This is a genomic window from Paenarthrobacter sp. NPDC090517 (assembly GCF_044769165.1).
Lineage (GTDB): Bacteria > Actinomycetota > Actinomycetes > Actinomycetales > Micrococcaceae > Arthrobacter.
In genome coordinates this window covers 1,440,385-1,497,392 of the sequence record NZ_JBIVXN010000001.1, presented here as the reverse complement: position 1 = coordinate 1,497,392, position 57,008 = coordinate 1,440,385, and the positions used below count along the sequence as shown (strand labels likewise).

The following is a 57,008-nucleotide window of genomic DNA, read 5'->3' as shown; positions in this document are numbered from 1 at the left end:
CGTGGGGGTGTGGCCCGGCCGCTCACGACGAAATCGGACCGAGCCTTTGCCACTTGTGGTGCTGGTGCAACAGCTCGCCGCCCTTCTTCGCGGCGGGCGGGGAACGTCCAAGTTGTGGGAAGAGCTATGGAGTGTCCACGGTTCCCGGCACATCACGGACGGCGGCACGGCCGCAGCGGTGCAGAAGGGAAACACCGGGATGTCGAACGAGTCGGTAAAAGTATTGGCAGCAGCACGGGCAGCGTCGACTGTGGGAAATTCTCCTGCTGAAGCCATCCGTGTCACGGCAGCCAAGGCGTATCCGGGGCGCGGAAGTTCAGAACGACGAGTGTGGATGGAACTGGCAGCATGCTTGGACATCGCGGAAACCAGCGGCTGCCCCCTAGCTGGCGTCCTCACCCGATTCGCAGCCCAACTGGAAGCCGAAGAAGACTCCGAAGCCGCCCGCCAGACGGCGCTCGCAGGGCCAAAGGCTACCGTTCGCCTGTTGTCGTGGCTCCCGGTCTTCGGGCTTGGTCTCGGGATGGCATTGGGCGTGGATCCGTTGGGGATTTTGCTGAACAACTTCCTGGGAGTTGCCACGTTCGCGGCTGGACTCCTCCTAACGGTGGCCGGCAGGATGTGGTCCTCACGGCTCGTCGCGTCTGCGGCTGGAGGCCACTGATGCCGGGAGTTCCAGTGTTGGTGATGATGGTGGTCATGGCCCTCGCCGCTTTCATCAGCTTCGCAGCACCCGCGCGGCTGAGGACGAGGTTACGTTCCCGTGGCAGGGAGGCTGAAGCGCCGACGGGGTCATTGCCGGCAGTCGATGCTGATCCGGCAGCGGACGGACTCCGCGATACGGCAATGATGCTGGAGCTGGTGGCCTCGATGCTCGATGCCGGAGCTGGAATAGGGCGGTCACTGGAACTCATCGCAAAGTGTGCCTCCCCACCCATCAGGCAATCACTCCGGCCAGTTGTTGCCGCACTTACCCTTGGTGCCGACTGGGAGACTGCCTGGCGGACCCCCACAACACACGTGCCCGAAGTAGCCCGCCTCAAGGATGCGTTGGCCTTCGCAGCACTGACTGGCGCGCCGTCTGCGTCCATCCTCTATGCACAGGCCGCAAGGGAACGGCGTGAGCAGTTCCGGGCCGCGGAGAAGCGGGCAGCCGCCCTGGGAGTAAAGCTTGTGGTGCCTTTGGGTCTGTGCTCGTTGCCGGCCTTTATCTGCCTTGGAATCGTTCCCGTCCTGATCGCCATGATTCCCTCTGGATGAATGCGGAGGCAAGCCTGCTCCAGATGAACCCCAACCTTTCCTCCACATCCAGCCATTCAGTCGTGGTTATCCACTTGCGGGAATCGACTTCTTTCCGGTTACTCCACGCCACGGAAGAGTCGGTTCTGTCGGCAGACCCGCTGGCACTTCTTGAAAGGAATCCACTATGAAAACACTGTCCACTACGCTTCCTGAGATTCTCCGTGATCTGCCGGCTCTCCTTGAGGACCCGAAGATTCCTTCCGGAGAACCGGAGACAACCCGGGTATACGAGCTCTCGGAGTACGAGCTTGAGCACAACGACTTCGAGCGATTCGATCTCGAGGACGAACTCGGGCAGTTTGAATCGGGATTCGACGATCTTGAGGAGTTCGAGGACACGCCACTTGCTGGCGATGGCTTCCGGGCAAGGACAAGGCTGATGGGTTCGGAAGTGGGCATGGCCACGGCCGAGTACGCCATAGCCACCCTTGCTGCTGTTGGGCTCGCGGGTCTCCTTGTGGTCATCCTTCGGAGCGAGGAGGTCCGAGGCTTCCTGCTCAACCTGATTCGTACGGCGTTGTCCTTGCCATGACGGATGTGCTGCCTGCCCGCGGGAGACTATTTCGGGAAGAGGCGGAACGGGGCGCTGTCACTGCGGAGTTCGCCGTCGCCCTACCGGCCGTTGTGTTGCTCCTGGCGTTCCTTCTGGCAGGCGGTGCCGCAGGTATCACCCAACTTCGACTGGAGGAAGCAGCCAGGGCTGGAGCGCGCGCATCGGCCCGGGGCGAGACGACCGGGTCGGTGGAAGGGATCGTCAAGCGACTTGCCGGAGACGACGTTAGCGCGATGCTGACCGACGACGGCGAGTGGCTGACCGTGACAGCTTCGTCGCCAGTAGGCGGAGCCTTGGGCCCGCTTATACCTTGGACGCTGAAAGCTTCCGCGACAGCGCGGGCAGAAGCGGGCACCTCGTGAAGAAGGTGTTGAATACCAAGAGTGAGCGCGGGGGCGGAACCGTGCTCGCCTTGGGACTTGGGGCCGTGGTCATGGCGATGCTTCTTGGACTGCTCTTCCTCGCTCAGGCAGGGGTTATGGCATCCCGGGCTGCATCGGCAGCTGATCTGGCGGCTCTTGCAGCAGCAGATGCTGCCCGTGGTCTTGCTTCCGGGGAACCTTGTGCCGTCGCTGCTGACGTGGCCGCGAAGCACGATGTGAGGCTCACGTCTTGCACGGTAGTCGGCGGGAACGTTGTGGAGGTCGGCACTGAGCTGGCAAAACCCTTCCGCTGGGGCGTTGCCATGGGCCGCGCACGGGCAGGACCTCCTCCATAGGCACCTAGCTGGCGTCCTTCAACAACACATCGAGGAGTGTGATGGCGGCTGCCTTGTCCAAAGGGTTGTTCTTGTTGCCGCATTTAGGTGACTGAACACAGGACGGACAGCCGGCATCACACTCGCAGGCCTTGATTGCCTCCCGGGTGGCGGTCAGCCAAATCTTGGCCTTTTCAAAGCCCCGCTCAGCGAAACCAGCACCACCGGGGTGGCCGTCGTAAACGAAGATCGTTGGCACCCCTGTGTCGGCGTGCAGGGCGGTAGAGACGCCGCCGATGTCCCAACGGTCACTGGATGCCACCAGGGGGAGCAGCCCAATGGCGGCATGTTCAGCCGCGTGAAGTGCCCCGGGGAACTCCGCTTCCACTAGCCCGGCTCCGTGCAGCGAACGGTTGTCCACCACGAACCACACAGCCTTGGTAAACAGGTCCCGGGCTCCCAAATCGAGGGGTTCTTCACCGAGGATCTCGTTCGAAATCAAGGCCTTGCGCTGAAAAGAGACCACTTGGGTGGTTACTTTGACGTCGCCAAAGTGCACGGTGATATCACCCCACTGGACCGATCGCGAGGTTTCAAGGACCTCGATCTGGGTTACATCCCGGGCGGTGGTGTAGAAGTCCGGATTCACCCGGCGGACCATCACGCAGTGATCGGTTTCATTGAGGTCCTCCACAAGGTAGCTGTCACCTTGGTGGACATAGATGGCACCTGTATGGGCCTGATAGTGCGTCTGTGGCGAGTCCATGGTTCCCAAGAGGGACCCCGTCTCGGCGTCAACGATACTGACGGGCCCGCCTCCGTCGGCCCGGAGGTTTACCATCCCCGCAGCGCTCTCGGGGTGGGTCCAGAACCATCCCGCGGGACGCTTGCGAAGATAGCCCTGGACCACCAAGCGATCAAGGAGACCCTCGGCAGTGGGGCCGAAGAGATCCAGCTCCGCCGGGCCGATCGGCAACTCGGCCGCCGCCGCGCACAAGTGCGGGCCAAGAACGTAAGGATTGCCGGGGTCGAAGACCGTGGCCTCCACGGAGACGTCAAAGATCGCCTCCGGGTGGTTCACCAGATAGGTATCAAGCGGATCATCGCTGGCCACAAAGGCCGCAATGGCATCCTGCCCCGCGCGCCCCGCACGGCCAATCTGCTGAAAGAGCGAGGCCCTGGTACCCGGCCAACCGGCCACCAGTACGGCATCAAGCCCCGAAATGTCTATGCCAAGTTCCAAAGCGGACGTGCTGGAGACCCCCAGCAACTGCCCTGACCTCAAAGCCTGCTCCAAAGCCCGCCGCTCCTCGGGCAAATAACCCGACCGGTAGGCGGCCACCCGCCCCGGAAGGCTGGGATCCACCTCATCCAGCAGTCTCTTGGTGATGGAGGCAATGGACTCTGCGCCGCGACGTGACTTGATGAACGCGATGGTCCTGACGCGTGACGAGACGAGGTTGGCCAGGATATCCGCGGTTTCAGCTACCGCTGTCCTCCGCTGTTTGGCACCGTTCTCGCCTTTGACCTCGGTCAGGGCCGGCTCCCAGAAGGCCACCGTAGTGGACCCGTGTGGAGAACAGTCTTCGGAAACTTCCCGGACGGGAGCGCCAATGAGCCGGCCAAAGGAGACCCCGGGATCGGAAGCGGTGGCGGAAGCAGCTATGAAGACAGGTTCAGGGAAGGAGGTGCCCGCACCGTAGTAAGCACAGATCCGGCGCAGGCGCCGCATCAAATTGGCCACGTGCGAGCCGAACACACCTCGGTAGCTATGTGCTTCGTCCACGATGACGTAACGCAGCCGTCGGAAGAACCGGGCCCACCATGTGTGGTTGGGAAGGATGCCGAAGTGCAGCATGTCAGGGTTGGCAAGGATGAAATTGGCGTGGTCACGGATCCAACGCCGGGACGACACGTCGGTGTCGCCGTCGTACGTCTCTGCCCGGACCGTAGGCAGTTTAAGCGAGCGGATCGCTGCGAGCTGGTCTGCTGCCAGGGCCTTGGTAGGGGACAGGTAGAGCGTGACTGCGCCGTCGTCGTGGATCTTTCCGGGATCAGACAGGACTCGCAGCTCCGAACGGTGGATCGCATCCAACGCCGGCAGCTGATAGGCGAGCGACTTTCCGGACGCAGTTCCGGTGGCGATGACGACGTGCTGTCCGGAATGGGCAAGATCTGCCGCTTGAATCTGGTGCCGGTACGGTTCGTGGATGCCCAGGGTGCCGTACGCTGCCACCACATCCGGGTGGACCCAGTCAGGCCACGGCTCATTGACGGCTTTTCGGGCCGGGATGGTGTGGACATGGCGCAACTGCTCAGGGTCCGGCGTCCGGCCCAGTAAGGAGATCAGTGAATTTGGTGCAGCCACCGAATCATTCTGTCACTGTGCGGGGACGCCAACGGCGGCACCTTTGGAGCGCCGCCGTCGGGCTTGGCTGTTGGCAGGGGTTTCTAGGCTCCCGACAGGTCCGATCCTTCGGTGCCGCTGGACATCATGAGGACGTGGCACACCACATCCCAGCCCAGATGGGAGTAAAGCTTTTGGCCGTCCAAGGATGCCAACAAAAGCCCGTTTTCGACATCGTGCGCGAAAGCTTGGGCCGCAAGGGCCTTCATGATGAAGCTGCCCAGGCCACGGCGCTGAAAATCAGGCTCGGTGACGATCTTGTCGAAAACGGCGGTGCCATTGACGACGTAGACCCGGCCGCTGGCAGCAACCTGTTCACCAGAGTGGACTACCGCGTGGTGGACGCCGTTGGATTCGGAAGTAGCGAGCTCCAAATCGTCGTCAGGGAGCCATGGATCCTCGGAATCCTGGGTTTCCATGTCCACGATCATCATGGTCTGGGATGCGGACGTCACGGTGAGTCCGCGCTGCTCAGCGAGGTATTTATACCGTTGGACGTCGTTAGTGAGTACCGTCAGGATCCGGTTTGGGGATTCTGCGGTCTTGTCCGCAAGGGCGGCGAACTCTTCGTCCGACGGATCATGGGCGAAATACTCCCAGTCACCGGTTTTGTCGGCACGAAGTGCGGCAGGGAAGCGGCCCTCTTGGCGTAACTCATAGCCGCGGCAGCCGGACCAGCCGGCTACCCAGACTTCCAAGAGGTGCGCAATGTCTTCAACCAAGGCGTCTGGACTCATGTAGAGAGAGTATGCCAGCGCACCATGAAGCAACAGAGCCACGTCAGCCCGGTGATCGTTGCTTATGGAATTGTGACTTCCGGCCGCAGGCGCCGCGCGGAACGAACGGATTTTACTGCACCAAGTACCCTTTAATAGTGGCTTTGAACCGAATTGTGCTCTTCTATGGCTTTACCCCGATCGCCGACCCTGACGCCGTGCGTCTGTGGCAGCGTGCCCTGTGCGAAAAACTGGGCCTCACCGGCAGGATCCTCATATCCAAGGACGGCATCAACGCCACAGTGGGCGGCGAGCTCAACAACATGAAGCAGTACGTGAAGACCACTCGCGAGTACAAGGGTTTTCACGACATCGACTTTAAGTGGTCGGAGGGAGGCGCTGCAGACTTCCCGCGCCTCAGCGTCAAGGTACGCGATGAGATCGTGTCGTTCGGTGCACCGGGCGAACTGAAGGTGGACGCCAACGGCGTGGTGGGCGGCGGAAAGCACCTCCAACCCGAGGAACTTCACGCGCTGGTGGATGCCAAGAAGTCCAGTGGCGAAGACGTAGTGTTCTTCGATGGCCGGAACGCGTTCGAAGCCCAGATCGGCAAGTTCAAGGATGCAATCGTTCCGGATGTGGACACCACCCACGATTTCATCAAGGAACTCGACTCGGGCAAGTATGACGACCTCAAGGACAAGCCGGTTGTCACCTACTGCACCGGGGGCATCCGCTGCGAAGTACTCTCCAGCCTGATGGTCAACAGGGGCTTTAAAGAGGTCTACCAGTTGGATGGAGGGATCGTCCGTTACGGCGAGACGTTCAAGGACAAAGGCCTCTGGGAGGGCTCGCTGTACGTCTTCGACAAACGCATGCACGTCGAGTTCAGTGAGGAAGCCAAGACCATCGGGGAGTGCGTCCGCTGCTCTGCTCCCACCAACAAGTTCGAGAACTGCTCCAACCTTAGTTGCCGTACTTTAACTCTGTACTGTCAGGAGTGTGCCTCCAGCCCGGAAACACTCCGCTGCCCCGGAGGCTGCGAAGCGGCCTGACAATCCGAATTAGAGCCGGCTCACCCGGTAGGTGAAATTGGCATCAGACCGGGTACCCACCGTGATGGACAGGATGGCGTCCTCTTCCAGTTGGACCACGCTCACGCGCGCATTGGCACACCCAAGCGTCAGGTTTACCAGTTCCACTTCGCCCACCTTGACGGAGAACGTCACCCGGCGCGTGCCACGGCAGGCCAGCGTCACCGCATACGTGCCACCTGGCAATTGCACTGTTTGCTCAGACTTGGACTCGCCGGGATTGAGGTACCCGCTGCTTGAGTAGAACGACTGCCCCTGGGACTCGGGCAAGGCCGATTTCGCCCACTCTTCGAGTGCCTCGCCTGTGACGGTCTCCTCCAGGGCCGGATCGGGCGGCAGGACTACATTTCCCGCTGTGGAGGTGGGGCTGGCATCCGGCCTTCCGCCCTCGTCATAGGTGTATTCGCACGCCGTCAGGCTGCCGCCCAGCACAACAATGATGACGACGGCGGCCCTCGCCAGCCGCTGTGGCATCACCGAGCGAGCTGCCTTGCTGCCCATGCACTGACTTTACGCCCGGAAAGCCACTGGCCAAAGGCCCATCGGAGCTGGTGTGCGCAGGCCTTAGGCCGCGGCAGGAACCACGTGATAGGCGAAGATCAGCGGAGCATCAACGCTGCTCGTCGAGATGCTGAGGGGACCAGCGCCGGGCACCTTGATCTTCACCACATCAAGGCCGCCATTGCATGCCGCCGCCGCGTCCGCGATCTTTGTGCCGCTGGAGGAAACAGCGAAGTACGCTTTCCCGCCCCCATCGCATGCCATGGTGAGGGTGTAGCTTCCACCAGGAACGTTGGGGGATTCCTTGACCAACGGATTCCGGTTGAGGATCTTCCCGGAGTCCTCCAACACCACGCCGCTGGCCGCTGGCAGGATCTTTTCCTTCCAAGCAGGAACGTCCGCATCTTCAATGTTGGCCGGTGCCTGGCAGCCGGAGACCCCCAGCAATGCCGCGGCGGTGATGGCAACAAGGCCCGCACGGCGCCTTGTGGAGGAGAAGTTGAGCATGAATCCAACGCTACCGGGTTCAAACGGGGGCCGTTGTCCACATGCCGCAGGTTTACGATCCAACGGCAGGGTGTGCCGCCCCTACACTTGCAAGGTGACTGACTCAGCTTCCTCCTTTACTGCCGGCAACATTGACGATGCTCCCCGCAGTGACCGCCCCGAACTGCTTTCGGCGCTCGCCGCAGACCTTCGTGCCCTCAACTACACAGTGGACGGTGTGGCTGAACTCTTGGGGACATCCTCCTCAGAAGCACTCGGCAGGGACCAGTTGATTCCCGCACTCCTTGCCAGTGAGAGGCTCATGGACTCCCAGGACCCTGCCCTCAGATCACAGGCTGTCATTGTTCGTCTCTGGCTGCTCGCCGTTCCACAGTCAGTTGCGGACATCGATTCCGCTCTCCCCCGTACCCGTGCGAAAGGCCTTGAGGAACTGGGGCTGATCACCGTCGATTCAGGAATGGCCCACGCCAAGGTGGACCTGCGCCCCTACGGCTGGGACGCCAACACGGATGGCAGTGGCGGTGCAGAGCTCTGGGTTGCCAGCGACCTCGCTGCCCACCAGCAGCCAGGAGTCTTGAGGCACGACCATGTCCTGGGAATCGGACGTGCCTCCACAACGCTGGTCCAAACCACGTACAGGAAGCACACCAAGCGAGCGCTGGACGTGGGCACCGGCTGCGGTATCCAGACCTTCCACCTGCTTCATCACTGCGAGCACGTCACAGCCACGGACATCTCGGAGAGGGCACTCGCGTTCACCCGATTCAACCTTCTTCTGAACGCCGCAGAACTGGAGTTGGACCCGGACAACCTGGAACGTCGGGTAAGCCTACGGCTTGGATCGCTCTTGGAACCGGTAGCGGGAGAGAAGTTCGGCTTGGTGGTATCCAACCCGCCGTTCGTCATCACTCCGCGAACGGGCGGCGAATCGTCGTCGGACCAGTTCACGTACCGCGATGGCGGGCTTCCCGGCGACGACATCGTGGCGTCCTTGGTACAGTCCCTGGCCGAGATCCTCGAGCCCGGCGGAACAGCGCAAATGCTGGGCAATTGGGAGGTTACTTCCAGTACGGACTGGAAGGACCGGCCCAAGGCATGGCTCCGGGACTCAGGTTTGGATGTCTGGTTCATTCAACGGGAACAGGTAGGCCCCGAACAATACGCAGAGACTTGGCTCCAGGACGCATCGCAGAACCGCGAGGGCCAGCAATACAAGGAAGCGTACGCCGCCTACCTGGCCGACTTTGCTTCCAGGAACGTCGGAGGTATCGGATTCGGCATGATTTGGCTGCGCCGGCCTGAGTCTCCGCTTGAGGTCATCATCAACCGCTTTGAGGAAATTACCTATCCAATAGAGCAGCCGATCGGACCGCATCTGGGTGCTGCCGTGGAACGTGCTGATTGGGTGGCCGCCCATTCCGTCCCGGCAGCGCACCTGGTTGTTGCCGAGGACGTCACCGAGGAACGGCACCAGCGTCCCGGAGCCGTTCATCCCGGCGTCATCCTCCTGAGGCAGGGGGCAGGACTTCGCCGCACCAATCTGCTCAGTACTGAACTGGCCGGGTTTGTCTCCGCCTGCGACGGCCAATTGTCGGTCCGGCAGATCGTCTCGGCCTTGGTATCGCTCCTGGGCGGAGGAGAGGACTTCGACGAAGAGGCCTTCCGTGAAGGGCTTTTCGTCGAGGTCACCAACCTGGTTTTGGACGGGTTCCTCCTTCCAGACCCGGCGCAGGGCAACGCATGATCCGGGGTGCGGCGCCGCGCGCATCAAACACCGGGCCTACGGGAAGTGACCCTGACTACACTGATGAAGTGAGTGCGAACAACGAATCATCCCAAGCGTCAGGCGATGTTCCCCGGCGGAAGCGTGCCGAAAAGACGGTTGAGATTACTGATCCCAAGGCTATCCGTGCATTGGCGCACGCCGCCCGGATTGAGGTCATCTCTGAGCTCTACGCCACACAGGTCAGCCACACAGCCACGGAACTCGCTGCCAGGACCGGGCTGACGCCCAGTGCAATGAGCTACCACCTCCGGGCCCTCCAGAAGTGGGGGATCGTGGCACCTGCGGAAAACGCCGGTGATGCCCGGGAACGTCGCTGGAAAGCGGCCGGAACGGACTTCACCATCTCGGGAGGCAGTGTTGCGAGCCCTGAGATTGCCGTAGTTGACTTGGAGCTTGATGCCTTCCGGCGTCGGGCTTCGGCCTTCGCCAAGGCTCGCGGGGAACGCCGGCAACGGGGGGAAACAGGAGAAGAGCCGGCAGCAGTAGTCCTTTCCAGCAACCTGCTGTACTTGACCAACCCGCAGCGCAGGGAACTTTTGGACAGAATCCGTGCTGTTCTGCGGGAGTACGAACTCGAGGATCCCACCCGGATACCGGAAGGTGCTGAACGTGTGGCAACCTTGTGGTCAATGATCCCGGATGACCGGGTAGCACCCGGTCAGTAAGAGCCCAGCAGGGCCTTTGACTGTCCGTCCTGGTTCCGCACCAAAACGCAGGATTCTGCAAACTATGGTGAACTAGGCCAATATGGGCACCAGCCCAATTACACATTTTTTCTGTAGGAGCACCGTGCCCAGCAAGGCAAAAACCGGCAAGAAACTCGTGATCGTGGAGTCTCCCGCCAAGAGCAAGACCATCGCCAAGTATCTTGGCGAGGGCTTCATCGTCGAGGCTTCGATCGGCCACATCCGGGACCTCCCGCAGCCGTCGGACCTCCCTGCCGAGCTGAAGAAGACCTCGTTGGGCAAGTTCGCTGTCGACATCGAAAACGACTTCAAGCCGTACTACGTTGTTTCTCCGGACAAGAAGAAAAAGGTCGCCGAGCTCAAGGCCCAGCTGAAAGACGCTGACGCGCTCTACCTCGCAACTGATGGGGACCGCGAAGGTGAAGCCATCGCGTGGCACCTCCTGGAGGTCCTGAAGCCCAAGGTTCCCGTCTACCGTATGACCTTCGGTGAAATCACCAAGGAAGCCATCCACCGCGCCATGGACAACCTCCGGGATGTCGATACCGCTTTGGTGGATGCCCAGGAAACACGTCGTATTCTTGACCGCCTCTACGGGTACGAGATCTCCCCCGTGTTGTGGCGCAAGGTTGCCCGCGGACTGTCCGCTGGCCGTGTCCAGTCCGTGGTGACCCGCATGGTGGTTGACCGCGAACGTGAACGCATGGCCTTCCGGGCCGCGTCTTACTGGGACCTCACGGGCCAGTTCGGTTCAGAGTCAGGTTCTTTCAAGGCCAAGCTTGCCGCCGTGAACGGTTCCAAGGTAGCCAGTGGCCGGGACTTCAATGACAATGGGCAGCTCACCTCCTCCAACGTAGTGCACCTCAATGAGGAACTAGCCACGTCTTTGGCCAGCGGTCTGGAGAACGCTGACTTCCGCGTCCGTTCCGTAGATACCAAGCCGTATACCCGCCGCCCTGCCGCACCGTTCACCACCTCCACGCTGCAGCAGGAAGCCGGCCGTAAGCTCCGCTTCTCGTCGAAGAGCACCATGCAGGTTGCCCAGCGCCTGTATGAAAACGGCTACATCACCTATATGCGTACCGACTCGTCTGCTTTGAGCGATGAAGCACTTACAGCTGCCCGCCGTCAGGCTTCCGAGCTTTATGGTCCCGAGTACGTGCCCCAGAGCCCCCGCGTTTACGCCAACAAGGCTGCCAACGCCCAGGAAGCTCACGAGGCCATCCGTCCCGCGGGAGACTCCTTCCGCACTCCCGCGCAGGTTGCCAAGCAGCTGAGCGGCGATGAGTTCCGCCTCTACGAGCTCATCTGGAAGCGCACCGTGGCCTCCCAGATGGCTGACGCCAAAGGTTCTACGGCTACCATCCGCCTGGGTGCAGTGGCCGCTGACGGTCGCGACGCTGAGTTCTCGGCCTCCGGCACGGTCATCACCTTCCCCGGCTTCCTTGCGGCCTATGAAGAGGGCAAGGACGAGAGCCGTGGCGATGAGGACTCCGATGAAGCCCGCCGCCTGCCGAACGTTGCCAAGGATGATGCCCTGACCGCTTCGGACATCGTCGCTGTCGGGCACGAAACGTCACCGCCGCCACGTTATACGGAAGCATCGCTGACCGCTGAGTTGGAAAAGCGGGGCATCGGCCGCCCGTCCACTTACGCCTCCACCATCTCCACCATTCAGGACCGTGGCTACGTTCGTAAGCAGGGTTCCGCCTTGGTGCCGAGCTGGATCGCGTTCTCCGTGATCCGCTTGTTGGAACAGCACTTCACGGATTATGTGGACTATGAGTTCACGGCAGACATGGAAGGCGACCTGGACAAGATCGCCAACGGCCAAGCCGTGGGTGCTGCCTGGCTCAAGCACTTCTACTATGGTGAAGAAGCAGATCCCGGTCTGCTGAGCATCGTGAACAACCTCGGTGAAATCGATGCCCGCGAGATCAATTCCGTCCCCATCGCCGACGGCATTACCCTGCGTGTGGGCAAGTTCGGCCCGTACCTGGAAAGCTCCATCCCCACCTTGGATGCGAAGACCGGCGAAGTGGTTGAATCCGCAAGGGCCAACGTCCCCGAGGAACTCGCTCCCGACGAACTCACGGCCGACAAAGCCAAAGAGCTTATGGAGACCGCAGCCCCGGAGGAACGGGTGCTTGGAAACGACCCGCACACCGGCCACACCATCGTTGCCAAGAACGGCCGCTATGGCGCTTACGTCACCGAGATCATTCCTGAGATGACCGAGGAGCAGTTGGCCAACCAGCCGGTGGAGTATTACAAGAACGGCAAGCCCAAGCCTCCCAAGAAGCCCGTGAAGGCCAAGCCGCGCACCGGTTCACTGTTCAAGTCCATGACCGTGGATACGGTCACCTTGGATGAAGCCCTCGCGCTCATGAGCCTGCCCCGGGTCCTCGGTGAAGACGCGGATGGCAACCCCATCACGGTGCAGAACGGCCGGTTCGGGCCTTACCTGAAGAAGGGCACGGACTCCCGCTCCATCGGCTCGGAAGAGGAAATCTTCACGATCACCCTGGAACAGGCTCTGGAGATCTACTCGCAGCCCAAGCAGCGTGGCGCACGCGCCTCGGTACCGCCTTTGGCTGAGTTCGGACCGGACCCTGTCTCCGAGAAGAACATCGTGGTGAAGGAAGGCCGCTTCGGTCCTTACATCACTGACGGCGTCACCAACATCACTGTCCCTCGCTCTACGTCCCTTGAGGAGCTGACCCGGGAACAGGCCGTCGAGCTTTTGGCAGAAAAGCGGGCCAAAGGGCCGGTCAAGCGGACTGCCACCCGCAAGGCTCCAGCCAAGAAGGCAACAGCCAAAAAGTAGTCACCATGACGGCCGGGACAGCATTCGCGAATTGCGTCCCGGCCGGCATCGTGGTCGAGTAGAACCATGACTGAACAGACGGTTTCACCGGACAACGAACCCTTGAACGACCTCGAGGCGAAGCTCGCCTCGGCCGAACAGCCGGACGCGAACCCGGTGGACGTCATCCTCGCTTTCCTGAACAACGAGGTCTACCTCGTCAGCTCGGAAGCCGTGGACGGCCCCGACTCCGCCGTGGAGCCTTTGGTGCTCTCCAACGCTGACGGCCAGCCCGTGCTGGCGGTATTCAGCCACCCGAGCCGCGTGGATGATCGCTTCCTCGAAGCGGCCCCGCACGTCCTCGGCACCATGGGTTCAGCGATCCTGGGAAACATCGGAGACGAACTCGGCATGGTCATCAACCCCGGAAGCGAATTCGGCTTCGAAATCGACCCCGAGGGCATTGCGAACATTCGCCGCGACTTCAAGCGCGCCGACGAAGCCGGGGAGTCCGCCGAATAGCGGTTGCCCAAGCTGCCGGCAACCATACGGTCAGCGAAACGTCGTCGCCAAGTTGCTCTACGGGCTTCGAATCGGTGAATAATGGCAGAATGCGTCTTGGCGTTCTCGACATCGGGTCCAACACCGTCCACCTGCTGCTGGTGGACGCTCACCCCGGCGCGCGTCCGGTAGCTTTCGCTTCCCACAAGCGCCCCCTTTCGCTGGTGCAGTACCTCGACGGCGATGGCAACATCAACGACGCCGGCCAGCACGAGCTCATCGAGTTCGTCCTGGAAGCCTGGGAGTTCGCGGCCAGTCACAAGGCGGAGGACCTCCTGGCCTTCTGTACTTCGGCCATTCGCGAAGCAACCAACGGTCCTGAGGTTCTGGCCCGGGTCAAGCACGAAACCACGGTGACGCTCCAGGAACTCACGGGCAGCGAAGAAGCCTCCATGACTTTCTTCGCTGTACGCCGTTGGTACGGATGGGGTGCGGGTCCCATCCTGGACCTGGACATCGGCGGCGGCTCGTTTGAAATGGCGTACGGCACGGATGAACTCCCTGAATACGCCACCTCTGTTCCGCTGGGTGCAAGCCGTTTGACGCGGGACTGGCTCCACGATGATCCGCCCAGCGCCAAGAGCGTAAAGGAACTGCGGCGCTACATCCGATCTACGCTGAAACCGGTGGTTCGGGACTTCCACGAGTTGGGTCGGGCCAATCTGGTGGCCGGCACCTCCAAGACCTTCCGCTCCTTGGCGCGGATCGCCGGTGCAGCCCCCAGCGCTGCAGGACCCTACGTGAAGCGCGAGCTACACGCAGCGGACTTGGGGCTGTGGGCACAGCGGATTTCTGCAATGACCGTGGAAGACAGGTTGTACCTTCCTGGCGTCTCCGATGCCCGTGCCCGGCAGTTGTTGGCAGGCGCCCTCGTGGCTGAAGCGGCACTGGAGCTCTTTGAATTCCCCAAGATGGAGATTTGTCCCTGGGCCCTTCGTGAAGGCCTGATCCTGCGCCGCCTGGATCAATTGGTCTTCGAGGAGGCCCTGGATCCGGCGCCGCATGTGGGCAAGCGCAAGAAAGACAAATCCAAGAAAAAGGCAGCCAAGGAAGCCGCCAAGGCGCCAGATAAAGAAGAAGAGCCCCACCCGGGGTTCAAAGAATTCCCGGTCCCTGTAAACACACCGTCCCCATCACCCATCCCAGCCCCAGTGGCAGGCGGGATGGCCTCCTGAGATGAGCAACGACGTCGAACCTGAAGTGAATGACCGCCAAATTCCCGTGGCCCTGTCCAGTGCATCCGTGTACCCCCTGAGCGTTCATGACGCCTTCGCGGTGGCGCAGGACCTGGGTTATGAGGGCGTGGAGGTGATGGTTACCAACAACGCGGTAAGCCAGAACCCGGATGCCTTGATCCAGCTAAGCCACCGGTACCACCAGGAGATCGTCTCCATCCATGCCCCTACTTTGTTGTTAACGCAACAGGTGTGGGGTACGGCGTGGAACAAGATTGAGAAGTCCTGCCAGATGGCCGCGGACGTCGGATGCGACACCGTGGTGGTCCATCCGCCGTTCCGCTGGCAGTCAAACTATGCGGAGAATTTCGTGGAAGGCGTGCGCGAAATCGCGGCGAGATACCGCGTGCGTATCGCCGTCGAAAACATGTACCCCTGGCGCGTCCGTGGCCGTGAGGCGGTGGCCTACCTGCCGCACTGGGACCCTTTGGGCCAGGATTACGACGACGTGACGTGGGACTTCTCCCACGCCGCCACTGCCGGGGCCAACAGCCTGGAAGCCATCAAAGCGCTCGGGAACAAGCTCCGGCACGTCCATCTCACCGACGGTTCGGGTTCGGGCAAGGACGAGCACCTGGTGCCCGGCACCGGAACGCAGCAGTGCGCCGATGCCTTGCAGCATTTGGCAACCACGGGTTTCGACGGTGTCGTAGTGGCCGAGATTTCAACCCGCAAGGCGAAGGTTGCGGGGGAGCGCGAGGAAATGCTGGCAGAAACCCTGCGTTTTGCCCGACAGCACCTCAGCGTCCCGTTGTTGCGCAGCGTAGACAACTAGCCGGCGTCGAGCGCTGCAACTCAGCGACTCACCTCGTTCGCCTGACCTGCCTTGAAGGGTGCGTCAGGCGGATAAGAGGGGGACCCCGCGCGGTGCGCGGCGTTTAAATGCGAAAGCACCGGCGGCCGAATCGGGAAATGGGGGAAAACCCGCCCGGCCACCGGTGCTGCTGGCGGACATCCCCATGCCCGCCTCATCACTCGCACCCTCAATGAGGTAACTACTAAGTTACGGACCGAGAATGAGTGCTGCCTGCAATAACCTTGGGAGCCAGCTGGGAATCTGGAATTCGTTAGACCCGGTCCAAGGCCAACTGCAATGATGGAGCAATGAGCAACCGAATCGCATTCCTTGGCTGTGGATCCATGAACGAGGCAATCCTGGGAGGCCTGCTTGCCGCCGGGACGGACCCGTCCGATATCGTCGCCACCGTCCGCCGTGCCGAGCGGGCGGACGAACTCGCCCAGCGCCACGGGGTCATGGCCATCGCAGGCGAGGAGGAACCGGACAACAACAAATTGGCCACCAAGGGCTCCAGCATGGTCATTCTGGGCGTCAAGCCGGTGGGCATCCTGGACCTGGCCCGGGAGATCAGCCCCGCACTGGGCAAGGACACACTGGTTGTCAGCGTCGCGGCGGCAGTCTCGATCGCCCAGCTCGAAGCTGCGCTACCCGAAGGACAGCCGGTAATTCGCACCATGCCGAACACCCCCGCAAGGCTGGGCCGCGGAGTCATATCTGTTTCCCCGGGTACGCATTGCACGCCTGAGCAGCTGGAAAAGGCCAAGAAGGCGCTTGCCGGTGCGGGCACGGTAGTCCAGATTCCCGAAGAACAGGTGGACGCACTGTCCGCCATCAGCGGTTCCGGCCCGGCCTACGCGTTCTACCTCGCTGAAGCCATGGCTGCGGCCGGCGTCGAGCTTGGTTTGGACGAGGAACTGTCCGTGATGCTTGCCCGCGAAACCGTGGCAGGTGCCGGCTTCATGTTGGCAGAACCGGGAGCGAACCCCTCTGCCCTCCGCATCGCCGTCACCAGCCCCAATGGGACCACCGAACGGGCCATCATGGCTTTTGACGACGGCGGGATCCCCAAGATTATCGCCGACGGCGCCCGCGCGGCCGCAGCCCGGGCCGCAGAAATCACCAAGCAACTCGGCTAAACCTTCGGCCGCGCCGCCTCGGCTAAACCACGGCTGCGCCGCCTCGGCTAAACCACGGCCGCGCCGCCTCGGCTAAACCTACGGCCGCGCCGCGAAGCGCTCCAGCAGATCCACGTGTCCGGACACGATCAACATGTCGTGTCCGGACACCTTGGTTTCAGGCCGGGCGTACGTGAAGTCCTCGCCCGGGGTTTTCACGCCGACGATGGTCACGCCGTACTTCGAGCGGACCTTGGACTCCTCCAGGGTGAAGCCCACGGTTTCCTTGGGCGGGTACATCTTGACGATCGCGTAGTCGTCGTCGAACTCGATAAAGTCCAGCATCCGCCCGGACACCAGGTGGGCCGCGCGGACACCGGCGTCGGCCTCCGGATAGATCACGTGGTTGGCGCCGATCCGGGTCAGGATCTTGCCGTGAGAGGGCGTGATGGCCTTGACCCAGAGGTGTTGGATGCCCATGTCCACCAGGTTCACAGTGATGAGCACGGAGGACTCGATGGAGGTACCAACACCCACCACTGCTGAGCTGAATTCCTGGGCACCGAGCTGGCGCAGGGCATCAATGTTGGTGGCATCTGCTTCCACGACGTGCGTGAGCACGGGCGCCCACTTCTGGACGAGGGTGCGGTCGCGTTCGATAGCCAGGACTTCACGGCCTTGCTTGACCAGTTGCTCGGCCGTCGCAGAACCGAACCGGCCAAGGCCAATCACCAGCACTGGTGCGTTGTGGGCGGGGCGGTTGGCTGCCCCTGTGCTACTAGCCAATGATTGGCCTCTCTTCCGGGTAGTGGTAAAGCTGGCTGCGTTGGCGCAGGGCCAACCCGGCCGCGAGGGTTACCGTGCCGACACGGCCGGCGAACATCAGCGCGGTTAAGACGTAAACGCCCGACGGCGGCAGCTCGGCACTGAGGTTTGTGCTCAGCCCCACGGTGGCGAAGGCGGAGATGGATTCAAAGAGCACCCTGTCCAGGGAGGCGCCGCTGATGGACAGGAGCAGGAAGGCGGCCACTGATACCAGGGTGGCTCCGGCAACGATCACGGAGATGGCCACCCGCATGGTGCCCTGTGGGATGGTGCGGCCGTAAACCTTTACGTCGGCGTCGCCGCGGGCTTCGGCCATGATGGCCAGGAACATGACCGCAATGGTGGTCACCTTGATGCCGCCCGCCGTGGATGCAGAACCGCCGCCGGCGAACATCAGGGCGTCGGTGAGGAGCATGGTGGTGGATTCCATATGGTTTTGGTCCACCAGGTTGAAGCCACCCGAGCGGGTCATGACGGAGGCAAATAGTGAATGGATCACCTTGTCGCCCATGTCCATGCGGCCGATGGTGCGCATGTTGTCCCACTCCATCAAAGCCCACAGGACAGTGCCTGCCGCGAGCAGGATGAAGGAGACCTGGATGGTGAGCTTGGTGTGGAGGTTCCACTTTTTCCAGTTGAGCCCGTTCTGCTGCAGCACCATCACCACGGGGAAGCCGAGGCTGCCGAGGAAGACGCCCAACATGAGTGGAATGAGGATCCAAAGGTCGGTTTCATAGGGGACGATGCCGTCCGAGTGTGGCGTGAATCCGGCATTGTTGAAGGCGGAGATCGAGTAGAAGACACCGTGCCAGACGGCCTGCCAGAATGGTTCGCCCAGCACTATGAACCGGGGAATCAAGGCTATGGCCAAGGCTGCCTCGATCACCACGGACGTGACGATGACAATGCGCAGCAGCGTACCAACCTCGCCGAGCCTGCCGGCGTTGTTCATGGCTTCCTGGGCGATGAGCTTGCCGCGCACCCCCAGCCGTTTGCTGACCATGAGGGCTAGCAGCGAGGCCAGGGTGAGTGTGCCGAGACCACCAACGAAGATGCCCACCAAAATGACCAGCTGACCAAAGAAGGTCCAATGCGTGGCCGTGGACACTACTGTCAGCCCGGTGACGCAGACGGCGGAGACCGCCGTAAACATGGACTGGTGCAGCGGTGTGACTGTTCCGGCCGTGGAAGCGGCGGGAAGGGACAGCAATCCGGTAAAAACCAGGATCACCACAGCAAAGACGGTCAATGCCAAGCGGGCAGGGGAGGTGTTGGCAATGTTGTCAACGAAGTCGCGCACGCGCGTGAAGATCCAGAGACCTTCCCGCTCCTGCTGGTTGGGTTGCCAGTTAGTCGGGCTCGTGGACCGCGACTGGCTTTGAGACATGGCGCTCTTCCTCGGTTGAACAAGCTTTCCTGAGTAGTAAACCACTATTCCTGCGGCGTAACCGGGCGGTAGGCTACTCCGGGCTCAGGTAGCCTGTTCTGGATGAACTCACGGCTTGGGACAACAGCTTCCAGCATTACGCGGTCCGCATTGCCAACGACGGTGGTGTGGGATCCAGCCATGACTGCCTACAACTTTGGCCCGGGTCACCCCATGGCGCCGCAGCGGCTGGAACTTACAGCGAGGCTGGCCGAATCCCTCGGCCTGTTTGACCACGAGCATGTGGCCGTCGAAGCACCCACGGTGGCCACCGACGTCGAACTTTTTACTGTGCACAGCCGCGAATACGTGGAGGCCGTGCGCCGCGTCAGTGTCGATCCCTCGGCGCCCGAGGAGGACCGCGGGCTGGGGACTGAGGACGATCCCGCGTTCGCCGGGATGCACGAGGCCAGCGCCCGGCTTGCCGGCGGATCGCTGTTGGCGGCTGAGAGCATCCTGTCCGGACAAGCCGTCCGCGCGGTGAACTTCAGCGGCGGGATGCATCATGCCGCGAGGGAGCGGGCCAGCGGCTTTTGCGTTTACAACGACGTTGCGATTGCTATCCAAAGGCTGCTCGATGGCGGCGTGCAACGCGTCATGAGCATCGACGTCGACGCCCACCACGGCGATGGCACGCAGAGTATTTTCTGGAACGACCCCCGCGTCATGACCATCAGCCTGCACGAAACGGGCCTCACTCTTTTCCCCGGGACGGGGTTTGCCAACGAAACCGGTGGCCCAAACGCTCCAGGGACCGTGGTTAACGTTGCCCTTCCTGCGTTTACCGGCGACGCCGCCTGGCTGCGGGCGTTTCATGCGGTGGTCCCGCAGCTTGTCGGCGCGTTTCAACCCGAAGTGATTGTCAGCCAGCACGGCTGCGACTCGCATCGGGACGATCCTCTGACGCACCTCAACCTGAGCGTTGACGGGCAGCGTGAGGCGGCTTCCGCCGTCGCCGGCCTTGCCAGCCGCTACTGCGACAACCGCTGGATCGCGACCGGGGGAGGCGGTTACGACGTCACCGGTGTTGTGCCGCGTGCTTGGAGCCACCTGATCGGGATGGTCACGCAACGACCGGTGCCGCTCAGCACGCCCGTCCCCGAAGCATGGCGGACGTACGTGAGGGAAACGTACGGCGTGTGGGCCCCGGAGTCGATGAGCGACGACGTGGACGTCTGGTGGCGGTCCTGGGAGGTCGGCTACGATCCCGCGGACGAGGTTGACCGGACGGTCATTGCCACGCGCAAAGAGATCTTCCCCCTCTACGGCTTGGATCCCTGGTTCGACTGACGGTGCTGGTCGACTAACGCTGTAGCGCCACGAAACAGGGATGCCAATCGGCGTATATGTCGCTAGGGTGGGAGGCATGGTGACTGACGACGTATTTGCCGTCATAGCTGAGGCAACCAGGCGCGACATCCTGGTCTCCCTCCGCTCTGGGGATAAAGCTGTAGGCGAACTGGTGGAAGAACTGGCTGCGAGCCAGCCCACCATCTCCAAGCATTTGAAAGTGCTCCGCGAGGCGGACCTCGTCAGCATGCGCGCCCAAGGCCAGAAGCGCTTCTACGCGCTGAATCCCAAGCCGCTCGCCGGCGTCGCCAGCTGGCTGGAAACGTTCGACGTCGGCACTCCGGCGCCCGCCGTCGTCGCCCCTTCCGAGGCGGCGCCCGCTGCCGAGCCCCCAGCCGCCGCTGTTGTTGTCTCCTCGCCTGAGGCCCCGGCCACCCGCACGGACGCGATAGGACAGGCTGTGAAGGTTCATGCGAGCGGAACTCCGGTCGCTTTGGATCCTGCGTCGGACGACACCGTGCCTCAGCAGATTGGCCGCACCGTAGGCCGCGCCGCTACTAAGGCCGCTGATCTTTTGGCGAACCTTCCGAACTTGCCTAACCTTCCCAAGTTCGGGCGAAAGCGATAGCCAGCCTTGAGTTAACATGATCCTTCTCACATTGTGAGTTTTCGTTAACCTCTTATTTCCTTGAGATTTCAACGATTTTCTACACTTGTGTTAACTCCTTGACCTGGGTCACATTGCCTCCGGATGGAGATCCTATATCCCTCGGTGCAACCATGAGCGGGACTGATCGTCTCGCCGCTGGCCGGCGCACTGAGGATAGGAAGACGCATGGATTCAAGGCTCGAAGCAGTCCGCGACACTGTGTTGGCGCGGAACCCGGGAGAAAAGGAATTCCACCAGGCCGTCACTGAGGTCTTCGAAAGCCTTGGTCCTGTTCATGATCGTCATCCTGAATTCCTTGAGGGCGCTGTCCTTGAACGCCTGTGCGAGCCCGAGCGCCAGATCATCTTCCGAGTCCCCTGGACCGACGATGCCGGCCGCGTCCACGTGAACCGTGGCTTCCGCGTGGAGTTCAACTCCGCCCTCGGCCCGTATAAGGGCGGCCTGCGGTTCCACCCGTCGGTATACCTGGGAATCGTGAAGTTCCTCGGCTTCGAACAGATCTTCAAGAACGCGCTCACCGGCATGCCCATTGGCGGCGGCAAGGGCGGCTCGGACTTCGATCCACGCGGGCGTTCCGACGCCGAAATCATGCGCTTCTGCCAGTCGTTCATGACTGAGCTGTACCGCCACATCGGCGAGTACACCGACGTCCCGGCCGGCGACATCGGCGTGGGCGGCCGCGAGATCGGCTACCTCTTTGGCCAGTACAAGCGCATCACCAACCGCTATGAATCCGGCGTCCTCACCGGCAAGGGCATCTCGTGGGGTGGCTCCCTGGTTCGTCCCGAAGCTACCGGTTACGGCACTGTGATCTTCGCCCAGGAGATGCTCAAGGCCCGTGGGCAGTCGTTCGACGGGCAGCGTGTTGTGGTCTCCGGTTCGGGCAACGTCGCTATCCACGCGATCGCCAAGGCCCAGGCCTTGGGTGCAACCGTTGTGGCTTGTTCAGACTCGGCCGGCTACATCGTGGACGAGGCCGGGATCGACGTCGCGCTTTTGAGCCGGATCAAGGAAGTGGAACGTGGGCGCCTGACGGAGTACGCCGCACGTCGACCGGGAGCCAGCCACGTTTCGGGTGGTTCCGTCTGGGACGTCAATGGCACCGTGGCCTTGCCCTGCGCAACGCAGAACGAACTCGACGGCGAGGCCGCGGCCAAGCTGGTCAGCAACGGCCTGATCGCAGTGGCTGAAGGCGCCAACATGCCCTCTACCCGTTCGGCTGTATCAGTCTTCCAGGAGGCCGGGATCCTGTTCGGGCCGGGCAAGGCCGCGAACGCCGGTGGTGTTGCTACTTCCGCGCTGGAAATGCAGCAGAATGCCAGCCGGGACTCCTGGTCTTTCGAGCATACGGAACAGCGCCTCACGGAGATCATGGTGGGCATTCACGATCGCTGCGCCGCGACCGCCGACGAATACGGTGCGCCCGGAAACTACGTAGTGGGCGCCAACATCGGCGGCTTCGTCAAGGTAGCCGACGCAATGCTGGCGCAGGGCCTGATTTAGGACGCCCTTGAACCCAACTGGGTAGCAGCAACTGTCGCAATGGAGCTCCAATGCGACAGTTGCTGTTACCTACATGGGTGCTTTAGCGCTGGATCAGCCGCACGTGGTCCGGGTTCAGGTCGGAGACCTTGCTGACGCCCAGGAGTGCCATGGTGCGGGTCATGTCCTTCTCCAGGATCTGGATGGTCCGATCCACGCCTTCACGTCCACCTGCCATCAGGCCGTAGAGGTACGCGCGGCCGATCAGGGCAAAGTCCGCGCCCAAAGCCAGGGCTGCCACGATATCCGCGCCGCTCATGATGCCCGTGTCCAGCATGACGGCAGCCTTGCTGTTGTCCGCCTTCAAGGCCGTGGTGACCTCCGGCAGAAGGTGGAACGGGATGGGTGCCCGGTCCAGTTGGCGGCCGCCATGGTTGGACAGGATGATGCCATCGGCGCCGTGGTCCACTACCTTGCGGGCATCTTCCACGGTCTGGATGCCTTTGACCACCAGCTTGCCCTTCCAGGTTTCGCGCAGCCAGTCGAGGTCCTCGTAGGTCAGGGTGGGGTCGAACATCGAGTTGATGAGGTCAGCCACGGTGCCGGTGTAGCGGGAGAGCGAGGCAAACGTCAGAGGCTCGTGGGTGAGGAAATTAAACCACCAGGCCGGGCGGTAAGAGGCGTCCAGGACCGTCTTGATGGTCAGTGCCGGCGGGATGGTCATGCCGTTGCGGACATCGCGCAGGCGGGCACCGGCAACTGCGGTGTCAACGGTGACCATGAGGGTGTCGTTGCCGGCTTTGGCGGCGCGTTCAATCAGTTCCAGCGAGCGGTCGCGGTCTGTCCATAGATATAGCTGGAACCAGTTGCGGCCGTTCGGGGCGGCGGTGGCAACATCCTCGATGGACGCGGTGCCCATGGTGGACAGGGTGTAGGGAATGCCTGCAGCTTCTGCAGCTTGTGAGCCGGCGTATTCGCCCTCCGACTGCATCATGCGTGTGAAACCCGTGGGGGCAATACCGAACGGGAGCCGCGATTCTTTGCCCAGGATGTCCGTGCGGAGGTCGATCCTCGAGACGTCACGCAGGATGCCCGGGCGGAACTCGATGTCCTGGAAGGCCTGGCGTGCCCGGCGGAGGGTGATCTCCTCCTCCGCGGCACCGTCCGTGTAGTCGAAGGGCGCCTGCGGAGTGCGGCGCTTGGCCATGTCGCGCAGTTCCCAGATGGTGCTGGCGCGCTTCAAGCGGGCGGTCTTGCTGAACTCGGGCTTTTTGAACTGCATCAGCGGGGCCAGGTCGGAAACCTTGGGCACGCGGCGCTTCAGCGCAGGTGGCTGAGGTGCGGATGATTGCACGACGGCCGACTGCGGCTGCGTCGTGTGTGCCACGTTTTGATCGCTGCCGGCATTCGCTGGCGCGGCGGTGATCTTGGGGTCGAGGGTGTCAGTCATGCGGTTCTCCCTTGAAGTCTGTGGTCCTACCACTGTGGTCTAACCACACTGTAATCCATGTGGTTGGACCACATCAACTAGTATTCCGATATGCGTACCCATGAGTTGGTCCTGCAATGGATCGAGAAGCAGCTGTCTGACGGAGACCTCACTTTGGGCGGCAGGCTCCCGGGGGAACGCGCCATGGCAGAGCAACTACAGGTTTCCCGGACCTCGGTGCGTGAGGCTGTCAGGATCCTCGAGGCCATGGGCGTAGTCCGGGCCGGCGTGGGTTCGGGCAAGGACGCCGGGACTGTGGTGATTGCCGAGCCGGGCTCTGCCCTCGGCTCTACGCTTCGGCTGCATGTAGCCACGCGCCATCTTCCCGTGGCAGACATTGTGGAGACCCGCGTGCTGCTGGAATCGTGGGCTGCGGAGCGGGCCCACGTGGGGGTGCCGGCACTGGCGGAGGCCGCCGAGCTGCTGGACCAGATGGATGTGGCCCCGGACATTGATTCATTTCTGGCCTTGGATGCGCGCTTTCACGTGGCGCTGGCCCAGGCGGCGGGCAACTCAGTGGTCAGCGCCATGATGGCCTCGCTTCGGGGCGCGATCGAGAACTATGCCGGTGAACTGACCGGAAATCTCCCCGACTGGAACGCGACATGCAGCAGGCTTCGGGCTGAGCACCGTGCCATCCTCGCAGCAGTAAACAATAACGACGGCGGCAAAGCGGCTGAGCTTGTTGCCGCCCACATTCAAGGCTTCTACAAGGAGGCCGGCGTGGGCACGAGCCCTTCGCCCGGTTGACACTTAATGCCGATGTTCGCGCCGAACATTGGCATTAAGTGTCAACTCGCGGGCTTGAGGGCCGGCGCCGCGGTGCTCTTGCGGATCTCCACCCTGGGTGAGAACTCGTCCTGAGCCTGGGTGGTGGCTTCGCCGGCCTGCTGGATCTGCTCCCGCATCCTCCGCCAGGCCAGGCTTCCGAGCTCGTTGATGGGCACAGCCGCGGTGGTTAATGGGGGAGTGGTGTATTTGGCGAACGGGATGTCATCGAATCCAGTTACTGAAATGTCTTCCGGGACGCGTACTCCGCGCTCGTGCAGGCCGCTGAGCAGTCCCATGGCCACGAGGTCGTTAAACGCCAGGATTCCGGTGGCCCCACTGGCGATGATGGCCTCGGTGGACTCGTGGCCGGAGTCGAAGTTGGAACCGCCGTGGAGCATCTGCAACTCAATTTCCGGGTGCTCCTCGCGGAATTGGTCCAAGCCCACCAGGCGTTGGCGATTGGATGCGCTGTGCTCCGGGCCGGAGAGGAACACCAAGCGGCGGTGGCCCAAGGTCACCAGATGCTGTGCCAGTTCCTGGATGCCCTGCCCGTAGTCCACGCTCAGGCTCGGAGTGTTGGTGGCGACGGTGGTGCGGTTGATCAGCACCAGCGGATGCAGGGTGGGAGCCAGCTCCTCCAGCTCGGCATCGCTCATGCGGGGAGCGCAAAGCACCACGCCATCGCAGCGGCGGCGCGCCTCACCGGCGAGGATGGCTTCCTCGCTGGTAACTTCCGAGGAATCGGCAATGAGGACGCGGTACCCGTCCTGGGCGGCCGCGATGCTGAGTCCGCGGAGGATAGCCTGGAAAGTGGGGTTGGCCAGGTCCGGAACCACGATTCCGATGGTGTCTGTCTTGCCGAGTGCCAGGCTGCGCCCCACTGGATTGGGTTGGTATTTCAATTCAACCGCGGCTGCCCGGACCCTCGCGGCAATACCGGGATCCACGGCGGCATTACCGTTCATGACGCGTGAAACGGTGGCGTGCGAGACGCCCGCCTTCTCTGCGACATCGGCGATACCGACGCGCCTGTTGGTGTTCCTGCGTGCCATGTGGCCCCTTCCCATTGGTCGCCTCCCGCGTGCTCCGTCGTTGGAGCAGTGGTTGACGTGACCACCAGAGTCTTGATACAAAGCTTATAACGCTCTGAGAAAACGCTTTCTCATGATTCTTCCCGTACGAAGCCGGGCCGTCAAGCGGTTCACTCCTGCCTTCCTGAAAGGGGCACCCACATGGTCAACGTCGACTCAGCCGAAAACAAGACCGAATCTGCCGAAACGACCACCCAGACCCCCAAGCGGACCCGTATCGCCCTTATTGGAACCGGCGGCCGCTCGGAGATGTATATCCGGGCCATCTACGGGCAACACGCGGAAGTCGCAGAACTTATTGCGCTCTCGGACGTCAACCAGGGTCGCGTGGACTTCTACCAGGACCTGATCAAGGAACTCGGCGGAACTGAACCTGTGGCTTCCTTCGCCCCCGGCGAGCTCACCAACTTCATCCAGTCCAATGGCATCGAGCGGGTCATCGTTACGACGCCCGACTACACCCACGCGGACTACATCGTTGAAGCGCTCGAGGCAGGCGCCGACGTCGTGGTTGAAAAGCCCTTGACCATTGATGTGGAGGGCTGCCGCCGCATTACCGCCGCCGTGGCCAAGACCGGACGCAACGTGGTGGTGACCTTCAACTACCGCTACTCACCGCGCAACACCGCCCTCAAGGAAGTCATTCAGAACGGCGTGATCGGCAAGGTCACGTCCGTCGACTTCAGCTGGGTTTTGGATACCGTGCACGGCGCTGACTACTTCCGCCGCTGGCACCGTGAAAAGAAGAACTCCGGTGGCTTGCTCATCCACAAGGCTTCCCACCACTTCGACCTCGTCAACTGGTGGATCAATGACGTCCCGGAGCGTGTTTTCGCTTCCGGTGGCCTGCGCTTTTACGGCGAAAAGAACGCTGCCGAGCGAGGCTTGGGAGAGCGCCCGGAGCGAGGAACCGTTGATGGCCTGGGCCACGATCCGTTCCGCCTGGACATGCGCGAGGATGAGCGCCTGAAGGCCCTGTACTACGACAATGAAAAGTTTGACGGCTACATCCGCGACCAGGACGTTTTCACCGGGGGCATCACCATCGAGGACAACCTCGCCCTCGTGGTGGACTACCAGGGAGGCCCCACGCTGAGCTATTCCCTGAACGCCCACAGCCCGTGGGAAGGCTACCGCGTCACCGTCAATGGCACAGAGGGCCGGGCCGAACTCGAAGTGGTGGAACGCGCCGCCGTCGAGTCCAGCACCGACAAGAAGACCGTAGTGGACCCGAGCGCCACGCCCATTGAGGAAGACGACGCAGTGCGCCGGAACGGCGAGCGCCTGGTGGTTCAACGCCACTGGGAAGCTGCTTACGAAGTTCCGATCATCAACGGCGAAGGCGGCCATGGCGGTGGAGACAACCTGCTGCTCTCGGACCTCTTCAACGGCCCGGGTGTCGACCCGCTGGGCCGACCTTCCGGCTACATCGACGGCCTCCGCTCCGTGTCGGTGGGTATTGCCGGTAACAAGTCCTTGGACTCCGACCTTCCCGTCCGCATCAGTGAACTTGGCCTCGGCGTCGATCTCAGCCGCGGCCAGGCCTGACTGTTCACTACCCCAGCAAGGAAAAGAAAATGAGTAGGATTTTCGTCACCGGCGGTTCCGGCAGGCTTGGCCGCAGCGTTGTGGCCGGACTCGCCGAGGCCGGGCACAAGGTGATCTCTGTAGACCGGGACGCTATCCCGGCGGAACAGCTGCCGGCCGGAGTCGAGCAATACGCGGCAGATCTCCTGGCACCAGGGGAGGCGGAGCGGCTTATCCGCGAAACAGCGCCCGACGCCGTCATCCACCTCGCTGCTATCGCCGTACCTTTCAGCGCGCCTGAGGACGTTATTTTCAGCACGAATACCCGGCTCGCCTATGCCGTGGCCAGCGCTGCCACCGACGCCGGTGTCCCCAAGATCGTGACGGCGTCCAGCCCCACTGCCCTGGGCTATGGCTCACCGGCTGGGTGGCTGCCGCCGTCGTTCCCCTTGAACGAGCAGACGCCGCCCAAGCCGTGGAACGCGTATGCGCTGTCCAAACTGATTGCTGAGCAGACCGTGCAGATGTTCGCTGCCGCTCAGGGCAGCAAGATCAGGTATGCGGCATTCCGCCCGTGCTACGTCATTTCCCCGGAGGAGTGGGAAGGGGCGCTGACACAGCAAGGGCACACAGTGCGTGAACGGCTTCAGGATCCGGCACTTTCCGCGCCCGCGTTGTTCAACTATGTAGACGCGCGGGACGTAGCTGACTTCCTTGACGTACTGCTGGACAAGATGGATGCCATCCCTAACGGCGAGGTGTTCTTCGTCGGCGCGAAGGATGCCTTGGCCACAGCACCATTGGCTGGGCTGTTCCCGCGATTCCTGCCAGGCAGCGGACTGTTGACTGAAAACCTGACGGGTACCAGTCCGGCGTTCTCCATCGACAAGGCCCGGGAACTTTTGGGCTGGGAGCCGAAGAGGACATGGCGCACCGAACTTACGCCGCCGTTCGAGGGCGAAGACACAGCAGCAAGCGAACACGCAGCACTCAAGCAAGCAGCACTCAATGACGAGATCCCCGCCGGCCTGGTTCCGGCGGGAGCAACCAAGGAGACACCATGAACTTCGACGGCGTACTGTTCTTCCCCGTCACTCCCTTCGCCGAGGACGGCACCGTGGATGTGGCGTTGCTCAAGGAGCACATCACCTCCCGGCTTCCGTTCGGCCCGGGCGGTGTGTTCCCTGCGTGCGGCACGGGAGAATTCCATGCGCTCTCACTTGAGGAGATCCGCACCGTGGTGACTGCCGCCGTCGAGGCTGTTGCGGGAGCCGTACCTGTGGTCTCCGGCGCCGGTGGACCCTTGGGTCACGCCATTGCTGCAGCCAAGGTGGCCGAGGAAGCCGGCGCGGATGCCCTCCTGGTGCTCCCGCCGTACCTGGTCACCGGCCCCACTGACGGGGTCGTGGCCTACGTCGAGGCCATTGCCGCCGCGAGCAGCCTGCCGGTCATCGTGTACCACCGCGGCACGGCCAAGTTCACCGCCGACGCGATCACCCGGCTCACGGCCAACCCGAAGGTGGTTGGTTTCAAGGACGGAATCGGCGACGTCGGCCTGGCTCAGGAAATTGTGTCTGCGATCAACGCCAGCGGCCGCACTGACTTTGCCCTGTTCAATGGCCTGCTGACGGCCGAACTGACCCAGGGCGCCTACCGCGGCCTCGGCATTCCCCTGTATTCCTCTGCCGCGTTTGCCATGGCACCGGAAATTGCCAAGGCCTACTACGACGCCTACGTATCCGGTGACGAGGAGCGCCGTCACGCCTTGCTGGAAGGTTTTTATGCTCCGCTCGTCCGGCTCCGCGACCAGACTCCGGGCTTTGGGGTTTCCCTTATCAAGGCGGGGCTGCGGTTGGCCGGGCTTCCCGTTGGCCCGGTTCGTCCGCCTCTGGTGGACCCCTCCGAGGAACAACTACTGGAACTCAAGTCCATCCTGGCCAAGGGCCACGAGCTGGCCAGCTGATGCCGGCCCGCATTACGGGCCTCGCCACCCGGCTGATCACGGTCCCGCTGCTGCGCAGCTGGGGTGCGGAGGCACCCGAAAACCATGTGATTGTTACCGAACTGACCACGGACGACGGCGGCACCGGTCACGGCTTCTCGTGGACACCCACCATCGGTCCCCAGGCAGTCAAGGCGCTCCTGGACCATGACATCGCACCATTCATCCTGGGTCTGGAAGCCAACCCGGAAATTGTGTGGGACCAGGTCTGGAAGCGGCTGCACGAAGCCGGCGGGGGTGGCCTCACCACTATTGCCATGGCTGGCGTTGACCTGGCACTTTGGGATTTGAAAGCGCGACAGGCCGGCACATCCGTCACGGGACTTCTTGGCCAGCGCCAGGAGTCCGTGGAGGTGTACGGCTCCGGCGTGAATCTCCATTACACAGTGGATCAGCTCGTGGAGCAGGCCCAGCGATGGGTGGCCGCCGGGCATAATGCCGTGAAGATCAAGGTGGGCAAGCCCGAGCTCAGGGAGGACGCCGAGCGTGTTGCCGCTGTCAGGCAGGTCATCGGACCGGACCGGCTTCTCATGATCGATGCCAACCAGCGATGGGACCTCGCCCACACCTTCCGTGCTTTGGATGTTTTGGGGGAGTACGGACTGGAGTGGCTGGAAGAACCCATCCGCGCCGACGACCTTTGGGCTTACCGGCGTTTGCGCAAGCAGTCAGCGGTGCCCATTGCCTTGGGTGAGAACGTCCACACCATTTACCGTTTCCGCGACTTCATTGAAGCCGAGGCGGTGGACATCATCCAGCCCAATATTGTCCGGGTGGGCGGCATCACGCCTTTCCGCAGGATCGTTGAGTTGGCCCGCGCCAACAGCATCAGGGTGGCACCCCACCTGCTTCCGGAGCTCTCGGGGCAGCTGGCGCTCACCCTGGCCGATGCTGTGAGCGTGGAGGACGTGGAAGACGCCTCCTTCGAGCAGCTAGGCATCCTGGCTGGGCCCTCGCCGGTGAAGATCAGCAACAGCAACAGCCGAAGCAGGCTCAGCAGCACCGGCCGTCCGGGGCTTGGCTTCGAATTCAGCGGACAGCCGGCACAGCGGCCCGCGCCTGAGACCGTCGTCCTTGAGACCGCCGCCCCTGAGAGTAAAGGAAACCGCATTGAGTACAGCAACTCTTGACCTGACAGCCATTACGGCCGCAGCCACGGAAGCGGCCAAGGTGACCGCAGCAGCTTCCGACGCCGAACGCGCAGCCTGGCTGAACGCCGTCGCCGACGCCCTGGACGCCAACGTCACTGAACTTGTGGCTATCGCCGATTCGGAGACGAGCCTGGGCACTGTCCGGCTCACGGGCGAGGTAGCACGGACCAGCGGACAGCTCCGGTTGTTCGCAAAAGTGATCACCGAGGGCTCATACCTGGAAGCGGTCATTGACCACGCTGACCCTGCCTCCACCCCGCCCAAGCCCGACTTGCGCCGCATCCTGCGCCCGATCGGTCCGGTAGCCGTGTTCTCGGCGTCGAACTTCCCGTTCGCTTTCTCCGTGGCCGGTGGCGACACCGCATCCGCGCTGGCAGTTGGCTGCCCGGTGATCGTCAAAGCTCACTCGGGACACCTCCGCTTGTCTGAGCGGACTGCCCAGATTGTCAGCGAAGCCTTGGCCAAGGCAGGGGCGCCCGAAGGAATCTTCGCTTTGGTCAGTGGCCGCGAGGCAGGTACAGCCCTGGTTCAGGACCCGGCCATCAAAGCCGTCGGGTTCACGGGCTCCATCCCTGGCGGACGCGCATTGTTCGATCTCGCCGCGTCGAGGCCGGAGCCCATCCCGTTCTACGGGGAGCTCGGCAGCCTGAACCCCGTGGTCATCACGGCAGGCGCGCTCGCGGAACGCGGACAGCAGCTCGCCGCCGGGTTGGCTGGCTCGTTCACCATGGGCGCCGGACAGTTCTGCACCAAGCCAGGCCTCGTGTTCATTCCGGCCGGCACGGATTTCGCCTCGCACCTGGCAGCGGCCAGCAAGGACAAGCCCACCGCTGCCATGCTCACAGAGCGCATCGCCGAGGCCTACCCGGATGGGCTGCGGAACGTCGCTGACCAGCCAGGCGTCGCCGTCGTCAGTGGAACGGTGCAGCAGGACAGCCTGGCTGATGGCGCTGCGCCCGTGGTGTTCTCCACGAGTGCCGCGAACGTCTTGGAACGCCCCGAGGAGTTGTTGGAGGAGTGCTTCGGCCCCACCACGCTGCTCATCGAGTATGCCAACCAAGAAGAATTGTCCGCCGCGCTGGCGAAGGTCCCGGGCAGCCTGACGGGCACCGTGCACGCACAGCCGGGCGAGGACGTTTCCGCTCTTGTGGAGCAACTCAGCGGTCTCGCCGGCAGGGTCCTCTTCGACGGCTGGCCCACGGGTGTTGCCGTGAATTGGGCGCAGCAGCACGGTGGCCCGTATCCGGCCACGACGTCCTTGTTCACCTCGGTGGGCGCCACTGCTGTGCGCCGTTTCCAGCGTCCAGTGGCTTACCAGGATGCTCCCGAGACTGTCCTGCACCCGGCGTTGCACGACGCCAACCCGCTGGGCATTCCCCGGCGCGTGGACGGCGTGCTGACACTCAGCTAACCCCCTGAGCGCACCCAACTAGGTAACAGCAAACGTCGCAATGAGCCCTCATAGCGACGTTTGCTGTTACCTACTTGGGTAAGCACACACTAAAGGGGCGGGGTCACCATTGCGGCGACCCCGCCCCTTTCGTGTTGGGTGCAGGTGCTAGGGGCGCAGCGTCAGAGGACGACGGCGGCCGTCCACTTCGGTGGTCGGCCAACGGTGGTCAGTAGTCAGGACTCGCAGGCCGGCATCCGTGAGCAGCACCGTGTCCTCGATCTTCACGCCAGGCCCCGACGGATTCCACGTAAAGGGCTGGTTGTGCACCACCGTATCCGTGGCGTCAGCGGTGACCCTGGGATCGCGGCCCGCGTAGCCGGCCGGTCCGCCTTGGTGGTGAAGCGTCCACTGGTCCTCGCCGAAGCCGTGCCGCGCATAGGACTGCCTAGTCTCGGCGAAGATTTCATTGAGGCGGGCCCCGGGCACCGTGGCCCTTAGGATGTCGGCCTCAACAGCGGCGATGCGGGCCTCGGCGTCGAGCTCCCGGGGAGTGCCGGCGTCGAACGCTACCCACCGGGTGACGTTGGCTACCAAGCCGTTCCGGCGGGCGCACACTACGGCCATGGCCCGCCGTCCGAGGGGGGAATGCGTGGCGAGTGGATGGCGGAAGTCGCTACGGGAAGCACCGTTGCAGAGCAGGACAAGCGGCTCGGCACCCACAGCCACAATCCGCGCTGCCAGCTCCGAGACGAGCTGAAATTCCGTGGTTTCCGGCGTCACAGCCGTGAGGACATCCGTCATGGCGGCCGCGGCGTCGGCGGAGAGCGCGGCGTATCGGGCTGCCTCCGCGGGCAGGAGCTGCTGCCGGGCTGCGCGAAGTTCGGCCGTCACGGCCGCTTCTGCCAGCGGGTTGCCATCAGCGGCCAGGCCCGCAGCGGCCGCATGCAAGTGGCCGTGCCACGGTACCGTGTCCAAGCTGACGCCGTCAGGCAACTCCTCTGCGGCGATCCGTCCGGCCTCATTGTTGAATGTGACCAGATGGTCGCCCGAGCGGTCCACCAAGAGGGCCGCGATGGGGTCGCCTGCCAGGCTGATATGGACCCGGCTGCCGTCCAGGTACCAGGTAAGGGCTGTGTTGGTTGTGAGCAATAGCGAGTCGCGGCCCGCAGCGTCCAGGATGTCCAGCACCCGCTGGCGCTTCACTGCACGGTCGGCGACGTTGCCGGGAGCAGTGAGGGCAGTCAGAGCCGGCGTTATTTGAGTAGGCGTGGTCATGCCGATTCCCCCAAGGTAGTGATGAGTTGTTCGATGTCTTGTGTTGCCAAAAAGCCGTCCGCGATGATCACTGTGACCGTTCGATGGACAGGGTGGCCGGGTTCCGTGACCACCGGCGCATCCCACGCCAAGGACAGTCCGACGCCGGGGTAGCCCGAGTGCCGCACGAACCAAGGGTCAGGCGCTTGGGGTGCTGCAAGAAACACGAGCGTGGCCGGATGGCCCAGCCCGGGATCGCCGGCGACGTGTGAGGCCCCGGCGGTTCCGGCGTCGAACGTTCCGGACCAGGCCAGCCAGGGCGCCACGCTGCCGTGTACGGCGTCCTCGCCCCTCGAATCAGGAGTCCAGATGGTGGCGTCGCCAACCTTCGGCAGCCGCCAGAAGAAGCCGCCGTAACCGCCTTGCGACCGCCCGTTGGAGCCCGGACTGCCCAGCACCACCGGCCTCCCGGTGGCGGACTCCAGGTTGAAGTCCAAGGTGAGTTTCCACGCTGAATTTCCGACGGCGGCCCAGCGCCACTCGCGTTGTTCGCGGAGTACCGGTGATCCGTCGGGGCCGAGCCAGCTCAACTGTTCGCGCCGCTCTCCGTCAGCGTGCTCCGCGGCTTCAACCACAATGCGTCCGTGGTCTTTCCGCCAGACGTATGCCCCGGCGTCGCGGATGTATGTCCGGCCGCCCCAGAAGTTGATGCCGTCAACGTCCTGGAGGGCAACTCCTGCTCCGAGATGCCACACGTGATCCTCCGGGACGTGATCGGTAACCACGGTGCCGGCGAGCGTCCGCACGGGGTGGAGGTAGGGCCGCGGCGACGACGTAGGCCGGATACGGGATCCGTCCTGCAAAGTTGCGACGGGCGTGCCGTCAATATCCAGGGTGGGTCCGCCGGATAAAGTCCAAGGGGCGCCGAGCTCAGCAAACGTGGCCTGCCCCAAGGCTGCCCGGTGAATCAACGACTCGATGCCATGCACCACGGCGTGGGCGTCGTTGCCGGTGCCTTCCCAAGTGATGAAGTCTGAAGGTATCTCCCTGGGTGCTTCGGCCGTTCGGATGGCCTCCGTGACCGAAACATAGGCGCCGGCTCCCGAAAGAGGGCTGAGGAGATCCTGTTCGCTGCGGGCAGCCAGCAGGTTCTCCAGCAGGTCTATCCGTCCGAATGTCTCGGTCCGGACACCCTGTGGAGAGGTGACCTCCAGACGGTCCTCCGTATAGAAGAGCGTGAGCTGCCCCAGCGTCCCGTAAATGGTGACCGACGGCGCGGACTGCACGGGAGCGCAGAGCGTCAGGGCGCAGGTCAGGACAGTATGGCCCGTCAGCGTCGTGCCACCTGCCATCCGGACCCTCACCACGGAGGTGTCGTCACTTTCGGTATCGTTTGCCCGGTAAAGGTCGGTATCCACGGATTCAACGTCCGCCACGGTTCGGGCGCCAGCCAGCCGTAGCCCGGTAGCCACAGCATGCGCCAAGGCGTTGGTGGCCACTCCGTCCACCACGTCGGTCCCGTTGAGGCTGCGTTTTCCGGCCCACCGGGACCGTTTGAAGTACGCCTTGCTCCGCAACCACTGCCCAGTGGCGCTGATGCCGCGGACTTCGCCGATTTCGCCGGATTCCACCAAAGTTTCGATCGCAGGCAGGGCCTCCGACCCCAGGCTCTGGAAACCCACCTGCACCAACCGGCCCGCGCTCGCGGCCGCTGCCATGACCTCTTGGTATTGCGCCATGGATGCCACCGGCGGCTTCTCCAGGTAGACGTTGGCCCCGGCCTTGAGGGCAGCAAGGGCAAGCGGCGCGTGCGTCTGGATAGGTGTGGAGACGATGACGACGTCAGGGGCGGTTCCTGCAGCCAGGAGCTCGCCAAGGGAAGCAAAGACCGCGACGTCGGGCCCGAGCGTTCCCTCTTCCGGGGGTTGCGGATCGGCCACAGCAACCAGCTCGAGGGCACGGTCAGCGCCCAGGCGGGCAAGGTTTTCGAGGTGCCGCTCGCCGAAGCCGTGCACGCCCACGAGTGCGATGCGAGGGAGCCGGGCATTGCCCTCCACTGTGGTGGCGGTGAGGGGTTGTGTCATTGGTATGTCCTAGTGGAATCAGGTGTGGGCGTACTGGTGGGTTGGCCGGGCTGCAAGGTTGCGGTGAGGAAGGACGCAGCCTCGTCCTGCATTGCCGGGGTGAAAACGTGGGGTTCCTGCCAAAAGCTGCCCGTGTAGCGGGCCGGCATATTCTCCAAGAGATGGTGATGGGCATCGCGCATTCCCTGTACCGGGAAAAGCCGGTCAGCCAGCCCGTATTGGACAAGGACCGTGGCACTTGAGCGGACTGCCAGATCCGGCCAATCTCCGAGCTTTGCCAGCCCGGGAGTGTGCAGCAACCAAGAGTGCGCGTCCAGGTAGGAGGGCAGGAGGGAGCCGAACGTGGTCATCATGCACGTCACCACGTAACTGCGGATCAACGGGCTCAGCGCAGCGAGCACCATCGCCCGCCCGCCACCGCCGGAGAAGCCCACGCAGCCAAGCCGTTCAATGTCCACGCCCGGAAGCGACGCGAGGATACGGAATGCCGCGAGGTCGTCGTGCGCAACGGTCCCGGCAACACTGGTGCCCATCAGCGTTGCGGCCTTCGCCACCGTTTCCTCGTGGGCGGCAGCCGCTGCGTTGTATTGTTCCGCTGCTGAAGGTTCGACGCCGGCCTCCCGCCAGAGTGCGTTCCGGCCGCTGACGGCATTGGCAGTTCGCCAAGGAAGGGGATGAAGTTCGAAGCGGCGGCTGCCCCACATGAAAGTGTCGTGGGCAAGGACGGCGAAGCCCTGTTGTGCCAACCACGTGGCAAGTGCCCGGCCGCCATAGAGCTTTGCACTGATATCGAGGGGCGGCAAAGCAAGCGACGCAGAACCGGGGACACTGCCGGGCTTTCCGCCCGAGGGCCCGCCGCCGTCGGGATTGTCGTGGCCGTCTGGCAGGGCAACAAGCCGCTCAGCACCGTAGGCCTTGATCCCGCCGTGGCAGTGCAAGGCGAGCAACCCCGGCAGCGGCCCCGTGGCGCCGGCCGGCCGCACGAACCACGCGGACGTTCCAGGCCCGAAACCCAACTGCCACTGCAGACGCGAGGTGATGACGCCGTCGTGCTCAGATTCTGAGACCACTGCGCTTTCCAGGTCCGGTGTTAGAGCGGGCATGCCGAGCGTGTCAGCGAGCTGCGCGGCTTCCTTGGAGTCAGGGGTGTGCCGGTTCCGGGCGACGTAGTCCGGCCAATCCTCATAGCCAGCCAGTGCGCTGGGGCGGGTGGGGGATGCTGCCATGTCAACGGCGGTCATGGCAGGCGGAGTCAGTGGGAAACAATAGTGTCCTGCCTTGTCGATGCGGAAGGGTGTGCGGTAGCGCACGCCGGGTTTCTTCAGCGTGGAAAAACATGTTCGTGCAGCTTTGCAAGAAAACGCTTTCTCAAAAATTAGCAAAAGGCTGTACATGGGTCAAGAAAACGTTTACTTTGGTACGGAGCCGCTGAACACCGGGACCTGGAGCCTGGCGCTTCCGAGGGGTAGCGCCGAACTAATGGCGGCGTCCTGGATGGCAACCACCAACCACACTTGTATTCCGTGGATGGCCACGATGACCAAAGGAGACCACATGGCCGCTGTACTACGCACGGGGACGCCGCAAGGCGTTCGCGCTCCGGCGAGGGGGAAGCAATGAGCGCTATAGGCGAACTCTCCACGATGACCCGCCGCAAGGGTCCCATGTCCAAAGAAGAGAAGAAAGCGAACGGCCGCGACAACAAAGCCGCCTACGTTTTCCTCCTTCCGTGGCTGATTGGCCTGGTCGCCATCACCGTGGGACCCATGCTGATGTCGTTGTACCTGTCCTTCACGGACTACAACCTTCTGCAGCCGCCGGAATGGGTGGGGCTGGATAACTTCGTCCGCATGTTCGGCGATGCCCGCCTCCACAACTCGCTCCGCGTCACGTTCACGTACGTGCTGGTGGGTGTGCCGCTCCAGTTGGGCGTGGCCCTGCTGATTGCCCTGGTCCTGGACAAGGGGTTGCGCGGACTGCCGTTCTACCGTTCCATTTTCTACTTGCCGTCCCTGCTGGGCGGATCGGTGGCAGTTGCCATCCTCTGGAAGCAGATTTTTGGCACCACCGGCCTGGTGAACCAGGTCCTGGCGATGGTTGGCATTGAGGGACCCGGTTGGATCTCGGACCCCAATACCGCCCTTGGTTCCATCATCCTGCTGCACGTTTGGACCTTCGGCAGCCCTATGATCATCTTCCTGGCCGGCCTTCGCCAGATTCCCGTGATGTATTACGAAGCCGCCAAGGTTGACGGCGCCACCACACTGCAGCAGTTCTGGCGGATCACCCTTCCGATGCTGAGCCCCATCATCTTCTTCAACCTGGTGCTTCAGATCATTGGCTCGTTCCAGTCCTTCACGCAGGCGTTCATCGTCTCCGGCGGCAACGGTGGCCCGTCCGACTCCACCATGTTCTTCACCCTGTACCTGTACCAAAAGGGCTTCGGTCAATTTGATATGGGCTACGCCTCAGCGATGGCCTGGTTCCTGCTGGTCATCATCGGCGTCTTCACCGCCATCAACTTCATCGCTTCAAAGTATTGGGTGTTCTACGATGACTAAACTCCAGACCCTCCCCGCCGCCTCCGGTTCCTCCTCAGGGAAGGACGGAAAGAGCCCGCGACGCCGTGAATCCCCAGGCAGCCTGGCCTTCAGCCGCAGCGCCCGTATCAAGGGCCTGGTCAAGCACGCCATCCTGATCATCGTGGGCGGGGTAATGATCTACCCGCTGCTATGGATGGTGGTTTCCTCCCTGCGCCCCAACGACCTCATCTTCCGCGAACCCGGCCTGTGGCTGGAGGGCCTGGAGATGAGCAACTACACCGATGGTTGGTCTGCCCTGACGCACCCGTTCGGGCACTACATGGTCAATTCGGCCATCGTGGTCCTCGGCTCGATCCTTGGCAACCTGATCTCCTGCTCCATGGCCGCCTACGCCTTCGCCCGCCTGCAGTTCAGCGGGAAGAAGATCTTCTTCGGCATCATGCTGCTGACCATCATGCTTCCGTTCCACGTGGTGATCGTGCCCCAGTACATCCTGTTCTCGCAGATCGGCTGGGTGAATACGTTCTGGCCGCTCATCGTGCCCAAACTTCTGGCAACGGACGCGTTCTTTGTGTTCCTGATGGTTCAGTTCATTCGCGGCATACCGAAAGACCTTGATGAGGCGGCCCGTATTGACGGTGCCGGCCACCCAAGGATCTTCCTCCGCGTGATACTGCCCCTGATGGTTCCGGCGCTCGCCACCACCACCATCTTCACGTTCATTTGGACCTGGAACGACTTCTTTGGCGCCTTGATCTACCTCACGGACCCGGACATGTTCACGGTTCCTGTTGCTCTTCGGGCCTTCGTCGACTCGCAGTCTGCAACCAGCTGGGGCTCGCTCTTTGCGATGTCCATTGTGTCCCTGCTCCCGGTGTTCCTGGTCTTCCTCTTCGGCCAGCGGTTCCTCATCAAGGGCATCGCGACTACAGGCATCAAATAGGACAAGTAAGACAAGTAAGCATCTTGTAATACAAGATTGTGACTTGTATCATAATCGCAACGAGAAAACGCTTTCTCAGTTCGCATCGAGATCAAAGAAGATCGGAGACAACAGTGCCGGTAAATCCAAAGGGTGAAGCAGTCGCCCCCGCAACTGCCTCAAAACCCCGTGTGTCAGCGCCGAAGGCCAAGCGCAGGCTACGTGCCTCCGCTCTCGTTGCGGCCACAGCAGCCGCAGTCCTCGCCCTCACCGCATGCGGTGGTGGCGGAGGCCCCGAGGCGAAGAGCGCAGATGGCAAGGTGGAGCTTCGCTTTTCCTGGTGGGGCGGGGACAAGCGGGCGCAGCTGACGCAGGAAGCGATTGCCGCCTTCGAGGCGGAAAACCCCAACATCAAGATCAAGCCCGAATACGGCGACTGGAGTGGCTACTGGGACAAGCTGGCCACCCAGGTGGCAGCCAACGACGCGCCGGACATCATTCAGATGGACGAAAAGTACATCACTGAATACTCCACGCGTGGGGCACTGCTGGACCTTTCCAAGTACGACATCGATACGTCCAAGCTGGATGAAGCCGCGCTGAACGCCGGCAAGGGCGAGGACGGGCTGACCGGCATCGCCGCGGGCATCAATGCGGCCACCATCCTCGCCAACCCGGCGGTCTTCCAAGCGGCGGGCGTCCCGCTCCCTGACGATAAGACCTGGACTTGGGAAGACTTCGAACGAATTGCAGCCGAGGTAACCGCCAAATCCCCGAAGGGAACGTATGGCGCGGCTGCTTACGGCACGGATGAAGCTTCCCTTGGTGTGTGGCTGCGACAGAATGGAAAGTCGCTTTACACCAAGGACGGCAAGCTTGGATTCGAGCCCACGGACATCAAGGGCTACTGGGAATTCCTGAAGCAGATGAGCGAAAACAAGGCTGTACCCACGGCGTCGGAAATCGTTGAAGCGGAAGCCGCGCCGCTTGATCAGAGCGGACTGGCCACGGGCAAGAACGGAATGGCGTTCTGGTGGTCCAACCAGCTTCCGGCACTCGAGAAAGCTGCCGGCGGCGAGTTGCAGATCCTCCGCTTCCCGTCCAAGACCGGCAAGGCTGAAGATGCAGGACTCTGGTACAAGGCATCGCAGTTCTGGTCCGCTTCCTCCCGGACCAAGCACCCTGAAGAGACGGCAAAGTTCATCGACTTCCTCGCCAACAACGTCAAGGCCGGAGAGATCCTCCTTGCTGACCGCGGCGTGTACCCGAACTCTGACGTACGCGATGCAATTGCTCCCAAGCTGGCCAAGGCAGACGTGAAGGTGGTCGACTTCATCGGCGCCATCAAGGAAGAACTCGGGGAAGCTCCGGCTGCCCCGCCGAAGGGCGCAGGCGCCATCCAGGAGATCATCAAGCGCTACACCTCCGAGGTCATGTTCAACAGGCTCTCGGCGGAAGAAGCAGGCAAGAAGGCCGTGGACGAAATGAAGTCCGCGATCAGCTAGCCTCCAAAGGAACCGTGCCCCGGGCGAATCATTCGTGATCCGCCCGGGGCACGGTTTTTTCGTGTTTCCACCCAACTGGGTAGCAGATGATGCCGTTATGACGCGTCATAACGGCATGATCTGCTACTTACTTGGGTCAGTCTTCCGCGATCACGGCCACGGCTCCGGCGGGTACCACGCCAGTGAAGCGGGCGCCGCTGAGCAACTCGCCGCCGTCGGCCTTCACTGTTACGTCCTCCCGGCTGTGGTTGATGGCAAACAGGAAGCTGCTTCCATCAGCGGCGCGTCGCCTGACAAGTTCGACGGCGGTGGACACCTCGCTCACGGCCGTCACCCCTGCTTCCTCCACAAGTCGGGCGGTGAGCGAGTCGATGCCATCGGCGTCGGGAAGAGTGGCGAGGTACCAGGCCGAACCTGATCCGACGGTGCGCCGGGTGAGGGCCGGGACGCCGCCGAGCGGGTAGTCGGTGAAGGTTGCCAGCACCTCCGTGTCCTCAGCAGCGTGAACGTGTTCGCTCCACACGGAACCTGCGGTTCCGGGTTCAAAAACTGTTCCGTCGCTCAACGTGACCGACGTGCCGGGGAAGATCGGGTGGAATTCCTCGCTCCGAACCCCCAGCAGATCGCGGAAGGCGCCCGGGTAGCCGCCAAGCCTCACGTGGTCCCGTTCGTCCACAATGCCACTGAAGTAGCTGATGAGCACGGTGGCACCGGCCGCAGCTGCAGCAGTAATCGAGGCAGCCGCAGCGTCCGTTACGGAGTACAAAGTGCACACCAGAATGAGGGCATAGCCGGACAGATCCGAGGACGGGTGCACGAAGTCCGCAGTGATCCCGCGCAAGTACAGGGAACGGTGGATGGCACGCATGGTGTCGAGGTATTTCAACGAATTGTTCGGGTGCGAATCCAACTCCGCGGCCCACCAGGCTTCGTAATCGAACACGATCGCAACACGGGATTCCACGCGGGACCCTTTGACGGGTTCCAGCTTGGCTAACGCCTCGCCGAGATTCACCACGTTCCGCCACACCTGAGTGTCCCGGCCGCCGTGGGGGACCATGGCCGAGTGGAACTTCTCCGAGCCGGCTTTGCTTTGCCGCCATTGGAAGAACATGACGGCATCGGCGCCCCGGGCTACGTGGGTTAGCGAGTTCCGGAGCATTTCGCCGGGCATCTTGGGCTGGTTGTGCGGCTGCCAGTTGACCGCCGACGTCGAGTGTTCCATGAGGATCCACGGCTCGCCACCTGCCACTCCGCGGGTGAGGTCGGCGCTAAAAGCGAGCTCGATTTCGCGCTCCGGGTCCGCGGCCACGAGGTAGTGGTCGTTGGCGATGACGTCCATGTCTTGGGACCAATCGAAGTAGTCCAGGGCTTTGGTGGCGCTGGAAACCATGAAGTTGGTGGTCGCCGGAATGTTGGGAGTAACCTCACGGATCACGGCCAGCAGCTCGCGGTAGTAGTCGATGAACGCCCAGGAGTTGAAGCGGGCGAAGTCCAGTTGTTGCCCGGGATTGAGGGTGGTGGGTGCGGCCCCCGGTGGGATGATCTCGTCGAAGGAAGCGTAGTGCTGCGACCAGAACGCCGTTCCCCATGACTCGTTGAGGGCCTCGATGGAGCCGTATCGCCGTTCCAGCCATGCCCGGAAAGCGGCGGCGTCCTCCTCGCCGTGGAACTCGCCAACGTGGCAGCCAAGCTCGTTGTCCACATGCCAGAGCGCCAGGGCCGGGTGGTTTTTGTATCGTTCGGCGAGCACGAGGGTCATGGCGGTGGCGTACTTGCGGTACACGGCCGACGACGGCGTGTAGTGGCGTCGTGAGCCCCGCTCCAGCCTGGTTCCTTCCGCAGTGACCGGCAGGATTTCGGGGTATTTGCGGGCCAGCCAAGCAGGGGGAGAAGCGGTGGCTGTTGCCAGGGCCACCTTGATGCCGGCCCCGTGAAGGTTGTCCATGACATCGTCCAACCAGCCGAAATCGTAGTGTCCTTCAGTGGGCTCCAGGAGGCCCCACGAGAAAATGCCGACGCTGAGAAAGTTGACGCCGGCCTCTTTCATGAGCTCGATGTCCTCGAACCGGATGTCTTCCGGCCACTGCTCCGGGTTGTAGTCGCCGCCGTAAGCGAGGCCGTCGAGACTGTTCCAGACGGACGGACTGCGGGGGATTTCGGGGGAGGTCAAGGGGACTCCTTCGTCAGGTTGGCAGTGCTGGTACTCATGGTACGGAGTGATGGGTGCAGCGTTTCAGTAAAATCACGTTCATTGGAAAACGCTTGCCCAGATTCCCGATAAGGGATATTGTATCGATTCAGAACGAGTGTAAGCGAAATCACTGCCACGTTGTAGAGAACTCGGAAGCTTGCACCAACTGAGCAAGGAGGCTCTCATGATCGATAGAAGGAAATTCCTCACCACGGTGGCTCTCGGCACTGCATCTGCCGCGTTCCTCTCCGCTTGTGGCCAGTCCTCGACAGCGGGACAGGCGGGCTCCGCGGAGAACCCCGTCACCATCAACTACACCTGGTGGGGCAATGACGACCGGGCAGAGCGTACCCGCAAGGCGATTGCCCTGTTCGAGTCCAAGAACCCGGACATCAAGGTGAACGGCAACTTCACTGACTTCGCCGGATACTGGCAGAAGCGTGCCACGGAGGCAGCGGGCGGCGGCTTGCCGGACGTCATGCAGTGGGACCTTTCCTACCTGCGGGACTACGGCCAGCGGAACCAGCTGCTTGACCTCAGCACCGTGAAAATCAACACGGACGCCTTCGATAAGTCCCTCCTCCCCTCGGGGCAGATCCGCGGCAAGACCTACGGCATCCCCACCAGCACCAACGCCTTCGCGGTCTACTACGATCCCGCCAAGCTCCAGAGCCTGGGCGTTGCCGAGCCGGATGGCCAGTGGACTTACAAGGAGTTCAACGCGTTCATGCTCGAGGTAGGACAGAAGGGCAACGGAGCGTTCTACGGCGGCACCGACTACACCGGTGTGTGGTGGATGTTCAACATCTGGCTGCGCCAGAACAACATCCAGGCCTTCACGGACGACGGCAAGCTGGGCTTCACCAAGGACGACCTCAAGAAGTGGTGGAACACCACGGCCGAGCTTCGTGGCACCCCCGCACTCGTTCCTGAAGAGCGGGTCACCCAGCTCGCACCCAAGTCCGCCATGGGTTCGAACGTCACTGCCAGTGAAGTTACGTGGGACAACTTCATGGCCGGCTACCTGGGTGACAGCGGTGCCAAGGAACTCAAGCTGGTGCCGGTCCCGTCGGATGACCCGGACAACCTGGGCCTCTTCCTCAAGCCCTCCATGCTCATGGTGGCCAGCGCCAAGACCAAGTACAAGGATGCTGCTGCCCGCTTCATCGACTTCATGGTCAACGACCCCGAAGTTGGCCAGATCTTCAAGACCTCCCGCGGTGTCCCGGCGTCGAAAACCCAGCGCGACGGCACCACCTTCGAAGGTACCGACAAGCTGGTGGTGGACTATGAGAAGTCCATCGAGAAGTACCTCAAGGACGCCCCTGAGCCGCCCATCGTCGGTTTCGGCACGCTTGAAGCCTCCTTCAAGCGGGTCAGTTCCGAACTGAACTACGGCAAGCTGACCCTGGATGGCGCAGCCGATGCATGGTTCAAGGAAGCCGAAGACCTCATCAAGCAGAACGCCTGACCAGACCCATGCGTCTGATCCAGGCTTTCCCGACTGACGGACTGATCTCGTGACTCAAAGCCCAACCCTGAGCAGGCGCTCATCGTCGTTCGCCTCCCCGCAGCCGCGCAAGTCGCGGCGGCGGGGCGCGGATGCCCGCGCCGGCTACACCTTCCTGTTGCCTTGGCTGCTGGGATTCATTGCCCTGACCGTAGGGCCGATGATTTCCTCGCTGTACCTCTCCTTTACCAACTACAACCTCTTCGAAGCTCCCAAGTGGATTGGGCTGGACAACTACACCACCCTCTTCCAGGACGAGCGTTTCCTGCAGTCGGTGGGCGTAACCCTGAACTACGTCATCTTCGGTACGCCGTTGAAGCTCGCTGCCGCGTTGGCGATTGCCATGTTGCTCAACAGCAAGCGCAAGGGCCAGGGCTTCTACCGGTCCGCGTTCTACGCACCGTCCCTGATCGGCGCATCCGTGTCCATCGCCATCGTCTGGAAGGCGATGTTCGGTGACGCCGGCCCCGTAGACCAGGGCCTGTCCTTCTTCGGGATCAACCTCGGTGGTTGGGTGGGCAACCCATCCATGACCATGCCCATGATGATCCTGCTGACCGTTTGGCAGTTCGGTGCCCCCATGGTGATCTTCCTGGCCGGCCTCAAGCAGATTCCGGCGGACCTCTATGAAGCAGCCTCGATGGATGGCGCCGGTCCGGTGCGGAAATTCATGAACATCACCTGGCCCATGCTTTCCCCGGTGATCTTCTTCAACCTGCTGATGGAAACCATTCATGCATTCCAGATCTTCGCTTCGGCCTACATCATTTCCAACGGTGAAGGCGGCCCGGCGGGTTCCACCCTCTTCTACACCCTCTACCTGTACTTGCGCGGTTTCAGCGACTTCCGGATGGGCTACGCCTCGGCAATGGCCTGGCTCCTGGTAATCGTGGTCGGCGTCATCACGCTGATCTTCTTCAAGACCTCCAAGTCCTGGGTCCACTACAGCGGTGATTCGAAATGACAACCATGGCAACACCCACCCAGAACCAGCCGGCAAGGCCCACGGCGTCGGCACCGGTGTACAACCCAAAGTCCGAGTCCACCACGGCCAAGCGCATCAAGAGCGCCATCTTCCACATTGTTGCCTTGGCACTGGTAGCGATGGTCCTCTACCCGGCCATCTGGATGATCTCCGCGTCCTTCAAACCGAACTCCGAGATCGGCGGCGCCAACAACGCGCTGTGGTCGAACAACTTCAGCTTCGACAACTTCGTCACGGCCATGGAAGGAATCGGCGGCGTCTCCACGCTGACGTTCTTCACCAACTCGTTGATCCTGGCCGTCGGCGCCGTGGTGGGAACCGTCCTCTCGGCGTCCATCTCCGCCTACGCCTTCGCCCGGATCAACTTCCCCGGCCGAGGCCTGTTCTTCGGCATGATGATCGCCACCCTGCTCCTGCCGTTCCACGTGGTGATCATCCCGCAGTACATCGTGTTCCAGCAGTTGGGGCTGGTGGACACCTATGTGCCGCTGTTGATCGGCAAGTTCCTCGCCGCGGACGCGTTCTTCGTGTTCCTGATGGTCCAGTTCATGCGCGGCCTCCCGGCCGAACTCGACGAAGCAGCCCGTATCGACGGCGCAGGTCACGTGCGGATCTTCGGATCCATCATGCTCCCGCTGATGAAGCCGGCCCTGATTTCCACCTCCATTTTCTCCTTCATCTGGAGCTGGAACGACTTCCTGGGCCCGCTGCTCTACCTCAACACCCCCGAAAAATACCCGCTGCCCCTCGCATTGCGGCTCTTCGTCGACCAGACCCAGAGCTCGGACTACGGTGCCATGATCGCCATGTCCGTCCTGGCGCTCCTGCCCGTGCTGGTCTTCTTCCTGGTCTTCCAGCGCTACATCGTCGAGGGCGTTTCGACGCAGGGTCTCAAGGGCTAAGGACAACAGAGAATGAGCACCATGAACGCCACAGGCAAGCCTTCGGGGAACCCCGGAATTCCGGTAAACCGCTTTGCCCTCTTCGCCGAGACCATCCTGGCGGGAGTTATCGTGCTCCTCCTCTCTGTCCCGTTGGTGACGGCGCCGGCTGCCTACGCGGCCGGCGTCGCGCACCTGGAAAGGCACCTCAGCGGGAGGGACGATTCCCTCCGGAGCCTGTGGGGGAACTTCCGTCGTGCGCTTCCCGGCAGTTGGAAGATGGGAATCACGACGGCGGTAGCCGTCGTCGTGATTGTCCTTAACCTGTTGCTCGCCCTGGTGGGTCAACTGCCCGGCCGGGTGGTGATCCTGCCCGCTACGCTGGTTTTGGCTGCAGCAGGCGCAGTGCTCTTCCTGCGGATCGCCGCCAACTGGAGCGGAGGCGTCAACTGGAGTGGCGATGCTGATCAGCAATCCGCCGAGGTTCCCGGTCCGCAGCGGTGGGCGGTTGCCTACTCGCAGGCCAAAGCTGATGCACTGCGCGACTGGACCGGTTCGCTGCTTTTGCTTGCTGCAGTTTTCATGACAGTTGTGTTCGTTTGGATGCTGCAGGCACTGTTCGTCATAGTGCCGGGGACCTTGGTCCTGGCCGCAGCTGCCATAAAAATCCGTTCCCGCCGTTGAGATCCGACCCAACCCGCTGAATCGAGCAGATCACTTCGTGTCGCCGCGCCCGTTCCCACCGCGCCCCAAATCCACCACACCCCGTGCCCGCTCCACGGAAAGCTGGCACTACCCCCTAAGGCACCACAACTACCGGATCTTCGTCACCCTCTCCCTTGTAGGGAGCGGCGGCGTGTGGATGCAACGGCTTGCCCAGGACTGGCTGGTGTTGCAGCTAACGGGTAGTCCGGCCGCAGTGGGCCTTGCCGTTGCACTGCAGTTCCTGCCCATGCTGGTAGTGGGGCCCATCAGCGGCGTACTGGTGGACCTTTTTCCCAAACGGCGCATCCTCCTGGTCTGCCAGTCCGTCGCTGCGTTGCTGGCCGCCGGCCTCGCCGTATGGAACGCCATGGGTGGCACGGACGTCTGGGTGGTCTATGCGTCCTGTATTGCCCTGGGAATCACCAGTGCCATCGATGGACCGGCCCGGCAGGTGTTCGTCAATGAAGTGGTGGGTGACGAAGGACTTCCCGCCGCTATCGGGCTGAACAGTGCGATCGGCCAGTTGGGAGCCATGGCTGGCCCTGCGCTGGCGGGCGTGGTTATTGCCCAAGCGGGGCCGGCGGCGGCGTTCGGTGCCAACGCTTTGATTGGTGTATCTGTCCTGGTCATGATTGCGTCCATCAGGCCAGGGGAGCTGCACCATTCTCTGGACGCGCCTGATCCCACTGCCCGCAAAGGCCAGATCCTCGCGGGTTTCCGCTTTGTCCGAGCACGCCCACCCTTACTGTTGACCATGCTGCTCGCGGGCTTGTTGGGCGCCTTCGGCATGAACGGCCCCGTAGTTCTCGCGGCGTTCGCGGACGGAGTGTGGCATAGCGGACCGGCCGGCTTTGGGCTCTTCAACACCGTCAGCGCTTTGGGAGCACTTGCAGGGGCGTTGGTTGCAACACGGATCAAGCGCTTTGGACGAAAGGGGATTGTGGCCAGTGCCGGGCTCTTCGGCCTGACGCAAGCCCTCGCTGCATTGATGCCCACCCAAGAGTGGTTCGTGGTGATGCTCATAGTTGTGGGCTTCATGACCCTGGTGTTCCTCACGAGCGCAGCCACCGCGGTGCAGCTCGAGGCCGGGGCAAGCGTGCGCGGCAGGGTACTGGCACTGTACTTCCCGCTTCTGTTGGGCGGTCATGCCTTGGGTGGCTTGCTGGCCGGGTGGCTCACGGAGGACTTCGGCGTCCGGACGGGGCTTGTGGTCACGGGAGCGCTGGGGATGGTATCTGCGGCCGTGATTGGCTTCCTGCTCTGGCGCTTTTCGGCCCGCCGCCGCGCCTAGCGGGCCGCCGGTAATTGCCAAACACCGCGCCTTCGCGTTGCGGGGCCCGTTCTGCAGGCTATTCATGGCAAATACCATGCAGGGCGGGCCTCACAACGCGTCAGCGAGCACTCATCTGCCTGAAACCAAGCCCTCGATCTCCGCCACATCCAAGATTCCGTCGCTCATCCACACAGTGTTCGTGCGGGTGAGGGAGTCACCTGCCGCCAGTTCCACCGCCGCATCCCATGCCAAGGCAGAACCCACCGCCGGATAGTCGCTGCACCGCACGAACCAGGGGTCCGCCGATTCGGAAGGTGCGCCAAAGACCAGAGTGGCAGGGCCGCCGTCGAACTCTCCCGTCCAAGCCAGCCACGGAGCCACGGAACCGTGGACTGACGGCTCGCCATCGGCTGTGGAGGAGAAGACGCGCGAGGAGGCATTGACAGGAAGGCGCCAGAAGAATCCGCCGTAACCGCTGCCGGCAGCACCGTGGGAGCCGGGACTGCCAAGGGAAACATCCACGACGGCGGTGAGTCGGGTCTGGATCCCGAGTCGCCACGTGCGCGCATCCAAGAGCGTGCGGCTCAGGGAGCGTCGCTCGTTCAGGACAAGTCTGCCGTCGGATGCGAGCCAGTTGAGGTCCAGCGTGGTGGCATTTTCTTTCCGGGCGACACTCGCCGTCTCGATCCTTCCGTGGTCCTTCAAATCCACGTACTTTCCGGCCGTCCTGCGGTAGCTGCGGCCGCCCCAGAAGTTGCTTCCGTTGACGTCCTGCAGTGCGAAGCCAGCACCAAGGTGCCACACATGGTCTGAGGGCAGGTGGTCGGTGAGCACGATGCCGGCTGGTGTGGTCACCGGGTGCAAGTAGGGCCGCGGGGAGAGGTCGGGCTCGAGGTTGCTTCCTGAACGGAGGACTGCGGTGGGCGTTGAGTGGGTGTTGGTTGGGACGGCTTCGGCGGCGGGGGCGTCGGTCGGGACGGCTTCGGCGGCGGGGGAGAAGAGCGCCTCGGCGCCGGAGGTGATCGGCCGCGCCCAAGGAAGCCCCAGTTCGGAGAAGGTGGAGTGGGATCGGGTGGCGCGTTCCAGGATGTCCTCGATGTGCGGGATCACCGCATGGGCTTGCTCGCCGCTTCCTACCCATTCGACGCATTCCCCGGGAATTAGCGCGGGTGCCTCGGCTGTGCGGATAGCTTCCAAAACGCGCATGAACGCGCCGCTGTGATCGAGGGGGCTCAGCAGCGGCGTGCCCTCGGACAGATGCTGGAGAAGGTTCTCCGTGAGGTCATCCCGCCCGAAGGAGTGAGCGGTTTCGCCTGCCTCAGTGCGGACCGTTACGCGGTCTTCTGTGTAGTGGAATACCGCCGTACCTTCCGTTCCGTGGAGTGTGACGTAGGGTTCCACGGATTCGGTGGCGCAGAGGGTGAGGGCGCATGTGATGGGCAAACCGTTGATGGTGCGCAAGCGGATCACGGATGTGTCGTCCGCCTCGATATCGTTCGCGCGGTAAAGATCCGTCTCCACTGACGCGAGGTCGTTCGCTGCCCGTGCTCCTGCGATGCGGAGCGCAGTGGCGATTGCATGGGCCAACGGGTTGGTGGCGACCCCATCAACCACATCAACGCCGTCGAGGTGGCGTTTTCCTGCCCAGCGGGAGCGCTTGTAGTAGGCGCGATCCCGGACCCAACGGCCCGTAGCAGAAATTCCCTTCAGGCTGCCGATGCTTGGCAGCTCTTCCGAGGCTTCCCCGCCAGCCAGTTTTTCCAACGCCGCCAGGGCGTGGGATCCGAGGCTTTGGAAGCCGATTTGGACACTGCGGCCAGCCTGCTCCGCCGCTTCCTGGAGACGGAGGAAGTCGCTCATCGAGGCCACCGGGGGCTTCTCCAGATACAGATCTGCCTTGGCCGCGAGCACAGAGAGGGCTAACGGAGCATGGGTCTGAATGGGGGTTGCCACGATAATGACATCCGGACGATGCTCGCCGACCAACAGCTCATCCAGGTTCGCGTGGACGGCTGTGGTCGCGGGCAGGTCTCCGGGCGCCGGGGGATTCGGGTCGGCCACGGCCACAAGATCCACTTTGCCTTGGCTGCTGAGGCGTTCGAGGTTGCGCAAGTGGTGTGTGCCGAAGCCGTGAACCCCCACGAGGGCGATCCGGGCAGGTGTCGTCCCGGTGGCAGCGGCAGTCGCGAAGGGTGTTGGACTACTGGCGGACTGGGTGTCCATGGTTCTCCTAGGCTGGCGCGGCAACGAGGGCGCGTGACGCCGTCGTCTGGGTCTTCACAAAAGTGTTCGGGCGGGATTAGGCTACACCTCAGCAAACGCTTTCCCGCGACCGACCTTGTCCAGTTTAGCTCGATCGCCACGGAAATGTAACGATTCAAGCGGGCGCAAATTGTTGGATTCCAGATGACGTAGGATGTCCTCTGGTAGGCGCAACAGCCCGCAGCCACGCCTGAATCAGCCCAGTCAGACCCACCTGAACCGGAATGGACCATGCCTCTCTTTGACCTTCCCCTTGATCAGCTCCGCGACTACACCTCCGCAGCACAGGCGCCAGGCGACTTCGAGGAATTCTGGGACCGCACCATCGCAGATGCCCGCGCGCTCCCGCTTGATGCGGTGTTTGAGCCAGCGGACAACTACCTCAGTGTGATCAACACCTTCGATGTCACCTTCTCCGGCTTCGGGGGAGACCGCATCAAGGGCTGGCTACACGTACCCGCGCAACTCGAGCCGGAGGAGCATCTGCCCGTGGTTGTGGAGTACATCGGGTACTCCGGTGGCAGGGGATTGGTCAATCAGAACACCCGGTGGGCGCAGGCAGGCTACGCGCACTTCATCATGGACACCCGCGGACAGGGCTACGGCGGAGTCTCCGGCGACACCCCGGATCCGCACCCGTCTGCCGGTGGCGTCAACTACGCCGGCCTCATGACCCGAGGCGCCGATCATCAGGATAACTACTACTTCCGAAGGGTCTACGTGGACGCCTTCCGCGCGGTGGAAGCGGCACAAAGCCATCCCGCCGTCGACCCGTCCAAGGTTGTGCTGACCGGCGTTAGCCAGGGTGGCGGCATCACTGTTGCTGCTGCCGGGCTGACGGCTGGAAGGCTCGACGGCGTTATTGCCGCGCTGCCCGACGTCCCGTTCCTGCAGGACTTCCCTCGCGCGATCGACATCACGCCCCGTGGCCCGTACCCCGAGATCGCAGGATTCCTGGGCCGGCACCGCGAAAAGTATGAGCCCATGTTGGCCGTCTTGAACTACTTCGACGGCGTCCACCTGGGCCGCGCCGCCACGGTCCCGGCGCTGTTCTCTGCTGCGCAAATGGACGATATCTGCCCTCCGTCAACGGTGTTCGCGAGCTTCAACAACTACGGCACCGGCTCTCGCGGCCACGACGGTGCGCCTGAAAAGGACATTGAGGTCTACCGTTTCAACAACCACGAGGGCGGGCAGGAGCACCACTGGATCAAGCAGCTACAGTTCCTGCGCAAACTGCTGTCATCTTGATGGACACGATTTGCCTGCTGTGAAGAACCGCGGTTATGGTGTGGCTATGACTAAGCGTTGGTATGCGTATTTTTCGTTGGCTCTGGAGGGGCCCGCGTCTAACTGACACGCATCCAACTTTCCTTCAGAGCCAACAGGGCAGAGATGATTCTCTGCCCTTCGCCATATCCGGCGGGTTCTGAAAAGGGGCCCGCTCCGCATCCCGGAACAGGACCCAGAAATGACCAGCATCGCCGCAGACCCCATCGAATCGCTCGACTCCGCTGAATCCGGAGCCGCCGCCCAGCCCGCTACCTCCAATCTGCGGGTTGCCCGATTCGAGCCGCTTCCGGCCCCGCAGGACCTCATTGCCGAGTTGCCGCTTGACGGCCGCTCAGCTGCCGTCGTCGACCGTGGCCGGGACCAGGTCCGTGCCATCATGGACGGCGTGGACGATCGCCTCCTGGTGATCGTTGGCCCGTGCTCCATCCACGATCCCAAGGCTGGCCTCGAATACGCCCGCCGGTTGGTCAGCCAGGCCGAGAAGCACAAAGAAGACCTGCTGATCGTCATGCGGACCTACTTCGAAAAGCCCCGCACCACCGTTGGTTGGAAGGGTCTCATCAACGATCCCCACTTGGACGGCAGCCACGACATCGCCGCCGGCCTCCGCGCAGCCCGCGGATTCCTGAAGCAGGTCACCGCGTTGGGCCTGCCCACTGCCACCGAATTCCTCGAGCCCATCAGCCCGCAGTACATGGCTGACCTTGTCTCCTGGGGCGCGATCGGCGCCCGCACCACCGAAAGCCAGATCCATCGCCAGCTTGCCTCCGGGTTGTCCATGCCCATCGGCTTCAAGAACGGAACCGACGGGGATCTCCAGGTGGCCATCGACGCTTGCGGTGCCTCCGCCGCTGAGCAGGCCTTCCTGGGAATCGACGACGACGGCCGCGCGGCTCTCGTAGCGACGTCAGGCAACCCGGACACCCATGTGATCCTCCGTGGCGGCCGCAAGGGCCCCAACTACTCCGCTGCCGATGTGGCAGCTGCGTCATCCAAGCTTGCAGCAAAGGGCCTGAACCCGCGCTTGATCGTGGATGCCAGCCACGCCAACAGTGGCAAGAGCCATCACCGGCAGGCCGAGGTTGCACTGGAAATCGGGGCGCAGCTCGAAGCGGGGGAGACCTCGCCGATTGCCGGCGTCATGCTGGAAAGCTTCCTCGTGGGAGGGGCTCAGAACCTGGACGTGGCCAAGCAGCTCGCGGGGGAGCAGGAGCTGGTTTACGGCCAGAGCGTCACGGATGCCTGCATGGAATGGGATGTTACGGCCTCGGTGTTGGAGCAGCTCGCAGCGTCGGCACGGAAGCGTCGTGCGGTGGTTGCGGCGTAGATCCGGAAGCCGGGCCGGAGGTTGTCCCCAAGTTACTGGAGGCTCTTTCACATTGGCACCATCAGCCTCTAGAGTATCTAGCACATGGTTGTTTGATGGCTCAGCATCGGCACACCGTCCACTGGGGGTGTCCTACTGTCTGAGAGCAAAGGAATATGGGAAATGTCCGCGGAGACTAACTTCTCGAATGCGCGTTTCATGACGGTGGCCGAGGTGGCCGACGTCCTGCGTGTTTCCAAAATGACCGTGTATCGCCTGGTCCACTCAGGGGAAATGCCCGCCGTAAGGTTCGGCCGTTCCTTCCGGGTCCCTGAAGAGGCTGTTGCCCAGTACCTCAAAGGTGCCGTGGTGGACGGTCAATCCGAGACCGCCTGAGGCTTACCGGGGTCCGTCCCGCGGACCGTGGTCATGGGGTGCCCCTTTGAAGCGGTACTCTGTTAAGGAACGTTTTACGTCAATGTAAGAATCTGTCAGTTGTACTTGTCTGCTTCCGCGGATCTGTTCCAACAGACAGGAACTTCTAGTTTGTAAGGAACTTTCGTGGGTTCAGTTATTAAGAAGCGCCGCAAGCGTATGGCCAAGAAGAAGCACCGCAAGCTGCTTCGTAAGACTCGCCACCAGCGCCGCAATAAGAAGTAGAGATACTTCATCAAGCGTGAATGCCCGTTGCCTCTCGAGGTGGCGGGCATTTTTGCACCCCACGCTCTCTCACGTCCCTCGGGTTTGGTGGGGACGCTCGCTCACGTCCCTCGGGTTTGGTGTGGACGCTCTCTCACGTCCCTCGGGTTTGGTGTGGTCGCTCGCTCACGTCCCTTGGGTTTGGTGTGGACGCTCGCTCACGTCCCTCGGGTTTGGTGGGGTCGCTCTCTCACGTCCCTCGGGTTTGGTGGCGTCGCTCGCTCACGTCCCTCGGGAAAAGCCCGCACTGACCGCGGGGTCCAGCCAAGCTGATCGCAGAGCGCTTTTGATTTTCTGCGTGGCCGCCGAGAAGTTGTCTGCCAAGTCACTCTTGCCAAATTTGAGGACCGTCCAGCCTGCTGATTCGAATGCTTTGTCGCGCCGCCGATCGCTGGATATCTGTTCCCGCTCGTGGTGATGACCGCCGTCGTACTGCAGCGCTACTCGCCGAACACGAAAGCCCAGGTCGGCGGACGGGGAGAACGGATCATTCTGTCGGAGCTGCACCTGCAGTTCGGGTTCGGGAATTCCTGCGTCCAGCATCGCCAAGCGGAGCAGCGACTCGGGAGCGGAGTCGGCGCCCACCCGCATGAGGTCCAGTGCTTCTCTTGCCCGAACAACGCCCTGCAGATTCTTGTGTCTGTCCACCAATTTGCGAAGGGCTTCAAGTGTAGTGAAGGCGGTCTCGCGTTCTTCGAACTCTGGCCGGGGAGTGCGAATGAGCTGGTCGCCCATGCAGACGAGGTCGGGAACCCGCAGGCGTCTTGCGAGATCCAACCAGGTCCGCGAACGAGTGCTCATCCAGATGCCCTGGACATACTCAATCTCATCCTCGATGGCTATTACGGTGTGTCCGATCACTCCTTTGCGCCGAACAGACGGGAGATGCCTGGGCTTGCTGAGGTGCAATTCGTTGGAATCTGATAACCAGGGTGGCAGAAATATGCCATGAAGCCGGGCGGCGGTTACATGGGAGATCCATGCACCGGGAGTTGCAGCTGATAGTGATCTGGCAGCCGCAGACAGTTCGAAATCCCAATCGGAAGGCCGATAAACACCACGGCTAACCCTGTCGATTTTGGCGCGATTCCATAAGTGCGACCTTGTAAGTCCGGCAGTCTTGGCCTCGTCGAGGGTGAAGGGTGCAGCGGTCAGTCGGGGAGGAAGCGGTGCGGCATTCTGCATACCGGCATTCTTGCCCAGAAAGCCTTGAGCCGTCGGAAGTTATCCACAGGCTGGTCGAGGGCCATGCAGGATGTGAGAGAGGGATGGGTTCAAGCGCGAGGGATGTGAGAGTGTCCCTATGTTTTTCGTCAAGTGGTTTTCGGTGTTGGGTGTTGGTAGAGGGTGCCGTCGCGGAGCATGGCGTAGAGGGTGTCGCAGCGTCGTCGTGCCAGGGCGATGAGTGCTTGGTTGTGGCGTTTTCCTTCGGCTCGTTTGCGTTCGTAGTAGGCCCCGGGAGGGCGGGTCGTGGAGCGCGGCAAACGCGGAGAGGAACAGGGTTCGTTTGAGGACTTTGTTGCCTTTTCTGGAGGAGTGGTCGCCGCGGATGGAGGACCCGGATCGCCAGGTGACAGGGGCAAGTCCGGCGTAAGAGGCCAGGTGCCCTGCGGTGGGGAAGTCTTTCCCGGCGATTTCGGTGAGGATTCGTGCGGCGGTCCTGATGCCCACGGCCGGCAGGGACATCAGGACCGGGTGAAGAGGGTGGGCCTCCACGAGAGCTTCGACCTGGGTCAGGACCGTGGCGCGGCTTTCGTGGAGTCCGGAGAGCATGGCCGCGAGCTGGGGCAGCACGATGGTTGCGGCGTTCGTTCCCACGACAGTGACTGTTTGCCGGCCCAGGGCCTCGATGATTTCATCGGCAAGGCGTTCGCCCATCCGCGGCGCGAGTTTGGTCAGCCGGTTCCCGATCCGGCGCCGGCCCGCGTGACGGAGCGCTTCGGGGGTAGGCCAGGTCCGTAGCAGGTCCAGCACCGCAGGATGGTCCATGTAGGGTCCCAGCACCCTTTCCAGAGCCGGGTGGATCTGAGTGAGCAGCCCACGGATCCGGTTCGAGGTCGCCGTGGCCTGTTTGGCCAGGTCCTCGTCGAACCCGCAGAGCATGCTCAGCTCAGCGAGCTGCTCATCGGCCAACTGCACCGAGCGCAGGGCGTGCGGCATGGTCCTGGCGGCCTCGGCGATGATGAACGCGTCCCGGGCATCGGTTTTCGCCTCTCCGGGGTGAAGATCCGCGATCCGGCGCATCGCCAGCCCCGGCAGGTATCCGACCAGCACACCGGCGGCCTGGGCCACCGCCACGGGAAGCGCGCCGATGGTCGCGGGCTGGTCAACGACAAACAGGATCCGACCGATGTCTCCCAGCTCGGCCAGGATTTCCCGGATTTTGGCTTCATCGTTCGGCAGCGCCCGGTCCAGCAATTTCCTGCCGGCCCGGTCCACGGCAACGGCATGATGGAGGCCCTTGCCAACATCCAGCCCAATAAACACCTCGACACCGTCGTGGTTCGTGATCATCTGGCACCTCCAGTCGTAGTCAACTACCGCACTGGCCTGCCATCGGTGTCAGGACCCGGCACCCACGTTACGCACGACGTTCCCGAACTGTCCTGCCCCTATCAGCGGTCTCCCGGCACCTACCAACCCCGGTGACAACACTCTCAAGATCATCGGATCGACAGAGGGTCGCAATCATGCCGGGGTCAGCAGGCCAGCACACCCATATCCTGCACCAGGAAACAGGCTACGAAAAAGGTAACGAGGGTTAGATACGGGGGCCACGGAACTTTGAGAACCCACGCCACAGTCCGTACACAGCTCCGCCGACGGTAGCGGCTTTGAGACCGAGCGTTGCCGCGCGGCGTCCGGAGCGGAAATCGTAAACGGGCCAATTGTTCTCACGAGCGTGCCGCCGAAGCTTCGCATCGGGGTTGATCACTACGGGGTGGCCCACCATGGTGAGCAAAGGAATGTCGTTGGCGGAGTCGCTGTACGCCCAACAATGGTCCAGGTCCAATCCCTCGCGGTCAGCCACGAGTTGGACCGCGATGGCCTTTGCAGGGCCGTGGAGGATGTCGCCAACGAGCTTTCCCGTGTACACGCCTTCGTCCACCTCACCCACTGTGCCCAAGGCGCCCGTTAGGCCGAGCCGGGTAGATATCACCGTGGCTACCTCAATGGGCGTAGCCGTCACGAGCCACACCTTCCGGCCGACCCGAAGGTGCTGTTCTGCCAGCGCCTTGGTTCCCGGCCAAATCCGTGACTCGATCATTTCGTCATAGACCTCTTCGCCCAGGGCCTTGATGTCATCAACAGTGATGCCGGCAGCAAGGGTCAAAGCAGAGTCGCGTACGGAGTGGACGTCTTCCATGTTTTCGCCGCGCATGACGAACTTGAACTGCTTCCAAGCGAAACCGGCAGCTTGGGAAAGAGTGAACGCTTTGCGTTCGTACATTTTGCGCGCCACGTGGAAGAGGCTTGCACCCTTCATCAACGTATTGTCGACGTCGAAGAAGGCGGCTTCGCCAGCGTGCTTCCGCACGAGATCCTGTTTCGCCGCGTCCCTCTGCGCGGTGTTTTGCACCAAGGCATCTGCGACCACGGCGGCGTTCTTCTCCTCGGGCATGCCTCGAGTCTAGTCAATCGCCGGGAACTGCGGTTGAGGGCACACGTCGGTGTCTCAGAAGGGTGTGGGATGTGAGTGAGGGTTGGTG

The 57,008-nt window shown here is 62.6% G+C and carries 51 protein-coding genes and 1 pseudogene (1 of these 52 running past the window's edge); 34 read left to right on the top strand and 18 right to left on the bottom strand.

The features are described from left to right. The 5 genes from ACIQTW_RS06910 to ACIQTW_RS06890 all read left to right on the top strand — a co-directional run. On the top strand, window positions 1–664 hold the 3' portion of the coding sequence (locus ACIQTW_RS06910; protein ID WP_402935241.1) for a hypothetical protein. It extends 131 nt beyond the left edge of the window; the window shows 664 of its 795 coding nt (coding positions 132–795); the start codon falls outside the window, past its left edge; it ends in the stop codon at window positions 662–664. Beyond that, entirely contained in the window at window positions 664–1,260 is a 597-nt protein-coding gene (locus ACIQTW_RS06905; protein ID WP_402935238.1) for a type II secretion system F family protein, read from the top strand. Before ACIQTW_RS06910 ends, ACIQTW_RS06905 begins: the two co-directional genes overlap by 1 nt. Before the next feature lie 166 nt (window positions 1,261–1,426). Beyond that, window positions 1,427–1,834: a DUF4244 domain-containing protein gene (locus tag ACIQTW_RS06900; protein WP_402935235.1), complete on the top strand. Its 408-nt coding sequence runs from the start codon at window positions 1,427–1,429 to the stop codon at window positions 1,832–1,834. Continuing rightward, window positions 1,831–2,217, top strand: a complete 387-nt coding sequence (locus ACIQTW_RS06895; RefSeq protein ID WP_402935233.1) for a TadE family type IV pilus minor pilin — start codon at window positions 1,831–1,833, stop codon at window positions 2,215–2,217. The genes ACIQTW_RS06900 and ACIQTW_RS06895 overlap by 4 nt, the downstream gene beginning before the upstream one ends. Further along, entirely contained in the window at window positions 2,214–2,573 is a 360-nt protein-coding gene (locus ACIQTW_RS06890) for an Rv3654c family TadE-like protein (protein WP_402935230.1), read from the top strand. The genes ACIQTW_RS06895 and ACIQTW_RS06890 overlap by 4 nt, the downstream gene beginning before the upstream one ends. Window positions 2,574–2,577: 4 nt before the next feature. On the opposite strand, the gene ACIQTW_RS06885 is transcribed toward ACIQTW_RS06890, so the two are convergent. Together ACIQTW_RS06885 and ACIQTW_RS06880 are read right to left on the bottom strand one after the other, a co-directional pair. Further along, a complete protein-coding gene (locus ACIQTW_RS06885; protein WP_402935227.1) occupies window positions 2,578–4,920 on the bottom strand; it encodes a DEAD/DEAH box helicase in 2,343 nt (780 codons plus the stop codon). An 83-nt stretch (window positions 4,921–5,003) separates the two neighbouring features. Beyond that, entirely contained in the window at window positions 5,004–5,696 is a 693-nt protein-coding gene (locus ACIQTW_RS06880) for a GNAT family N-acetyltransferase (RefSeq protein ID WP_402935224.1), read from the bottom strand. A gap of 137 nt (window positions 5,697–5,833) precedes the next feature. Here ACIQTW_RS06880 and ACIQTW_RS06875 point away from each other — a divergent pair, with 137 nt between their 5' ends. After that, a complete protein-coding gene (locus tag ACIQTW_RS06875; RefSeq protein ID WP_402935221.1) occupies window positions 5,834–6,730 on the top strand; it encodes a rhodanese-related sulfurtransferase in 897 nt (298 codons plus the stop codon). 9 nt (window positions 6,731–6,739) lie between these two features. Here ACIQTW_RS06875 and ACIQTW_RS06870 read toward each other — a convergent pair whose 3' ends face one another. Both ACIQTW_RS06870 and ACIQTW_RS06865 read right to left on the bottom strand, forming a co-directional pair. Continuing rightward, window positions 6,740–7,270: a hypothetical protein gene (locus ACIQTW_RS06870; protein WP_402935218.1), complete on the bottom strand. Its 531-nt coding sequence runs from the start codon at window positions 7,268–7,270 to the stop codon at window positions 6,740–6,742. A gap of 63 nt (window positions 7,271–7,333) precedes the next feature. Beyond that, window positions 7,334–7,777 (bottom strand): hypothetical protein, encoded by a 444-nt coding sequence (locus tag ACIQTW_RS06865; RefSeq protein WP_402935215.1) that lies wholly within the window; start codon window positions 7,775–7,777, stop codon window positions 7,334–7,336. Window positions 7,778–7,871: 94 nt separating this feature from the next. Between ACIQTW_RS06865 and ACIQTW_RS06860 the strand changes: the two genes are divergently transcribed. From ACIQTW_RS06860 to proC, 7 genes are all read left to right on the top strand, one after another. Beyond that, window positions 7,872–9,521 carry a methyltransferase gene (locus tag ACIQTW_RS06860; protein ID WP_402935212.1) on the top strand — a complete coding sequence of 550 codons (1,650 nt, stop codon included), beginning with the start codon at window positions 7,872–7,874 and terminating at the stop codon, window positions 9,519–9,521. Beyond that, window positions 9,518–10,228, top strand: a complete 711-nt coding sequence (locus tag ACIQTW_RS06855) for an ArsR/SmtB family transcription factor (protein ID WP_402935209.1) — start codon at window positions 9,518–9,520, stop codon at window positions 10,226–10,228. Before ACIQTW_RS06860 ends, ACIQTW_RS06855 begins: the two co-directional genes overlap by 4 nt. Before the next feature lie 124 nt (window positions 10,229–10,352). Then, the gene (gene topA, locus ACIQTW_RS06850) at window positions 10,353–13,076 is read left to right on the top strand and encodes a type I DNA topoisomerase (RefSeq protein ID WP_402935207.1); all 2,724 of its coding nucleotides are present in this window, start codon (window positions 10,353–10,355) and stop codon (window positions 13,074–13,076) included. A gap of 66 nt (window positions 13,077–13,142) precedes the next feature. Continuing rightward, a complete protein-coding gene (locus ACIQTW_RS06845; protein ID WP_402935205.1) occupies window positions 13,143–13,577 on the top strand; it encodes an SseB family protein in 435 nt (144 codons plus the stop codon). 89 nt (window positions 13,578–13,666) lie between these two features. Beyond that, window positions 13,667–14,791 carry a Ppx/GppA phosphatase family protein gene (locus ACIQTW_RS06840; protein WP_402935202.1) on the top strand — a complete coding sequence of 375 codons (1,125 nt, stop codon included), beginning with the start codon at window positions 13,667–13,669 and terminating at the stop codon, window positions 14,789–14,791. 1 nt (window position 14,792) lies between these two features. After that, window positions 14,793–15,626, top strand: coding sequence for a sugar phosphate isomerase/epimerase family protein (locus ACIQTW_RS06835; protein ID WP_402935199.1), 834 nt, complete (start codon window positions 14,793–14,795; stop codon window positions 15,624–15,626). Window positions 15,627–15,955: 329 nt separating this feature from the next. After that, complete coding sequence (gene proC, locus ACIQTW_RS06830) at window positions 15,956–16,786, top strand: pyrroline-5-carboxylate reductase (protein ID WP_402935196.1); 831 nt, start codon at window positions 15,956–15,958, stop codon at window positions 16,784–16,786. Between the two features lie 78 nt (window positions 16,787–16,864). Here the strand turns inward: proC and ACIQTW_RS06825 are convergent, their stop codons facing one another. The 3 genes from ACIQTW_RS06825 to ACIQTW_RS06815 are packed head-to-tail and all read right to left on the bottom strand — an operon-like array spanning window position 16,865 to window position 19,159. Further along, window positions 16,865–17,503 carry a TrkA family potassium uptake protein gene (locus ACIQTW_RS06825; protein ID WP_178995321.1) on the bottom strand — a complete coding sequence of 213 codons (639 nt, stop codon included), beginning with the start codon at window positions 17,501–17,503 and terminating at the stop codon, window positions 16,865–16,867. A gap of 40 nt (window positions 17,504–17,543) precedes the next feature. Beyond that, window positions 17,544–18,977, bottom strand: a complete 1,434-nt coding sequence (locus ACIQTW_RS06820; protein WP_402935193.1) for a TrkH family potassium uptake protein — start codon at window positions 18,975–18,977, stop codon at window positions 17,544–17,546. A gap of 44 nt (window positions 18,978–19,021) precedes the next feature. Continuing rightward, entirely contained in the window at window positions 19,022–19,159 is a 138-nt protein-coding gene (locus ACIQTW_RS06815; protein WP_402935191.1) for a hypothetical protein, read from the bottom strand. On the opposite strand from ACIQTW_RS06815, the gene ACIQTW_RS06810 reads away from it, so the two are divergent. From ACIQTW_RS06810 to gdhA, 3 genes are all read left to right on the top strand, one after another. Beyond that, window positions 19,158–20,306 carry an acetoin utilization protein AcuC gene (locus ACIQTW_RS06810; protein ID WP_402935188.1) on the top strand — a complete coding sequence of 383 codons (1,149 nt, stop codon included), beginning with the start codon at window positions 19,158–19,160 and terminating at the stop codon, window positions 20,304–20,306. The genes ACIQTW_RS06815 and ACIQTW_RS06810 overlap by 2 nt on opposite strands. Before the next feature lie 76 nt (window positions 20,307–20,382). Continuing rightward, window positions 20,383–20,934, top strand: a complete 552-nt coding sequence (locus ACIQTW_RS06805) for an ArsR/SmtB family transcription factor (protein WP_402935185.1) — start codon at window positions 20,383–20,385, stop codon at window positions 20,932–20,934. Between the two features lie 207 nt (window positions 20,935–21,141). Next, on the top strand, window positions 21,142–22,479 hold the full coding sequence (gene gdhA, locus ACIQTW_RS06800; protein ID WP_402935183.1) for an NADP-specific glutamate dehydrogenase: 1,338 nt from the start codon (window positions 21,142–21,144) through the stop codon (window positions 22,477–22,479). An 82-nt stretch (window positions 22,480–22,561) separates the two neighbouring features. On the opposite strand, the gene ACIQTW_RS06795 is transcribed toward gdhA, so the two are convergent. Continuing rightward, on the bottom strand, window positions 22,562–23,908 hold the full coding sequence (locus ACIQTW_RS06795; RefSeq protein ID WP_402935180.1) for an alpha-hydroxy-acid oxidizing protein: 1,347 nt from the start codon (window positions 23,906–23,908) through the stop codon (window positions 22,562–22,564). Between the two features lie 90 nt (window positions 23,909–23,998). Between ACIQTW_RS06795 and ACIQTW_RS06790 the strand changes: the two genes are divergently transcribed. Next, window positions 23,999–24,697 carry a FadR/GntR family transcriptional regulator gene (locus ACIQTW_RS06790; RefSeq protein ID WP_402935177.1) on the top strand — a complete coding sequence of 233 codons (699 nt, stop codon included), beginning with the start codon at window positions 23,999–24,001 and terminating at the stop codon, window positions 24,695–24,697. 41 nt (window positions 24,698–24,738) lie between these two features. Here ACIQTW_RS06790 and ACIQTW_RS06785 read toward each other — a convergent pair whose 3' ends face one another. Next, a complete protein-coding gene (locus ACIQTW_RS06785) occupies window positions 24,739–25,770 on the bottom strand; it encodes a LacI family DNA-binding transcriptional regulator (RefSeq protein WP_402935175.1) in 1,032 nt (343 codons plus the stop codon). A 180-nt stretch (window positions 25,771–25,950) separates the two neighbouring features. On the opposite strand from ACIQTW_RS06785, the gene ACIQTW_RS06780 reads away from it, so the two are divergent. The 5 genes from ACIQTW_RS06780 to ACIQTW_RS06760 are packed head-to-tail and all read left to right on the top strand — an operon-like array spanning window position 25,951 to window position 31,900. Continuing rightward, window positions 25,951–27,357 carry a Gfo/Idh/MocA family protein gene (locus ACIQTW_RS06780; protein ID WP_402935172.1) on the top strand — a complete coding sequence of 469 codons (1,407 nt, stop codon included), beginning with the start codon at window positions 25,951–25,953 and terminating at the stop codon, window positions 27,355–27,357. Window positions 27,358–27,386: 29 nt separating this feature from the next. Then, window positions 27,387–28,400, top strand: a complete 1,014-nt coding sequence (locus ACIQTW_RS06775; protein WP_402935169.1) for an NAD-dependent epimerase/dehydratase family protein — start codon at window positions 27,387–27,389, stop codon at window positions 28,398–28,400. Continuing rightward, window positions 28,397–29,299 (top strand): 5-dehydro-4-deoxyglucarate dehydratase, encoded by a 903-nt coding sequence (locus tag ACIQTW_RS06770; protein ID WP_402935167.1) that lies wholly within the window; start codon window positions 28,397–28,399, stop codon window positions 29,297–29,299. The genes ACIQTW_RS06775 and ACIQTW_RS06770 overlap by 4 nt, the downstream gene beginning before the upstream one ends. Beyond that, a complete protein-coding gene (locus tag ACIQTW_RS06765; protein ID WP_402935165.1) occupies window positions 29,299–30,468 on the top strand; it encodes a mandelate racemase/muconate lactonizing enzyme family protein in 1,170 nt (389 codons plus the stop codon). Before ACIQTW_RS06770 ends, ACIQTW_RS06765 begins: the two co-directional genes overlap by 1 nt. Further along, the gene (locus tag ACIQTW_RS06760) at window positions 30,449–31,900 is read left to right on the top strand and encodes an aldehyde dehydrogenase (NADP(+)) (protein WP_402935162.1); all 1,452 of its coding nucleotides are present in this window, start codon (window positions 30,449–30,451) and stop codon (window positions 31,898–31,900) included. The genes ACIQTW_RS06765 and ACIQTW_RS06760 overlap by 20 nt, the downstream gene beginning before the upstream one ends. Before the next feature lie 147 nt (window positions 31,901–32,047). Here the strand turns inward: ACIQTW_RS06760 and ACIQTW_RS06755 are convergent, their stop codons facing one another. From ACIQTW_RS06755 to ACIQTW_RS06740, 4 genes are read right to left on the bottom strand one after another with little or no spacing between them, the layout of a single operon-like run. Next, window positions 32,048–33,157: a M24 family metallopeptidase gene (locus tag ACIQTW_RS06755; protein ID WP_402935159.1), complete on the bottom strand. Its 1,110-nt coding sequence runs from the start codon at window positions 33,155–33,157 to the stop codon at window positions 32,048–32,050. Further along, window positions 33,154–35,220: a DUF6807 family protein gene (locus ACIQTW_RS06750; RefSeq protein WP_402935156.1), complete on the bottom strand. Its 2,067-nt coding sequence runs from the start codon at window positions 35,218–35,220 to the stop codon at window positions 33,154–33,156. Before ACIQTW_RS06750 ends, ACIQTW_RS06755 begins: the two co-directional genes overlap by 4 nt. Further along, complete coding sequence (locus ACIQTW_RS06745; RefSeq protein ID WP_402935153.1) at window positions 35,217–36,614, bottom strand: dienelactone hydrolase family protein; 1,398 nt, start codon at window positions 36,612–36,614, stop codon at window positions 35,217–35,219. Before ACIQTW_RS06745 ends, ACIQTW_RS06750 begins: the two co-directional genes overlap by 4 nt. 15 nt (window positions 36,615–36,629) lie before the next feature. After that, complete coding sequence (locus ACIQTW_RS06740) at window positions 36,630–36,794, bottom strand: hypothetical protein (RefSeq protein ID WP_402935150.1); 165 nt, start codon at window positions 36,792–36,794, stop codon at window positions 36,630–36,632. A 42-nt stretch (window positions 36,795–36,836) separates the two neighbouring features. Between ACIQTW_RS06740 and ACIQTW_RS06735 the strand changes: the two genes are divergently transcribed. From ACIQTW_RS06735 to ACIQTW_RS06725, 3 genes are all read left to right on the top strand, one after another. Further along, window positions 36,837–37,781, top strand: a complete 945-nt coding sequence (locus ACIQTW_RS06735; protein ID WP_402935147.1) for a carbohydrate ABC transporter permease — start codon at window positions 36,837–36,839, stop codon at window positions 37,779–37,781. Then, a complete protein-coding gene (locus ACIQTW_RS06730; protein WP_402935144.1) occupies window positions 37,774–38,706 on the top strand; it encodes a carbohydrate ABC transporter permease in 933 nt (310 codons plus the stop codon). Before ACIQTW_RS06735 ends, ACIQTW_RS06730 begins: the two co-directional genes overlap by 8 nt. Before the next feature lie 113 nt (window positions 38,707–38,819). After that, the gene (locus tag ACIQTW_RS06725; protein ID WP_402935141.1) at window positions 38,820–40,190 is read left to right on the top strand and encodes an ABC transporter substrate-binding protein; all 1,371 of its coding nucleotides are present in this window, start codon (window positions 38,820–38,822) and stop codon (window positions 40,188–40,190) included. Window positions 40,191–40,326: 136 nt separating this feature from the next. Here the strand turns inward: ACIQTW_RS06725 and ACIQTW_RS06720 are convergent, their stop codons facing one another. Then, window positions 40,327–42,363, bottom strand: coding sequence for a beta-galactosidase (locus ACIQTW_RS06720; protein ID WP_402935138.1), 2,037 nt, complete (start codon window positions 42,361–42,363; stop codon window positions 40,327–40,329). Window positions 42,364–42,568: 205 nt separating this feature from the next. Between ACIQTW_RS06720 and ACIQTW_RS06715 the strand changes: the two genes are divergently transcribed. Genes ACIQTW_RS06715 through ACIQTW_RS06695 form a run of 5 tightly spaced genes read left to right on the top strand, consistent with a single transcriptional unit; the run spans window position 42,569 to window position 47,756 of the window. Next, window positions 42,569–43,855, top strand: a complete 1,287-nt coding sequence (locus ACIQTW_RS06715) for an ABC transporter substrate-binding protein (RefSeq protein ID WP_402935135.1) — start codon at window positions 42,569–42,571, stop codon at window positions 43,853–43,855. Between the two features lie 49 nt (window positions 43,856–43,904). After that, window positions 43,905–44,858, top strand: coding sequence for a carbohydrate ABC transporter permease (locus ACIQTW_RS06710; protein ID WP_402935132.1), 954 nt, complete (start codon window positions 43,905–43,907; stop codon window positions 44,856–44,858). Then, window positions 44,855–45,781 carry a carbohydrate ABC transporter permease gene (locus ACIQTW_RS06705; RefSeq protein ID WP_402935130.1) on the top strand — a complete coding sequence of 309 codons (927 nt, stop codon included), beginning with the start codon at window positions 44,855–44,857 and terminating at the stop codon, window positions 45,779–45,781. Before ACIQTW_RS06710 ends, ACIQTW_RS06705 begins: the two co-directional genes overlap by 4 nt. Window positions 45,782–45,802: 21 nt before the next feature. Further along, the gene (locus ACIQTW_RS06700; RefSeq protein WP_402936254.1) at window positions 45,803–46,444 is read left to right on the top strand and encodes a Poxvirus protein I5; all 642 of its coding nucleotides are present in this window, start codon (window positions 45,803–45,805) and stop codon (window positions 46,442–46,444) included. A gap of 37 nt (window positions 46,445–46,481) precedes the next feature. Further along, the gene (locus ACIQTW_RS06695; RefSeq protein ID WP_402935127.1) at window positions 46,482–47,756 is read left to right on the top strand and encodes an MFS transporter; all 1,275 of its coding nucleotides are present in this window, start codon (window positions 46,482–46,484) and stop codon (window positions 47,754–47,756) included. Between the two features lie 111 nt (window positions 47,757–47,867). Here the strand turns inward: ACIQTW_RS06695 and ACIQTW_RS06690 are convergent, their stop codons facing one another. Then, the gene (locus ACIQTW_RS06690; RefSeq protein WP_402935125.1) at window positions 47,868–49,961 is read right to left on the bottom strand and encodes a DUF6807 family protein; all 2,094 of its coding nucleotides are present in this window, start codon (window positions 49,959–49,961) and stop codon (window positions 47,868–47,870) included. A 270-nt stretch (window positions 49,962–50,231) separates the two neighbouring features. Between ACIQTW_RS06690 and ACIQTW_RS06685 the strand changes: the two genes are divergently transcribed. From ACIQTW_RS06685 to ACIQTW_RS06670, 4 genes are all read left to right on the top strand, one after another. Next, entirely contained in the window at window positions 50,232–51,251 is a 1,020-nt protein-coding gene (locus ACIQTW_RS06685; RefSeq protein WP_402935122.1) for an acetylxylan esterase, read from the top strand. 220 nt (window positions 51,252–51,471) lie between these two features. Then, complete coding sequence (locus tag ACIQTW_RS06680; protein ID WP_402935119.1) at window positions 51,472–52,620, top strand: 3-deoxy-7-phosphoheptulonate synthase; 1,149 nt, start codon at window positions 51,472–51,474, stop codon at window positions 52,618–52,620. 162 nt (window positions 52,621–52,782) lie between these two features. Then, a complete protein-coding gene (locus tag ACIQTW_RS06675) occupies window positions 52,783–52,995 on the top strand; it encodes a helix-turn-helix domain-containing protein (protein WP_017199160.1) in 213 nt (70 codons plus the stop codon). Window positions 52,996–53,160: 165 nt separating this feature from the next. Continuing rightward, complete coding sequence (locus ACIQTW_RS06670) at window positions 53,161–53,259, top strand: 30S ribosomal protein bS22 (RefSeq protein WP_003792170.1); 99 nt, start codon at window positions 53,161–53,163, stop codon at window positions 53,257–53,259. 261 nt (window positions 53,260–53,520) lie between these two features. Here ACIQTW_RS06670 and ACIQTW_RS06665 read toward each other — a convergent pair whose 3' ends face one another. The 3 genes and pseudogenes from ACIQTW_RS06665 to ACIQTW_RS06655 form a co-directional block, all read right to left on the bottom strand. Next, complete coding sequence (locus ACIQTW_RS06665) at window positions 53,521–54,159, bottom strand: endonuclease domain-containing protein (protein WP_402935116.1); 639 nt, start codon at window positions 54,157–54,159, stop codon at window positions 53,521–53,523. Between the two features lie 452 nt (window positions 54,160–54,611). Further along, a pseudogene (locus ACIQTW_RS06660) lies at window positions 54,612–55,812 on the bottom strand (IS110 family transposase). A gap of 247 nt (window positions 55,813–56,059) precedes the next feature. Then, on the bottom strand, window positions 56,060–56,920 hold the full coding sequence (locus ACIQTW_RS06655) for an HAD family phosphatase (RefSeq protein WP_091470483.1): 861 nt from the start codon (window positions 56,918–56,920) through the stop codon (window positions 56,060–56,062). Window positions 56,921–57,008 lie beyond the last annotated feature (88 nt).

Bases quoted from the DNA above. Each gene is read 5' to 3' on its own strand.
- ACIQTW_RS06905 (WP_402935238.1), top strand. From the start codon at position 664: ATGCCGGGAGTTCCAGTGTTGGTGATGATGGTGGTCATGGCCCTCGCC.
- ACIQTW_RS06900 (WP_402935235.1), top strand. From the start codon at position 1,427: ATGAAAACACTGTCCACTACGCTTCCTGAGATTCTCCGTGATCTGCCG.
- ACIQTW_RS06895 (WP_402935233.1), top strand. From the start codon at position 1,831: ATGACGGATGTGCTGCCTGCCCGCGGGAGACTATTTCGGGAAGAGGCG.
- ACIQTW_RS06880 (WP_402935224.1), bottom strand. From the start codon at position 5,696: ATGAGTCCAGACGCCTTGGTTGAAGACATTGCGCACCTCTTGGAAGTC.
- ACIQTW_RS06870 (WP_402935218.1), bottom strand. From the start codon at position 7,270: ATGGGCAGCAAGGCAGCTCGCTCGGTGATGCCACAGCGGCTGGCGAGG.
- ACIQTW_RS06865 (WP_402935215.1), bottom strand. From the start codon at position 7,777: ATGCTCAACTTCTCCTCCACAAGGCGCCGTGCGGGCCTTGTTGCCATC.
- ACIQTW_RS06855 (WP_402935209.1), top strand. From the start codon at position 9,518: ATGATCCGGGGTGCGGCGCCGCGCGCATCAAACACCGGGCCTACGGGA.
- ACIQTW_RS06845 (WP_402935205.1), top strand. From the start codon at position 13,143: ATGACTGAACAGACGGTTTCACCGGACAACGAACCCTTGAACGACCTC.
- ACIQTW_RS06840 (WP_402935202.1), top strand. From the start codon at position 13,667: ATGCGTCTTGGCGTTCTCGACATCGGGTCCAACACCGTCCACCTGCTG.
- ACIQTW_RS06835 (WP_402935199.1), top strand. From the start codon at position 14,793: ATGAGCAACGACGTCGAACCTGAAGTGAATGACCGCCAAATTCCCGTG.
- proC (WP_402935196.1), top strand. From the start codon at position 15,956: ATGAGCAACCGAATCGCATTCCTTGGCTGTGGATCCATGAACGAGGCA.
- ACIQTW_RS06820 (WP_402935193.1), bottom strand. From the start codon at position 18,977: ATGTCTCAAAGCCAGTCGCGGTCCACGAGCCCGACTAACTGGCAACCC.
- ACIQTW_RS06810 (WP_402935188.1), top strand. From the start codon at position 19,158: ATGACTGCCTACAACTTTGGCCCGGGTCACCCCATGGCGCCGCAGCGG.
- ACIQTW_RS06815 (WP_402935191.1), bottom strand. From the start codon at position 19,159: ATGGCTGGATCCCACACCACCGTCGTTGGCAATGCGGACCGCGTAATG.
- ACIQTW_RS06805 (WP_402935185.1), top strand. From the start codon at position 20,383: ATGGTGACTGACGACGTATTTGCCGTCATAGCTGAGGCAACCAGGCGC.
- gdhA (WP_402935183.1), top strand. From the start codon at position 21,142: ATGGATTCAAGGCTCGAAGCAGTCCGCGACACTGTGTTGGCGCGGAAC.
- ACIQTW_RS06795 (WP_402935180.1), bottom strand. From the start codon at position 23,908: ATGACTGACACCCTCGACCCCAAGATCACCGCCGCGCCAGCGAATGCC.
- ACIQTW_RS06790 (WP_402935177.1), top strand. From the start codon at position 23,999: ATGCGTACCCATGAGTTGGTCCTGCAATGGATCGAGAAGCAGCTGTCT.
- ACIQTW_RS06785 (WP_402935175.1), bottom strand. From the start codon at position 25,770: ATGGCACGCAGGAACACCAACAGGCGCGTCGGTATCGCCGATGTCGCA.
- ACIQTW_RS06780 (WP_402935172.1), top strand. From the start codon at position 25,951: ATGGTCAACGTCGACTCAGCCGAAAACAAGACCGAATCTGCCGAAACG.
- ACIQTW_RS06775 (WP_402935169.1), top strand. From the start codon at position 27,387: ATGAGTAGGATTTTCGTCACCGGCGGTTCCGGCAGGCTTGGCCGCAGC.
- ACIQTW_RS06770 (WP_402935167.1), top strand. From the start codon at position 28,397: ATGAACTTCGACGGCGTACTGTTCTTCCCCGTCACTCCCTTCGCCGAG.
- ACIQTW_RS06765 (WP_402935165.1), top strand. From the start codon at position 29,299: ATGCCGGCCCGCATTACGGGCCTCGCCACCCGGCTGATCACGGTCCCG.
- ACIQTW_RS06755 (WP_402935159.1), bottom strand. From the start codon at position 33,157: ATGACCACGCCTACTCAAATAACGCCGGCTCTGACTGCCCTCACTGCT.
- ACIQTW_RS06750 (WP_402935156.1), bottom strand. From the start codon at position 35,220: ATGACACAACCCCTCACCGCCACCACAGTGGAGGGCAATGCCCGGCTC.
- ACIQTW_RS06745 (WP_402935153.1), bottom strand. From the start codon at position 36,614: ATGTACAGCCTTTTGCTAATTTTTGAGAAAGCGTTTTCTTGCAAAGCT.
- ACIQTW_RS06735 (WP_402935147.1), top strand. From the start codon at position 36,837: ATGAGCGCTATAGGCGAACTCTCCACGATGACCCGCCGCAAGGGTCCC.
- ACIQTW_RS06730 (WP_402935144.1), top strand. From the start codon at position 37,774: ATGACTAAACTCCAGACCCTCCCCGCCGCCTCCGGTTCCTCCTCAGGG.
- ACIQTW_RS06715 (WP_402935135.1), top strand. From the start codon at position 42,569: ATGATCGATAGAAGGAAATTCCTCACCACGGTGGCTCTCGGCACTGCA.
- ACIQTW_RS06705 (WP_402935130.1), top strand. From the start codon at position 44,855: ATGACAACCATGGCAACACCCACCCAGAACCAGCCGGCAAGGCCCACG.
- ACIQTW_RS06700 (WP_402936254.1), top strand. From the start codon at position 45,803: ATGAACGCCACAGGCAAGCCTTCGGGGAACCCCGGAATTCCGGTAAAC.
- ACIQTW_RS06690 (WP_402935125.1), bottom strand. From the start codon at position 49,961: ATGGACACCCAGTCCGCCAGTAGTCCAACACCCTTCGCGACTGCCGCT.
- ACIQTW_RS06685 (WP_402935122.1), top strand. From the start codon at position 50,232: ATGCCTCTCTTTGACCTTCCCCTTGATCAGCTCCGCGACTACACCTCC.
- ACIQTW_RS06680 (WP_402935119.1), top strand. From the start codon at position 51,472: ATGACCAGCATCGCCGCAGACCCCATCGAATCGCTCGACTCCGCTGAA.
- ACIQTW_RS06675 (WP_017199160.1), top strand. From the start codon at position 52,783: ATGTCCGCGGAGACTAACTTCTCGAATGCGCGTTTCATGACGGTGGCC.
- ACIQTW_RS06655 (WP_091470483.1), bottom strand. From the start codon at position 56,920: ATGCCCGAGGAGAAGAACGCCGCCGTGGTCGCAGATGCCTTGGTGCAA.